Source organism: Bacillus cereus, assembly GCF_015071065.1.
GTDB classification, from domain to species: Bacteria; Bacillota; Bacilli; order Bacillales; family Bacillaceae_G; genus Bacillus_A; species Bacillus_A cereus_BA.
Genome location: NZ_VOVA01000020.1, coordinates 1 through 57,671, shown reverse-complemented (window position 1 = coordinate 57,671; position 57,671 = coordinate 1). Strand labels below are relative to the sequence as shown.

Genomic DNA, 57,671 nt, shown 5'->3' with positions numbered 1-57,671 from the left:
TACAAGCTTATAAAGTAACATCAACAGAAGTAAAAGAAGACAGCAAGTCGAATGAGTCAAGTCAGCTTAGTAACGTATAAGCATCTAAAAATGAAAAGGGAGTGAATGTATATGTCAATGTTGGAAACAGTAGCTCAAATGTTAGTGTTAGGTGATGCGATGGACGGTCTAATTCAAACAGGTAATTCATTTATTGCATGGATGCAAAGAGGGGCAATGGTTAGTACAGCGATTGTATTTTGCTGGGGCGCTTATCTCTTAATTTGGGGCGGTGAACGAGGAAGACATAAATGTATTTGGTGGTTTCTTGGTGGGGCAGCCGGACTTGTTATCGTAATGGGATGCCAATACTTAGCAGAGAGCGTAAATAGCAATGTGAAATTTGGTCAAATCTTATTCCCATTTCTCTGGATGAAATAGTGAAAAATATAAATAAGGCAATGAGGAGGCTATGCAAAGGGTATGGCTTTTTTTGTTGCCTTTTTTCATTGGAATTTAAAGTAAATGTGAGAAAGGAGAAGCCATGTTTGTCATTTTTAAGAGTAATAATGGAACAGAAATTGAGTCAGGTAAGCAATATTCGTTTCATGAAGCTTATACCTTAACTAAACGATTAGAACGTGTTTATAGAGAAGCAGGACACCAAGAACATATTGATTTTGATTTGTTAGATGGTCATTCTAATGAAATCTATAACGGTACGTTATCACTTGGTTCGAGATATGCAGATCATATTTTTGATCACATTTCTAAAAAAATGAATGTGATGCAATTAGATCCAGAACAAGAGGAACAAAAGAAGGAGCTGTTAGAAACGTTAGAAAGGGAAATCAATGATTCTCCTTTTCATGAAGAATATGAATATCAAGAAGAATTACCAGAAAGAACGGAAGAACCCTCTTATAGTCCATCGGATGAAGTGAAAAAACAAGTAAAGCCTGGAAAGGAAAATAGAAAAGGATTCAAGATTATTGCGAGTGTCATAGGAAGTGTGGTGTTAATTGGAGCTGGTGCCATATTTGCCTTTAAGTTATTCTTTTCCGAGCCAGTTTCGAGTGCAAATGCTGGCTCGGAACAATATGTAGTAAAAGGATTACAACAGGCAGCCATTCAACAGTATGGAGAAGCTGTTAAATACTTTGATAAGGTCAATTACACAGAAGTAGATAAAGACAGTCAAAAGGCAGTTTTATTTACTTATTTATTAAATGGAAAGGCAAATAAGGCATTACAATATGAGCCGAAATTTGCAGAAAGTGTGGTTGCTTATTTTATTGGGATAGACAACATGAATAAAATCAATGAAATCGATGTCAAAAATGATGTAATCGACTTTGAAAAGGCAGCGCTTAATAAGAAATATGAAGAGGTCATCAAGCTTAAAGGGAAAGTCAATATGGACGGTAGACGTGAAAAGCTCATCGTTGAAGCCTTTGTAAATCTAAAAAAATATGAAGAATGTTATTCTTTTGCCAAAACGCAAGGAAATAAAAACTTGATGAAAGAGGTCAAAGAATTAGAGAAACGAGATATCCAACAATCTACGATAAGTGAAGAGGAAAAGAAAGCTAAGATTGAAAAAATTGATAAAGATCTACAGAACATCTAAGGGGGAAAAAATAACATGCCATTAAATTATGAGAATTTGTACAAAAAAATGGGAATTGTTTTTCTTGGTGGTTCATTGATATTGAGTACTACAGGGTGCAGTTGGTTTGGAGGTAAGGAATCATCAAAAAGTAAACCAGCTATTACAAAAAAGGTAGATAAGAATAAGCCGGAGGAAAAGAAAGAAAATCTGAACAAACAAGATTTCGAAGCAATTACAGAAAACGCAATTCAAAGTAAAGATAATGAAGTTGCTTATGTACTCGAAGAGCTTGATAAATCAAAAATTAATTTTAAAGAAAAATCTATTGTAAGTAATCTTCAAAATGGGGATGAAACGACTTCTCGTGTTCTAGCACTCTTTGATAAAGAAACAACAGATAAATCAATTCAAGATACGGCAAAGGATAATGTGATTGCAGCTATTACAGATAATAAGCCACAAGTTACCGTGAACGGAGATCATTTTGCATTTGGAGATCAAAATATTGATTCTTCAGTAGCGAGTATAGGAGACATTCTTCCACTAGAGAAGAAACCAGATGTAATTGTGAACCCACCAATTACACCGGAAGGTGAGAATGGTAATACGGAAAGTACAGGGACAGAAAAACCAAAACCACCTATAGAGCCACCAACAGAACCGGAGAAACCGACAAATCCAGAAAAGCCAACAGAACCGGAGAAACCGACAAATCCAGAAAAGCCAACAGAACCGGAGAAACCGACAAATCCAGAAAAGCCAACAGAACCGGAGAAACCGACAGATCCAGAAAAGCCAGCAGAACCGGAAAAACCGACAGATCCAGAGAAACCAACAGATCCAGAGAAACCAACAGATCCAGAGAAACCAACAGATCCAGAGAAACCAACAGATCCAGAAAAACCAACAGACCCAGAGAAACCAACAGATCCAGAAAAACCAACAGATCCAGAGAAGCCAACAGATCCAGAAAAACCAACAGATCCAGAAAAACCAACAGATCCAGAGAAACCAACAGATCCAGAGAAACCAACAGATCCAGAAAAACCAACAGATCCAGAGAAGCCAACAGATCCAGAAAAACCAACAGATCCAGAGAAACCAACAGATCCAGAGAAACCAACAGATCCAGAGAAGCCAACAGATCCAGAAAAGCCAACAGAACCGGAGAAACCAACAAATCCAGAAAAGCCAACAGAACCGGAAAAACCAACAAATCCAGAGAAACCAACAGATCCAGAGAAGCCAACAGAACCGGAGAAACCAACGAATCCAGAAAAGCCAATAGAACCGGAAAAACCAACAAATCCGGAGAAACCGACAAATCCAGAAAAGCCAACAGAATTAAATAAACAAGAGTCAAAATCAGATGTAACAGTTTAAAGGGGGATTCGCTTGCCCATGTACAAGGATAAAATTTCAATTAAATATAAGTTAGCTGAAAAAAAAGTACTCATTCCATTGAGTACTTTTTTGTTTGTTGGAATGTTTTTAATCGCTAATTTTTTACTCAATTTATCTTTAGAGCTGATAGAAACAACATTTAGTGACTTATTACATCCCAAACCATTTCATATAGATTTAGGATTTCTTTTTCGGATGCCGATTGCAGAGCATCCAATTTACTACTTACTTGTTTTCCTTTTAGTGATTGGAACCATAGTGAGAACAGTGTACAAATTGAAATCTTCCTTTAAAAACTTAAATAATCATCAGAAAGGATCTAGTCGTTTTACAACAGTTGAAGAGTTGAAAAAGCAATACCGAGCTGTACCAGATCGAGAGGAATCATTTAAAGGTGGCGGTGGTGTTGTTATCTCCCGGCTAGGTGATAAGGTATTCATTGATGATAGCCCGGTAAACAACTTAATTATCGGTACAACACGCTCTGGTAAAGGGGAAACCTTTGTATTTCCTACAATTGATGTCTATTCTAGAGCGGAACATAAACCATCTTTAATTTTTAATGATCCAAAGGGCGAATTATTCAGTGCATCGAAAGAAACACTGGAAGAACGAGGGTATCACATTGAAGTTTTGAATTTATTAAACCCACTCGATTCTATGAGCTATAACTTATTGCAGCTTGTCAAAGATGCCTATAAAGATGGAGATTATTCAACGGCACAGGCATTATGTAAAACACTCTCACACACTTTGTATTACAACCCAACTGTAAAAGATCCTTTTTGGCAACAGTGTGCTATGAGCTTGTGTAACGCCATGATACTAGCAGTTACAGATAAATGTATTGCGGAGGGTACAGAAGAAAAAATCACAATGTATGCAGTTGCAAATATGTTATCGGAACTTGGTTCAAAAGAGGTAATCGTAGATCCGGAAGCAGATCCACAAAATGCATTAGATTTATACTTTGAAGGCTTACCAGCTGATAGTGTTGCGAAAATGCAATATGCAACCTCAAACTTCTCGAAAGGAACGACACGAGGCGGAATTTTCACCCAAACAATGAACGGACTTTCTATTTTTACATTTGATGAAATCGCTAAAATGACAGCAAAAAATAGTGTGGATTTAAAACGTGTCGGTTTTGGAAAAACGATAAAAGGAAAAGTGACACCTAGAAAACGAGTAGAAATTGTGTTTCCAGATGGCTCAAAGGAGTCTATCAAGGCAGATATTACAGGACGTTTTGCATTAGATTTTAAACAAGTAATAAAAGTTGGAGATACCATTCAATGTAATGAAAAGGAAAATCCTCAAACGAAAACATCTATTTCTATTACAAAAATAGATGAAAAAACGGGTCATACAGAATTTAAAATAGTAGAAGAAAATGAAGATATGGAAATAACAAAAGTGGATTATTTCGATAAACCAGTCGCTATTTTTATGATTACACCAGACTTTGATTCTTCGAATCATGTGATTGCTTCTATTTTTGTAAGGCAGCTTTATTTTATATTGGCTAAGGGTGCATCCCTTGCTCGTGGAGGGAAATGTCACCGTGAGGTGGTTTTTTGCCTAGATGAGTTTGGTAATATGCCTAGTATTGAAGGAATGGCGAATATTATTACGGTTTGTCTCGGTAGAAATATACGTTTTAATCTTATCATTCAAGCATATTCACAATTGAAAAATAAATATGATAAGGATGCAGATACCATTGATGGAAACTGTGGGAATACGATTTACATTCTAACAAACGATCAAGAAACAGCCGAAAAAGTGTCCAAAAAGCTGGGGAATCAGACAATTAATCTACCTTCCCGAAGTGGAAAGGGTCTTTCTACAGATAAAAATAAAACGGAAGGTTTAGATCAACGACCGTTATTAACAGCAAATGAACTTATGAATTTTAAAGAAGGAGAAAGTGCCGTTATTCGTGTCATAAAACGTCAGGATAATAACCGGAAACGTATCAGACCTCGACCAATTTATAATACGGAGGAAACAGCTTTAAAATATAGATGGGAGTACTTAGGAGTAGAATTCGATACAGATAAATCTATTTTAGATATAGATATCCACTCCTTACATGATGATGTAGAACCGAAAAAACTTATTGTAGATTTTCTAGGAGAAAGAAAGGAAGAGCGAATTGAGAAAGTACCATCAGAGCCGGAACAGGAAAATTTGTCACCAGTAGATACACCGCAGCTAGTAGAAGAACCAACAATGATGGGAATTGATGAAGATATTCCGGAAGAGGCATTTCAGCAGGAAGATAGCCCGTTTGATTCCCTCACCATTGAAAATTGGAAGGAAAAAACGGTTAATGAATTTTTTGAATCTGATTTAGCGGTTTTGAAACTGGTTGATAAGTTCTTTTTAGCGCAGTTAGGCAAATCAATAGATGAAGTTGAAAATCAAGAAATGGGCGAGTTTTACAGTGAATTTCAAATGTTAGCTCACAATGACCACATCGACAAAAGTGTTTATCAAGCAGTCGAAAACAAGATTAATCGAATCTTGCGTGATTTAAAAGAAAAAGAACAAGTAACAAGTTAGAAAGCACTCAAATGATTGAGTGCTTTTTTGAATCCAAACATAGAGGAGGAAGAGGGAATGTGTGTACCGACAATAACGGATAAAATGCAATTGATTTTAGATAGTTACTCGCCATTTGTAACAGAAGAAAATGAGGTCATCCTTGGTCTAGAAGATGCAGTTCTTTTCCTTTCAGTAGATCGGGAACAAAAAGGGAAATTGATTATTCGTATTGACAGATTGAATGAAAGGGTGAACTGGACAGCAAAGGAAGTATTAGGGCAGTAGTAAGCATGAGAGGAGGATAAATGGTGAAAGATGAAGAGATTTTAAAAACTATAGAAGAGTTCTCGGATTATCTTCAAGTAGGAGACATTGTTAATTATGTATTGCGTTGGCTAGGATGGTTCTTAATTCAAGGATTATCTTTAGTTGTAGATGCCTTGGAAGGTGTGACAGATGCCATACTGGGGATTAAAGGATTCTTTAATTCGCCGGAAATACAAAATTTTATTGATATGTTATATCCATTGTTTGTCGTTCTTTTAGCCATATCATTTTTATATATTGGCTACATGTTCATTATGAACAAACAAATGAACCGTTCTCAAATTATCATTAATATTTTCGTAACACTGAGTGTACTTTGTTTATTAAGTACTGGTATGACAAAGGTTGATAAGTTCACCGATGATGCCATAGCAGTTGTAAAATCAGAACAAAAAGGCTCTTTGAGTGATGAAATTATTAAGAAAAACATAACGGATATTGCAGTAATAGATCAAAACGGATGGAAAAAGAAAGAAGATATGAATCCGAAAAATAATATTCCTGAAAAAAATATCAGACAAATAGATATTACAGAAAAAATTGATTCCGATTTCAAATTTACGAAAGATAAGGATTTGTCAGATGGTGGTCAAAAAATTCTACAAAATAAAAGGGTAATGGATGCGTTAGGAGTTGCATCTTTAGCTGAATTGAAAGATGGATGGTTTGATTTCTTTCCCGAAAAGTATTATCGCTGGCATTGGAACTTTTGGAATATATTCTTTACTTTACTGATAACAGGCGCAACTTTGTTATTGGTGAGTATTAAATTAGCTAGGTTATTTTATGAATTGGCATTTAACTACTTGTTAGCGAACATATTAGCACCAGCCGATGTTGCGAATGGTCAAAAGTTAAAAGCTGTATTATCCAATATCCTCAATATATTTATAGCAACGATTATGATATTCCTATCTTTGAAGCTATATATAATGGGAACAGCGTTTCTCCATGACAAATTAAATGGTGTACCGTATCTGATTGCATTAGCGGCATTTAGTATGGCGGTTCTAGATGGCCCGGCAGTCGTAGAAAGGTTATTTGGAATAGATATTGGATTAAAGAGCAGTTGGGGCATGTTAGCAGGTGGTTTAGCAGGCGGTTTCGCACTGGGTAAAGGAATTGGCAGTCTTGCAAATTCAAAACCAATGAAGAGTCTAGGAAATATGATTGGAAAAGGAGCGAAAGGCGCAGCAGAAGGAACTGGTGTTGCAGCAGCTAAAACAGCAAGTGCGGCAGCGATGGCAACAGGTGGCATGGCTGGTCTTATAAGTGGCTTGAAAAAAGGGAATGAGTCTGAAAATAAAGAGTCCTTGCAAGATCAAATGAAAAAAGCAGATCAGAAGAAAGCAAATGGAAATGATTTAGCAAAAAATGAAAAAGAAAAAGGTAACTTAAATAAGGAAGAAGATAAAAAGAATGGTGGCACGCCACCTATTCAAGAAGATATGAAAAAAGAAGGGAACGAGAACCCTGGGGTAGCAAATGGGCAAGAATCGGGAACAACAAGTCTTCAAGATGAAATGAAGGAAGCTGGAAAAGCAAATGGAGCAAGTGAAGGAAATCAAACAGCCGGAACGGTAAAACAAGGAGCAAACGCAGGAGGTCAAACACCAGGAACAGTAAGACAGGGAACAAGCGCAGGAAGTCAAACAGCCGGAGCGGTAAGACAAGGAGCAAGTGAAGGAAGTCAAACACCAGGAGGAGTAAGGCAAGGAGCAAGTGAAGGGAATCCAACAGCCGGAGCGGTAAGACAAGGAGCAAGTGAAGGAAATCAAACACCAGGAACAGTAAGACAAGGAGTGAGTGAAGGAAATCAAACACCAGGAACAGTAAGACAAGGAGTGAGTGAAGGAAATCAAACACCAGGAACAGTAAGACAAGGAGCAAGTGAAGGAAATCAAACACCAGGAACAGTAAGACAAGGAGCAAGTGAAGGAGGTCAAACATCAAGACCAGTACCAGGTGGAAGTAGCCCGGCACCAATGGAAACATCAAGACCAGTACCAGGTGGAAGTAGCCCGGCACCAATGGAAACATCAAGACCAGCATCAAGTGGAGGAAGCCCGGCACCAATGGAAACATCAAGACCAGTACCAGGTGGAAGTAGCCCGGCACCAATGGAAACATCAAGACCAGTATCAAGTGGAGGAAGCCTGGCACCAATGGAAACATCAAGACCAGTACCAAGTGGAAGTAGCCCGGCACCAATGGAAACGCCAAGATCAGTGCCAAGTGGAGGAAGCCCGGCACCAATGGAAACATCAAGACCAGTGCCAAGTGGAGGAAACCCGACACCAGTGGAAACGCCAAGATCAGTGCCAAGCGGAAGTAGCCCGGCATCAGCCGACATCGTAACGGTGACTCATAGTAGCCCGATTATTCCTTATGAAAGTGATAAAGAAGTGGCAGCAAGTAGAAGTCAGGAAACACGGACATTAGGACAATATACAACGGATAAGGTTAAAAATACTACATCATCCATGAAACAAAAAGTAAGAGGAGTGCAAGAACGAATTAATACTTCTGAAACGGTACAGAATACAAAGCGTTTTTATCAAATGGGTCAAAATACGGGTAAAAGTTGGAGAGATATCGTGAGCAAAAATAAAAATAATACAGATAAAAAATAAGCGTAATCGTACGCTTATTTTTTATTGTCGAAAAGGAGGGAATCCCGATGAGAAGCTATCGGATTCCGAAGGAAATCAGTACAGAATTACGGATTAATAAAGTGCTTTATTTAATAGATTTCTTTTTATTAATTGGTTTATTAGTTGTAACAATGATTCTTAGAAATTTTGTACATGATTCCTTTCAATTACCATTTGTTATTTTCATGGCAGCTATTGCAATTATCATGATTTGGCGACCAAGTACGAATCCTCAAAAACGAATGTATGAAGTGTTGATTATTACATTGCTAAGAAGAAAAGGTGCATATTGCGCCATTGATAACGATCAATAAGGGAGGGATCACATATGGCGTTATTCAGCGAAAAAGATGTGGAGAAAGAAGAGCCAAAACAACTAGAAATACCGAAGAAAAAAGCATTTCGATTTAACGAAAAAAATGTAAAAGAGTCACTTTCTGAACCAAAAGAAATTGTGAAGGTGGTACCCAACAAAAAGAAAGAAGAAAAAACAAAGGTAGAACCAAAAGTGAAAAAACAGAAGAAAGAAAAGTCAAAGAAAGATGTTTCGAAAAAGAAAAACCCAAAACTTTTAGGTTTTTTATCTAGAAAAACGAAAGAAGCACCACCAAAGGTAAAGAAAAGTATTGTGGAAATTATGCAAATCGTTGACATGACGGAGGATGGCATATTTGAGCTGAAAAATGAGGAGTTTTTAGAAATTCTTCAAGTGGAAGGTGACGATATGTTCTCTAAGAATAGCGATGAACAAGCATTTGTTATCTTCTCACATGCGTATTTTTATCAAGCCTACAAACAGTCCATTAAACTCGTTTTTTTAAACTTCCCATGTCAAACTACCGCACAACAACGATATATGGAGAAGAAAATTAAAGAATGTACCAGTCCTTTGTATGAACGGATTTTAAATCAAAAGTTAAAAGAACTTCAATTTTTAGAATGGGGCAGAACAAATCGGGAAGCCTTCTTATTTATTTACGGAGAAACGGAATTAATCGTAAAAGAACGTGTGGATGCAGCAAAGCGATATATCAAACGCTCTACCGAATTATTAGAGGTGGATGAAGAGAAAAAGTTAGAGCTTATGTTTAAATTGTTTAATCAAAATGCAAAATTAGGAACGAAAAATATATGGTAGTAAGGGGGAAACAATATGTTTGCGTTCAAAAGTAAAAAATCTAAAAAAGAAAAACAAGAAGAACTAAAAAAGAAGAAAGGTTACAACCCTTATTTAGTGGCTAGAGTTCAGCCACAAGGGGGAATCAGCTTTAAAGAAAGTTATGTGCAAACCGGTGATGGAGTAGGTACTTGTATTCATGTTTTTGACTATCCAACAGAAGTAAATGATTTTTGGTTAGAACAAATTATGAATATGCCGAATGTGATTACGACATTAGATGTAATGAGTGATGACCGAAAAGAGGTTGTTGAATCGATTAATAAATCCATGAGTGAACAAAGTGTTCGACATGATACAGCGAAGGATAATATAGATCGGATCGATGCGAAAAATGAATTTTTAGAGTTGGAAGCTCTTTATACGGATTTGAAACAAGGTGAGGTCATGAAACGTATTCACATCCGTATCTATGTTTCCGCTAGAACATTAGATGAGTTAGAAAAACAAGTAAAAGAGATCATGGAAACATTAGAATCTTATAACTTTCGAGGAGCCGTCTTTTTAAATGAACAAGAGTATGAATGGGATGCACTCGTAACGAGCTTTGATACACAAAAGAATTATGTGAACCGAAGAAAAGGGAAAGAAATTCCGGCAGTTAGTTTGGCTGGTGGATGTCCGTTTCATTATTCTTATTTGCACGATCCATACGGTACGTATTATGGAACAACGAAAACAAAAGGAAATGTTATTTTTGATATTTTTCATAAAGACGAACAAAGAAAGTTTTATAACGGTGTAATGATTGGAAAGCCTGGTGCTGGAAAATCAACATTACTAAAAAAGAAATCAGTAGACTATGCAAGTAAAGGTCATTTTATTCGTATTTTTGATATTGTAGGTGAATTCGAGGAAACAGTACGTGATTTGAACGGGAAAACAATTGCATTAGATGGTTCGCAAGGTCAAATTAACCCACTTCAAGTATATAAGACAGCAGAGCTTGAAGAAGTTAGTTTCACTCAACACTTATCTAAACTGACAATTTTTTATCGCTTCATTGCACCAGAAGCAAAAGATGATGAAATTAAAGAATATGAAAATTTGCTTCGTAAATTATATATTCGTATGGGATTATGGAATGATGAGAAAGGAGCAAAAAATGAAATTACAACAAGAAAACCAAATGAGTATCCCATTTTCTCAAACTTTTTATCTTTTGTTCGTGATGAATTATATGAGAATGTAGAAAATAGAAAACACCATGAGAATTTAGGAGAAAGCAGAAAACATCGTTTAGAGTTGATTGAATTAAATCTTGTAAATTTAGTAGAAGCATATGCACAATTATTTGATGGTCATTCCACTATTGAAAACTTTAAAAAAGAACAAGTTGTATCGTTTTCCTTACGAAACATTTCAAATTTTAAACCGGAAGTATTCCAAGCGCAAATTTTTAATGTTTTTAATTTAATATGGGATGAAATGATATCCAATGGTGCGCCACAATTAGAGGCATATACTAAACAACAACTTTCTTTTGAAGATGTAGTTCGTTACTTCATTATTATTGACGAGGCACATCATATAATTAACACGAAAAAAGAAAGCGCTCATGCTTTACAATTTTTAACTAAATTTAGCCGAGAAGATCGAAAATATTTTGCAGGGCTTTTATATGCAAGTCACACGATTCGGGATTTTGTACCGGAAGGTTCTTCACAAGAAATGATTGATGAAATCAAAAAGCTCTTTGAACTTACACAGTACAAATTTATCATGCAGCAAGATAATAACAGTTTAGATATGTTACGAAAAGTATTTGCAGGACAGTTAAGTGAAAGTGAGATTGCAGCGATTCCACATTTGCCAACAGGGGATGTCATTTTAAGTATTGGGGCTGTAAAAAATATTCACTTTCATGTAGAAGTAACAGACGAAGAATTAATGTTATTCGGGGGAGGTGCTTAATACCATGCATCTTGTTTTAAAGATAATACCAAAGAAATGGCTCATCACTTTAGCGCTAATTGTGATGGGTCTTTTTTCTTTTCTTTTACTTGGAGTCGTTAGTATTTTTATTGCAGCAATGGGGAGCGACAGCGGAACAGACACGGGTGACATTACGTATACAGGTGAAGGGCAAGTGATGAATGTTTCGCCTGATGTTTTGAAATGGGAACCTACGATTCGGAAGCATGCGAAAGACTTTGGCGTGGAACCTTTTGTCGCTTTAATGCTGGCTCAAATGATGCAAGAAAGCGGAGGACGTGGTAGCGATCCGATGCAAAGTTCTGAAGGTGCATTTAATACGAAATATTGTAAGAAACCAAATTGTATAACAGACCCCGATTATTCCATTTGGGCTGGTGTACAGGAGTTTAAACATGCGATAGAAAGAGCCGGAGTAACGAGTCCCGGTGACATGGACCATATCAAAACAGCTCTTCAAGCGTACAATTTTGGAACAGGATTTTTTGATTTTATTGGTGCAAATGGTGGTAAGTATACAAAGGAATTAGCCATAAAATTCTCACAGGAGCAATACAAAAAAGTAGCTCACACTGGTATGTATCATTGCCTTAGACCGGAAGCTGTACCGTATAACGCGTGTTATGGCGATATTTTGTACGTTGATGCGGTTTTGAAATATTATCAGCCGGGTTCCGTCGTTTCTGGTGGAGGAGGAAATCCAGGAAGCGGAGGAAGTAGCGGTGTAAAAGTTGTAGATGTTGGGCGACCATTGATAGGAAAAAGTACGTATGTTTTCGGTGGAGGACGAAAGCAAAGTGAAATTGATAGGAATATATTTGATTGCTCTAGTTTTGTACATTGGGCATTTAAGCAAGTAGGAAGAGAGCTAGGCCCAGTAACGGATGTTAATACAGATTCATTAGTAGAAATTGGTCAAAGGATATCACCAAATGATATGAAGGCTGGTGATGTAATATTCTTTGATACTTATAAAAAAGATGGGCATGTTGGTTTGGTTATAGATAAAGATCACTTTATTGGTTGCCAAACTAATAAAGGAGTAGCTATCGAAGATTTAAATAATCCGTATTGGAAAAAAGTATTTACTGGTCATGTAAGAAGGTTCTAAAAATATGAAGAAGTAAAGGGGAAATTACAATGAAATTAATAAAAGCGCCAGTTAAGGGATTTGAAAATGTAGTTATAAAACCATCGAATTATTTGATTGAAAAAGATGGTGATAATTTTCTTTTACATCGGGAATTGAAAGCAAACGAGATAGCACACTTTATAGAGCACAATATCTTTGACTATGAAGGGGAAACGTATTTATGGGTGGTAGCAAATTTCCCATCAGAAGGCGCAGCAAAAACAGCAATACAAACGTACTGGAATGCTACTAAACAACTAAACGATATTACGAAGTAAAGGAGAAATTGATATGAAAGATAAACGGAAATTCTTGTTTATTGTGTTTGTCATTTTAGTTATAGGTGTGACAGCTTTTAATATCTATTTGAGTAAAAAATCAATGAGTGATGGCAAAGAAAAACAGTTAAAACTTTCAAATGAATTACTAACAAAACAAAATGAAGACTTAAAAAAACGACTGGATAAGGTGCTTCCTTCCGCACAAGAACAACAAAGAAGAGCGTATTTATCGACAGCCGAAACGTTTATTCAATTATCATTTCATCGAGAAAAAGAAGGGTACAGTGAGCGAAAAGAAAAAGCAAAATCCATTATGAGTGAAGAACTTTTACAACAATTCTATCCCACTGACAAATACGAATTAGGAGATACCTATAAAACAAAACCAATAGAAATGAAGTTTTATTTACAAGAAAATGAACCCGATAAAGAAGAAGTAAATGTGTTAGCTGAATTTATAAATGTCACGACAGATTCAACGCAAAATCGAGAAGAAAAAGTAAATAATGTGTTACGAATCATCATAAAAAAAGAAAAGGAAACATGGCGAGTTACAAGTGTGGAAGAGTTAAATATGAAAGTTTTATAACAAAAAAGGTGGGTGAGAGTGTGATAGGTGCAATTGGTAAGAAAAGTGAAAGAATCAATCTAAGAAAAAATAAGTCGTGGGTCTACCTAACCATTATCAGCTTTCTATTTTTAGGTTTTTTCGCTTTTTTGACGTCTAAAATTTACATGCCAAACGATGAGAAACTATTCCATACGGAAACAAATAAAGTAGTCAAATTATCGGGAATGGGAAAATTGATTGTAGAACAAAGGGAATACAATCCACACAAAAACTTTATACAAATTCGTTTTCGGATAGAAGGATATGAGGAAACAGGATTTACATTCAAAGCACAAGAAAAAACAAAGTCTGGTGTTCAATTACCTGTCAAAGTGTTGTATGAAGAGAACGGAAATTATGTGGTAGAAGTAACAGAGTTATCTCCGAATTGGGGGGCGTTAGCTTTCGATATTTACAATAAAAACAGTGAAAAAGAACAAATGGATATTCGTAAATTCACACAAGATGTTAACGAATATGAAGAAGAAAATGCATCAACAAAAAGTCCGAATAAACTTGTACAGTCGATTTTTACCGATCAAAGAAAAACAAAAGTAAATGATGAATTGTTAGCTGAAGATAAAAAGACATATGAGCTAGATTTTATAGAAAGAGACAAAAAAGATATCGAAACAAAGATCAAAAACTACGGGAAAGCAATCAAACTGGAAGAAGAAAAGGCGAAGACAGTTTATGAGAAAGTAAAAGAATTAAAAGATGAAATGAAGTACCAAACCGATGCGGAAAAAACAGAAACGCAATCGAAAATAGCATCCTTAGAATCTAAAATAAAATCATCAGAAAAGAACGTGGAATTGTTTAAAGGAGAACAAAAAATTGCACGAGATAAGATCAAAAAATTAGAAGAAAAGGCGCAAGAAATTAATAAAAAGTGAAAAAAGTCGTGTCGTGAGTGAGTCTACATCAGGAGATTTTGTATCGTGAGTGAGTCCACATCACGAAAAAATGAGTCGTGAGTGAGTCTACATCTAAAAGCTTTTCTTGCCCCCATCGTTTCGCTAGGCTCCGCCTAGCCCCACACCTTCGGTGGGGGCAGAAACCCCTTATGCTCTTCTCACTATTTTTGGTGCTCTACCCACAATTGCAGAAAGGAGCGGAAATTGTGAATCTAAAAATAAGAGATATAGATCCAGTTGCCTTAAAGAAAATAGATGAAATTGCAAAGGAAAAGGGAATATCCAGGCAAAAGTTTTTGAAAGCACAAATTGAAATGTTAGCATTTTTTCAGCAGCAAAATAAAAGGGAAATGGAATTAGAAAATCTCATTGAAAAGAACATCCATATGATGAGTGATTGTTATAGCGCAATGGAAAAAATGAATGAGTTTATTCAAATGATGATGCAGGATGTTGAAAATGAATAATGCTGTTCCTGTTCAGTCTTCAGTCACACCAGGTGTTGTTTTAAAAACGAAATTTGTGTTGCCAAGTTCGGATGCTTTTCAGAATTATATTGATTATGTAGATCGGGAGGAAGCGAAAGGTGAAGTGAAGCTGAATCCGAAAATGTTCGAAACGTATCAAGACTATATGGGGAATTCAGAAAAGACATCGGCACTATTTACCGAACACGCAAATCGTTTAACAGAAAGTGAAAAAAAGTCCTTAAAGGAAATGTTTAAAACCGCTCATGAGAATGGAAGTATCATGTGGCAAGATGTCATTTCTTTTCATAATCCCTGGTTAGAGAAACAAGGAATTTATGATGAGAAAACAAAAACATTGGATGAAAAAAAGTTAATGGATGTAACAAGGCTTACGATGAAGGAAATGCAAAAAAAAGAGGGGTTGGAAAAAAGCTCTATCTGGTCGGCAGCCATTCATTTTAATACGGATAATATTCACATTCATGTGGCAACTGTTGAGCCATTTCCAACGAGAGAACGTGGTAAAAGAAAACCAAAAACATTAGATGCGATGAAGGGGAAAGTCGTAAATAATCTGTTAGATCGTAAGCAGGAACAAAAACAAATTAATGATCTGATTCGAAACAATATGGTGGGAAGGAAAAAAGAGGATTCCGTTTTTGATTGGCGTAATCAACATTTGAAACCACTGTTTTTAAGAATTTATAAACAGTTACCAAGTGATAAAAGACAATGGCAATATAGCTACAATACCATTCAACCATTGAAGCCGGAAATTGATGAATTAAGCAGTCGATATATTCAACATCATCATAAAAAAGATTACGATCAATTTCTCCAAAAGTTAGATAAAGAAGTGCAAGTTTTTAAAGAAGCATATGGCGAAGGAAAGTATGATAAGAAGCAATATGAAAATTATAAGACGAATAAAATTAATGACTTGTATAAAAGAATGGGTAACGCCTTTTTACAAGAAATGAAGGCATATGATAAAGAACAAAAGAGAATCCATCACATGAAAAAATCAAAGCCGTTTCAAAAATTTCAACAGAATGTATCTATTCAATATTCTATGAGAAAAGTGGAACGTGCTTTTAAAAGTGAATATGAGAGTTGGAAGAACCAAAAGTATTATGAGCGTATGCAAAAAGAAATTGCATATCAAAATGAGAGGGGTTATTAAATGAAGGACTTTCGTATGCAAATTACATTGGATGAGGAAACAGATACGTATATTAAAGATTACATGGAAGAACACAACATCAGATATAACGGTGAAGCAATTGTTAGGATTTGTAGAGAACATCAAGCAGCAAAAAGTTCAGAATGGTCATTGAATTATATTTCCGAAATTGTATCAAAGAATCTACACGATGTGCTGAAAAGTGAACTAACAAAAATTCGTCTTGGTGCAAATAGTGCGGATAGAAATACGCAAATTTTAATTGAGTTATTAAATGGTTATTTCTTTTTAGAGGGCGTAGATAGCCTTATTACGACTGATAAACAAGAGATGGGAAGTGTGAAGATAGCAAAAGAAGTCGTAGGGGAACGAATTAGTCATGCAAGACAAAAACGTATAGATCATGAGGCATCAAAGAACAATGTAACGTAAGCTACATTGTTTCTTTTTATAAAAAAACAGGAGGTTATTAGGATGTTATTATTTCATGAAGATATCGCATTAGGAGTCATTAAAGAGATTGGAGAAGGTGAACTTGTTTTACTTGTAAAAGATGAAGAACTAACAATCAAAATTACACGAGAACAAGAGGAAGAACTTGCAGTCCATGTCATGAATCAAGAAAATATGTTAGTTCCGGTTAATGTAAAAACTCATAAGCTTTTCTTTGATACAGCTGAGAGATGGAATGAAGAAGAAATGGAGGAATTACAAAAAGCGAGTGAAAGAGTAGGAGAAGATCATGAGTAAAAGTTATAAGAAAAAGTATCAAACGAAATCACCAGAAGAAAAGAAAGAAGCGGTGCAAGCTTTAACAAAAAAGATGGAAAAAAGCATAGAAGGCTATTTTCGTACACCAGGAGATTTGAAAGATTATTTATCGTTTATGGCAAAATTTTATCACTATTCACCATCTAACATTTCATTAATACAGAGTCAATTCGAGGGAGCCAAGGCAGTTGGTTCCTTTTCTTTTTGGAAAGAAAAAGGGTTTGCTGTTAAGAAGGGGGAGAAAGGAATCCAGATCCTTGTTCCAAACAGAACTATTGCAAAATTTAAAGACAAAGAAGGCACTTGGAAAACAGTAACTAAAGCAAATGAGGAAGAGAAAAAGCAAATTGAATCTAAAAGCGTAGAAGTGAAACCTGGTCGTTTATATTTTGCTGTCGGTCATGTGTTTGACGTGTCTCAAACAAACGCAAAAACGGAAGATCTACCTCGTATTTTTCCGAATCGTTGGCTAGAAGGGAGCGTTACAGATTACCAGAGTTTGTATAAAGGAATGGAAGCTATTGCGGAAAAAAACGGTGTAAAAATTATTGAGCCGAAGCAAGAACTTGGGGTCGCAAAAGGTGTGAGCTATACCTTAACAAAAGAGGTTGCTTTGAATCCTAGAAACAGTGAATTACAAAATGTAAAAACACTTCTTCACGAATTGGCGCATGCCAAACTTCATACAGCAGAGACACATATGAATTACACAGCACCAGAAAAAGAGTTTCAAGCAGAGATGACCGCTTATGCCGTTTCTTCTTATTTTGGAATTGATACAAGCGAATATTCGTTAGGATATTTAGCGAGCTGGACACAAGGAAAAGAAATGAAAGATAAAACCAAGTTGTTGAAAGAAGTACATGAAACTTCAATTGAATTTATTGAAACAATTGAAAATACGTTAGAAAAAGAAAATGAAAAAACTAATGAAAAGGGAGTAGATAATATGTCAAAACAAGTGTCTGATAATGGAAAAGAGCATGTAGTGACAGTTGAAATATTAGATAAAGATATAAAAGACGGTGAGATTGCAAAATTACACATGGTGGATGCAGAAACCAAAGAAGTGTATCATATGGCAATTTATGATCCGGGTGTATTAGACCGTGATGGATTTTATAATGGCGAAAGGGACGTTTCTAATATTGAACATATTTTTAAAGGAGATGTTTATGAAAAAGTAAAAGATACTCTCCTTGTTGGAAACGGAAGTCAATCATTTACTGTACGTGAAGAAGATATGCTTATTCCTTTAAGTGAGTTAGAACAAGATGATCGATACGCTATTTTATTTAATACAGAAAAATATGAAGCGGCTAAAATAAAAGAAAATGAAAAGCAGAATGAAAATGGAGAACTGAATGAAAGTGAAAAAAATATTTTACTAGTGGAATACATGAGTTTAAGTAACACGACACAAGAACTCGTTTCTGTAAACCATTTAAGAGAACAAACAGATAAAAATCGAGCGTTTGAGCCTGTAGAAGGTGCAGAAAAATTGAGTGATAAAGAATTTATTGATGCATTTAACGAGGCGAATCAAGAAAAGTATGCAGCACTAAATCAGAATGAAATTAATCGACCAACTATGCTAGTTCAATGGAGCGACAACGAAACTTTTAAGAATAATCAACTGATCCCATTTGGAGAAGCCAATGAAAAAATGGCTGAAGTCATTTCAAGTATTGAAAAAGCAAGAGAAGAAGCTAAAGAAAGAGGTCAAACCATCCCTTATGATCAAGCTCGTTATCATGTTGCCATTCCAAAAGAAGTCGATAGGGATTTTGGGAGAATGGAGCTTGTGAGTATGGATCGTTTCAATATGGGAGATGGGGACTACAAGACACCATATGAACAAGTATTAAACGAGAAAAGGTATCTATCGGATGAAGTGAAACAAGCGTTACGAGATGAGGTAGTGAACCATAGAAATAACAAAGAAATACCGATGGAAAAAGCACAGGAAAGTACATTAGAAACGTCAAAAGAGACACCCAATCACTTAGTTACAATTGAAGTATTAGCAAACGGTGTGCACGATGAAGAAGAAGTTGCAAGAATCCACATGATGGATGCTGTTACGAAAGATATTGATTATTTGTCTGTATGGAATCAAGATTCAACAAATCGGGAAGATTTATCTGTTTTCCTCATGGAAAAGAACGGGAAACGGGAAAATTACTCCTTAGATAACATTTTGAAACCAGATTTATATGAAAAAGTTCAAAGTTCTATCTTTGATGGGAGAGGAAATTTGTCATTTGTTGTTTATGAAAAGGATGCAAATATGAGTCTAGATGAAATCGTAAAAGATGAAAGATATGGACACTTAGTTGATAAAGCGGAGGGACAAAAAGATTACGCATTTAATGAAAGAGAAGTGGAATTGTATAAAGAAATGAAAAAGGAAGGGTATGCACCTATTGTCTCTTTAGATCAACAAATTCAACCTTTAAAAGAAAAAGAATCAACTACATTAGATAAGGACTTAAGCAGAAAATTCGAAGCATACAGACGTTCACAATATGAAGAAACACCAGATAATATTGATAGTATTGTCACTCGTGTAAAAGCTGAAGAGCGGTATTATACAACGAAATATGTTTCGATTGATAATGAGCTAGTAAGCCAGGAACATATAGTGAAATTAGAAAACCAGGTGGATGAGAAACTTGGGAAAGAAGGAATAACAGTGAATCAGTCTACAACTTCAAAGGAAATGGATATAGATAAAAAATTTCAGCCATTGAACGGAAAACAAACGAATCATAAAGAAAAAGACAAAGAGCCAGAGTCAGGTAATGTAGAGCAGGCGAAGGCTACAAAGAAATCAAGTAGAAAAAAGGAAACAATGGAAATGGAACGATGAAAAATTTTATAACAGGAACACCAGATTAAATCATTTTTTGTTACTCAATTGAGAAAACGGAAAGTGATTTTTTTATATCCAGAAATGAAAGAGGGTAAAAAGAAAAGCCCTCTTTCTTGTTGATAGAACGAAAGGAGTGAATGTCATGAATGTATGGCTGTATGCAGGCTGTATGTTCCTTGTAGCTGTCTTTTTGAACACGTTGCTATTATTCGGTCAGATAATGGTGAAAAAGCGGAGAAATAAGAAATGGAAGCGTGAAACTGAAATTACAGATTAATAGGAGGTATTACGTATGGGGAAAACATTGTTTATTGCTGAAAAGTCGAAGGTAGCTGTTGAATTATTAAAATCACCTAGATTTAGAAACTCACAAAGATATCCAGGGAGCAAGCCATATTATGGATACTATGAAAATGAAAATTACATTATTAGTTGGTGCCGTGGGCACTTATTAGAACTAAAATATCCGGAGGAAATGGATGAAAAATACAAAGAATTTAATTTTGATCACTTGCCTATTATTTTAGAGCCGACATATAAAGAGAAATCGGATAGTCTCGAACAAATTCAAATATTGGTTAAGCTATTAAAGCGTCCTGATGTAGATCATGTGGTAAATTCATGCGATGCAGACAAAGAGGGTGAGCTTATCTACCGAGAAATATATGAACATGCAGGTGTGAACAAGCGAGAATCCCGCCTGTTTATCTCTTCTTATGAAGCCGCAGAATTAGAGGGAGCCTTGAACCGATTAGAACCAGGAACAGACTATGAAGCACTTGCTCAATCCGCTAAAGCGAGGCAATACCTGGATTACATTCTAGGAATTAATGTGACGAGAGGTTGTACATCCAAACTAGCGAAAAATCAATTTTTATTGGCTTCTGGTCGTGTTCAAATGTGTATCTTGAATGAAATCCGTCAGAGAGAAATCGCTATCCAAAATTATAAAGAACAAACCTATTACAATTTAAAGCTACTAACGGAAAACGGTTTATCACCAGTTATGAAAACAGAAGATCAACTGATAGATCCATCGCCACTACAAAAGCTTGGAGATAGCTTAAAAGAAACGAATGTAATTGTAACGGAATTTAAAGAAAGTACGAGAAAAAAGAAACCAAAATTATTATATAACTTAACGGACATCTACAAAGATGCTCACGCCAAGCTGAAGATAAATGCAGAAACAGCAAAAAAACATATTCAGAGTTTGTATGACGAAGGCTTTATCACGTACCCTCGTTCTTCATCCAGGCACTTACCTACCGAACAAGTGGAACGAGTAAAAGAAGTAATGGGAGCATTAGAAAAAAGCTCCTATGCAAATCTAGTACAACAAGTGGTTCCATCTTCTATTACGAAAAACCATACTACTTTTAATGATGAGTTAGTAAGTAGTCACTTTGCAATCATCCCAACAATAAAATTATATGTCGGGACCAACCGAAATCCATTAGAAAAACAGTTATATGACTTAATTGTAAAACGATTTATCGGGAACTTTATGAAACCAGCAATCTACCTGGTAAGAGAAGTACACTTTATAGATCAAGAGGGCAACACATATAGTACAAAAGAAAAGATCCTACAAGAGAAAGGGTTTCTAAGTGTGTTTCAAGAGGATATAGAAGAGGGATCAGTTGAAGCATTTCAGATACCTATTTTACGAGAAGGAGATTCTTTCAGAATCGTTCAGTATGACTTGATTGAGTCTCGAACAAAGAAACCAGCCTTTCATACGGAAAGTTCCATTTTAACCTTTATGGAGACGGCAGGGCGTAAATTGGATGATGAACATTTAAAAGAGCTTATGAAAGGAAAACGAATTGGGACAGTCGCAACGGAAGAAACGTTTATTCCGAAACTGTTAGAGCGAAGCTATATTGATGTTACCAACAGTCAGATTCGAACCACTAATATTGGTCGTGCGTTTATAGATGCTTTTCCGGTAGATGAAATCAAAAATCCAGCTTATACGGCTGAAATGGAAGGGATGATCTACATGATCGAAAAGAAAGAAATGAAATATGAGGAATTTGTAGAGAAAACAAATACGTTCGTAAAAGATACGGTGGAACAATTAGGCGCAATGGATGATAAGGTGTCGGATAACATTATTAATACCTGGAATCAGCAGATTGAGGTGTGCAAATGCCCTTGTAGAAAAGGAAAAATCCTTCATAAAGGTAATTTCTATGGGTGCAGTAATTATCCAGAATGTGAAATTTCTCTACCAAAGAAAATCAAAGAAAAAGCGATTCCGGAGGCGCAAGCGAAAAAGCTGTTCGAGGATAAGAAAACAGACCTTCTAAAAGGATTTAGGTCCAATGAGAAAGAGTTTTCCGCTTATCTAGTGTTACATGAAGGAAATATCAAATTTCAGTTCCCAACACAAGAGGAGCTGTCATTTGGTAAATGCCCAAAATGTAAAAAAGGTGAGATCCTTCATCGTAAAACGTTTTATGGATGCACGGAGCATAAAAACGGATGTGATTTTATGTTACCAGCAAAGATGAAAGGGAAAGCAATCCCTGGTAATCAAATGAAAAAGCTGATTCAGTATAAAACAACAGATTTTATAAATGGCTTTGAAGGAGAAAAGGGAGAATTTACGGCAGCTATCTATATGGAAGCAGACGGAAGTTTGAAATTCCGTTTTCCAACGACTGAAGATCGTACAATTGGCAAATGTCCATTATGTAAGAGTAGAGTTCTGGTAGGGAAAAGTAACTACTTGTGTGAGAAATACAAAAAAGGCTGTGACTTCATTGTTTTTGGTACATTCTCTGGTAAAAATTTAAGTAGTAATCATGTGAAAAAATTATTAGAGAAGAATGTGACGGATCAGATCAAAGGATTTATCTCGAACAAAAACGGGAAGAAATTTGACGCTCGTTTATCATACAGTGTACAGGAGAAGCGATTAAAATTCTTATTCGGCAAATAAAAATTGAATGCATGTAAAAGAGGACTAGGAAACGGAATAGTCCTCTTTTTTATTTCATTTTATAGAGTAAAGGGGGGATTCCGTAATGGCACATGTCAGTACGGAGGATGCGATGAAAGCAAGAAAAATTGACTTGATTTCATATCTGGAAGTAAAAGGAGAAACGTTTAAGAAAGAAGGAAATTATTATCGTCATACGGAACATGACAGTCTCATCATTAAAGGGAATCAATATGCCTGGAATAGTCGAGGGGAGAAAGGATATGGAGCGATTAGCTTTGCCATGATGTACTATGACATGACATTCCCTCAAGCCGTGATGGACATTCAGAAGGGGGACTACAAAGAGTTTGATCGTTCAAAAGCTGAAGAGGAACGCAAAAAAGAACAGCAGCCTTTTAGTTATCCAAAACATTTAGAGGTGCCGAAACAGACAGAAATCAAGCAATACTTAATTGATGAGAGAAAAATTGATCCTCGTTTAGTGAACTGGCTGATTAAAAAGGATCTCATCGCACAGGATAAGAAAAATAATGTGGTGTTTAAATGGAGGGAAGAAGGAGGCAAAGGGCAAGTCATTGGAATGAACCGTCAAGGTACGGTCAAAATGGAGAATAAAAGGGGTAGTTTTAAGCAAATTGTCCCGAATTATGAAAAAATCAATGCCGGTTTTACGGTTGATGTAGGTAAACCGGATAAGATTTATTTTTATGAAGATCCAATCGACATGTTATCTCATTGGAGCATTAAACAAAATAATATCCAAAACGCTCGCCTGGTTTCTATGCATGGATTGAAGTCAAAAACAGTGATTCAATCTTTAATGGATGCGAAAAAAGAAGGGCACGATATTAAAGAGGTCATCATGGCAGTTGATAATGATAAGGCTGGGAAAGACTTCATTCAGACAATGAAATGCTTTGTAGATCTTAAAGAGGATATTCCAACGAATGAAAAAGATTGGAACGATGTCCGGAAGAAACAAGTGAGTGAGCAACAGGCAAAAGAAACAGCCCAACCAAAGAAAATGAAACCAATTAAAGAGGTGGAGCGAAGTGTCTAATCTACCAGAAATGCCAAACATATTACAAATTTTGATGTATGGTTTTATCCTTTATGTTCTTTTTCGTATTTGTAAATTCATGTACCGGAAGATCCAGGAGCGAAGAATATTAAAGCGAATGGCTAAGTCTGGTATTCGTTATATAGACAAAATGGACGGACATCAATTCGAAGTATACCTAAAAGCTCTCTTTCGAGAGTTGGGTTATTCTCCAACAGTCACAAAACAGTCAAATGATTTCGGAGCGGATCTGATATTGAAGGGAAAAAATCGTATTGTAATCCAGGCAAAACGCTACGGAATGAAAAATAGAGTCGGCATTAGTGCCGTACAAGAGATATATGCAGCACAAGCCTATTACAAAGCACATGAGGGCTGGGTTGTAACAAACAGTGTATATACAAGGCAGGCGAAAGAATTAGCGGAGGCATGCCATGTAAAACTTATAGATCGTGTAGAACTTCAGAAATTGATTAATAAAATTAATCCCGAATATTCGGCTGAAGATGTGTATCAAGGGGTAAAACCTGCAGAACGGAAATGTCCAACATGTAAACATGATTTAGTCATTCGAAATTCGAATAAAACAGGAAATAAGTTTTTTGGCTGTTCTCAATATCCCACATGTACACATACAGAACCAATTAATACATGAGCTGTGATGAAAATCCAGCTCTTTTTTCATTTGTTTAAAGAATACATGAAAAAAATCAGTTCAACTAAAAAATGACCCTTCAGATTTTGTTGTATGGGGGTTTGATGGAGTTGTTAATACAATAAGTCGTATTTGTTATAAAAACGCATGTAAAGGGAAAAAGGGAATTTAAATGAGTTTTTAACTTTTTTAGAGAAAATAAAAAGGGTAGTCATTATTTACGACTTAACCCTTTGTCTACGATCTGACGAATTGCTTCATTTCGATTCTTTAGCTTATTTTCATGCCAATAATTTTCTATTTGTTCCACTTGTTCTTTTGTAAAAGTAACTAAAATTTGAGTGTACTTTTCTTTATTAACAGCCATATAACAACCTCCTCTATAAAAAATATTATAAGTTATATAACTTATATTGACAACTGGGGGTACGGAAACGATTCTGGGTATGAGGGGCCACTCTGGGATTTAATTACAAATTTAAAAGAACTTTATTCAAGTTCTTTTAATCTACGATACAGGGCGGCTTGACTCACACCTGTAATTTGGCATATTTCTTTCACTGTTTTAGTGGTGTGCTCCCGTAATTCAATCGCATGATTCATACCTGGGTGTTTATCCGTGTATTTCTTCAATCTTCCTCTATAAACTCCTTTTTGTTTCGCTAACTTTATTCCCGCACGTTGCTTTTCTTTAATCATTTCTCGATCAAGTTCACTAAAGGCAGCCATGACAGTTAAAAAGAATTTTCCTGTTGGCGTTCTCGTATCTATTCCTAAATTTAAAATCGCAAAGTGAACATCCTTTTCCCGAAGTTGTTCTACTAACTGTAATAGCTGAATGGTATTTCGACCTAAACGATCCATTCTAGTTACGACCAAAGTATCCCCAGTAATTAGTTTTGACAGTATAGTGTCTAACTCTGGCTTTTGTTTTGTTACTCCACTTATTTTCTCTTTAATAATTTCATCTACTCCATATTTCATGAGCTGTTCAATCTGTGTATCTAGATTTTGATCTTGTGCACTTACACGAGTGTATCCATAGACCATTTTTCTCCTCATTTCAAACATATTTTTGATAAGTGTTATTGAGAATCTCTGAGACTAATAATATCAAGGAAAGGATTTATTCTCAATAGGGTACACTCTATTGAGAAGTTGGAATATGCAATTATGCATATTCTTTTTTTATTATTTCGATAGTAATAAAGTTTAATATATAATTAAAAGGTTTTTAATTAATTGATAAGGAGATGCGAGTATGAAGAAAGTCATAGGACTTATAGTATCATTATTTTTATTACTTTCTACCTATGCACCAATGTTTACAGAGGAAACCGAAGTTTTAAATAAGTGCTGATTTTGAAATCAAATCTTTAACAATTGAATAGGAGGTCTATTGTGAATACAATTAAAAAATTATTTTTGAGTTCTATAGTATGTATTTTATTATTCAGTACATTAGGAACAGCTTATGCAGAACAAAATAATCAAGAAACTACATTATCCTTTATCGATGTGCCAAAAACACATTGGGCGTATAAAGAAATGATGTACATGGCTGAAAATAAAATCATTACTGGTTATGGAAATGGTTATTTTGGTGCCACGGATCAAATCACACGCGAACATCTTGCAGCCTTTTTATATAGGTACTTAAAACCGCAAGACAGTGCCAATAACCCATTTGTAGATATTAGTGAGAGCAATTTCAAAAAAGAAATTTTGGCTCTTACAGCACGGGGGATCTTCAGCGTAAATGCTGAGAAAAAGTTCAATCCGAAAAACAATATAACCCGTGCTGAAATGGCTACTGTGCTTGTAAAAACATTTGATTTAAAACCGCAAGGAAATTATGAATTTACCGATATGAAAGGTCATTGGGCCAATGAATATGTGAAAATTCTAGCTGGAAACCAGATAACAAGTGGTACTGGTGACGGCAATTTTAATCCAAATGGATTTGTCACAAGAGAGCAATTTTCTATGTTCTTATATAGAACGATTATGACAGTAACAGATATGAAAAATAATGAATCGATTGGCTGGGTGAAGGAGAAAGAGAATTGGTATTATTACGAAAAAGATGGCAGTAAAAGAACAGAAAAAATCACATTAGATGGCATAGAATATGATTTTTTTAAAGATGGTAGGCTGTTTGAAGGCAAAAAATTAGTCGGAAATGAATGGATGCATTATAAAGAACCAGGAAAATTACAAACCGGTTGGAGTTTTTCTGGAACGGCTTGGAGCTATATACGTGATGGTAAATATGCAACAGGTGTTATTACCTATCAAGGGAAACAATTTGAAATTAATAAGTACGGAGAGATGGAAAAAGGATGGGTTACATTACGCTCTAAAATTAAAAGAATGTACCCCAAACCAGAAACAAAATTTTTATTTGAATCGAAATCTGTAAAAGACGGAGATCTATTAGAGGTTATTGGTAAACAAGGTCTTTGGTATCAAGTAAAATACCAAGGAGAAATAGGGTATGTAAGAATTTTTGAGTCTGTAGTCATAGGAGAAAGTCCAACACGTTCATGGGATGTTGTTAAAGAAGGAATGAATCTTTCACTATTTATGACAACAGAATATAAAAAAGATCCTGAAAAATATTTCCCTCCTAACGTTATAAAAAATATTGATAAGCGAATAGATGAAGACATAAAAGTTTTATATGAAAATCTAGATTTTCTAGACAAAATAAAGTCGACTATCTTGTTAGATAATACGCAAGGATGGGTTCAAAAAGATGGTAACAAGTGGAGTTATTTTCGAAAAGACGGACAACCAGCCACGGGATTTCAAGTTATAGATGAGAAAAAATATTATTTTGATGATAACGGAATCATGCAAACAGGTTGGATAAAATTACCTACAGGGACGTATTATTTTAGTCCATCAGGTGTGATGCAAACAGGCGTACAATCCATTGATGGAAAAATGTATTATTTCAATGAAGGTGGTTTTTTAAGTTCTGGACTTCGCTTTGTAAATGAAAAGCCGTATTATTTTGATGAATCTCATGAACAAAAAAGCGGTTGGATGAAACTAGAATATGATTGGTATCTGTTACATCCGAATGGTGCATTACAAACAGGGGATTTTAAGTATAAAGACAAGGGCTTCTCTTTTAATAAAGATGGAGAAATGATTAAAGGCTGGGTAACATTAGAGTCTCTTGTAAAAAAAGTATACCCAGAGCCAGATTTAAATTCTGTATTAAGAGCAAAGCGTGTAAATACTAGTGAATTAATAGAAGTAACAGGAAAAGTTGGTTCTTGGTATGAAGTGATGTATAAAGGTGAAAAAGGATATGTACGGATTCATGATGCCATTATTTTTGACCAAGAAGCGAAAAATCCTCTAACTCTGCTAGGAGGCAAACTCAAAATCTTTGAAGGTGTTTTTGATTATATAAAAAGCGATCAAACACTTTTAAATGATACAGTAGATGTATTGCAGAAAATGGAAAATAGCATTACGGATGATGCAAATACTTATAATAATATTGCTGCAGATATTGATAATCGAATTTCTTCTTTAGAAGAGAAAAAGGTTATAGTTATTGATTTTCAAAAGAAAATGAAAGACTTACAACAAAAAGTAAAAAATGATTGGGACCGTTTAACAAAAGAAGAAATGCATCAACTCATTACTATGTTTATTGCTGATGCGGAAAGAGCTGGCATATACGGGGAAGAACGAGCAAATCATTTTTCAGAACAAATTCTAAGACGATCTAATGAAATGGTTCGATTCCAAGAAGAAGTGTTAAAATCAATGACTCAAATGGTTGATTTTAATAACCAAATTTATGCAGTCATTATGGAAGATACACAAAACGTACTAAAGTTCCAGGATCAATTTAATGTGTATTTAAAACAAACTACAGATGCGTTTCATGAATTAGCAGAAAGTCATAAGCGTATTCAGCAAGTATTACACGACAATGGTACATTTGAAGATTTAGGAAACATTGCAACAAGTACGATTCGATTAAAACACTCTATAGATGCGGCGAAACCTGGGATGGAGGAACTTGCACAGGTAACAAGAAAGAATGTTCCAGTCATAGCAAAAGATTTACAAGCATTGCAAGAAAGAGTACCAGGTATCTATAATGATGTAAATACAGGATTGGATTTTGGGAATGCATTTATGGACACAGCTTCTAAAGTTGTCCGACATAAGTATAATATTCCTGCAGCGGCAGCTAACATTGGGAATATTAATTTAAATAATGCATTACGTGATTTAGGTGGAGATCCATCTCGTATTTATAATCGTGCGAATGATGGGAACTTATCGTTCATTTTAGATATTACACCAGGTATAGGAACGGGAAAAGAAATTGGACAACTTATCAAAGGTGAAGATCTGGTAACAGGTAGAAAATATGGACCTGAAGATTATGGATGGGGTACACTAGCAGTTGTATCAGGTGGCACTTCACGTGTAATCGGTAAAGTTGTAGGGAAAATTGGTGACCTTGAAAAGAAAGGAAAGGCACTAGAAGCAGCTGCTAAGTATACTAATGCATTTGGTAAAATAGGTACTCGAAATATACCCAATATGACCAAAAAAGAAATCTTAGAAAAACTTCCAGAAGGATGGAAATATACTGAGAATAATGGATTTGTTCATGTTCGAGATGCTAATGATACAATTAGGATGCGAATAGACCCACCCGATAAAGTAACAAAATATGATCATGTACATTTATATGATGAGAATAAAAATCCATTAGATTTAAACGGAAATATAGTAGATGCTAAAAGTCCAGATGCTCATATTCCATATAAAATGTAAAAATTGAGGTGGAAAAATGAAAGTACAGAGAATACAAGAAAAAATTGATAAGTTATATTACTGGGATGCTTGGGTTACTAAATTAGTATGTGATTATTTTGGAGATGAAGTGATTTTAATTTTTAAAGATGGGGATGATGATGTCACCCTTCAATTTAGTGGTTGCTATAAAATAGATTTTAAGCATAGTATGGGATATGTAAAAGAAAAATCAATAAAAACTTTTACACATGAACAGTTACCATATTTTCTTCATGATATTGAAATTGGTGAAATAGAAAAAGAAGGTTTAAAATTATATACCTGTAAAATAATTATGCCTCCTATGGACTTAGAAATATGGTGTAAGGATATAAAAATCGAAAGATAAGTATCTATAATAAAAAACATATAAATAATTAATTTCTACGTTTTTTATTAAGTAGGTGATAAAATGGCAACATTGTTGGAAGAATGTATAGAAGCATTAGGAGTAAATATTGAAATTTTAGAAGGAACAGAAGGAAGAAAAATAATAAGAAGTTTTGAAAATACATTTCCTATTACATCTTGGGGAAGAGTCGATTGGTCAAATATTCAAAATTATGGTGAGATATATAATGATCATGAAATAAAATTATATCTAGAGCACTGTTTTGGATTGTATTCTGAAACAGTATATCTTATTTGGGATAATGCTAGATTACCAGTAATTAAAACAAATTTACATCAAGTTTTGAAAGTAATAGATGATGTTACAGCTGTAAGTTTTGATACATGGATATATTCACCAGATACAGGATATGTTATTGAGTATCATCATGATGGTGAAATACGCATTGGGGATGTAAAGAATATTATTAAATAAAAAGAATTTTAATAAACAAACGTAGGAATCATTGCTTCCTACGTTTGTTTATTATATTGAAGTGAGATTCAAACCACATTTTTCAATTAATATTAGAGAATTCTAATCAAAAAATCATAAGAATTATCACTTCCTACGATTTTTATTATTGAATATTTTTCCAGAGTGGCCCCTCATACCTAGAATCGTTTCCGTACCCCAACTGGAAAAATGAGTAATAGAATAGTTATATAGGTTATATAACTTTATTGAGGAGGTTATTACATGGAACGGAAAGTTAAAAAGATGATGGCTGATCTTCAATTTATTATGAATCATGGTCAAATAAGTGTAGATTTTATGGATCTAGGATATAAAAGAATGCTTTTTAGTGCATTAGAAGCTACTGGGAAAAAGTTTAATATTCATACCAATGAACATGATGAAACGACCTTGTTCTTAGAGTTAGTTTAGTAAATTTACGTAATGAGGAGCTGTTAATGATGGAGCAGTTAACCATTTTTGACGTAATGGATGAAACTAAAAATAAGCTTTATGAGGTATTAGAGAAAAATGGATTAGATTATAAGATTCATAAGTACTATTTATATTCGAATTATGAGGGAGCTGTTCATTATTACTATATAAGAACAACTGACAATACAATTATTGATTTGTGTATCTCTGATTTTCCGGAAATCTTCGCTATTCATAAAGGATTTAGTGATAAACAAATTAGAAAAATATATAACTGGAACTTATAAGTCTATATAAATAACAAATTTAATTAATGGAGGAATGAAGAATGAAGATTGCTGTATCGGAATGGAAAGCATTGAAAAAAGAAACAAAGTTAAAGTTATTACGGTATGCGATGCTGGAAAGCAAGTATAAGTATGCAAAATAAAAGCTCTTCATTTGCAAAAGCAAACAAAGAGCAAAAGTCTGAGTGACTGTAGAGGAAAGAAATTAGCAGATTTCTTTCCTCTATATTTTAACATATAAAGAGTTGTAGAGAAAAGGGGCATGTAGAATGGAAGAAGGTCGTATTTCCTTTCAGCGAGGGTTAAAAGAATTTCTTATTATGATTGTCTGTTTTTGGTTCATTATGTTCCTCCTGTATGGTGAAAGCCTGTTACAATAGTAAAGAATAAATTGGGTACAAATTGATAATGAAATGGGGAAAGATGCTAGATGAAAGCAACCGGAGTGACTAGAAAAGTAGATGGATTAGGGCGTGTAGTAATTCCAATGGAACTTAGAAATACGCTTGGTATTAAAGAAAAATCACCATTAGAGATTTTTGTAGAAGGGGAAGACATCATTTTACAGAAGTATCAGCCTGGTCATGTTTGTGCATTAACAGGAGAAGTGTCAAATCGTAACATAGCATTAGCAAAGGGTAAGATCTCATTAAGTACAGAAGGTGCAGAACTATTAATAAAAGAAATAGAACAGTACCTTGTAAAATAAGTGCTCCTTTCAAGGGGCTTTTTTTATGGTTAATACAATAATTTCACGTACCGTAATAATTAAGAAAAACTAAAAAACTACAATAATAGTTTCCATTTAATCTTATGTTGAATTCATCCGCTAAATGGAGACTGTATTGTTTGTTTTGGATAGATTTCTTGCGAAATATGTACCTAGAGCAATATTTCAATTTAAATGTGATACGATAGTTATATATTCGTTTTGCTAGTAAAAGGAGATGAGTGTCGATGAAAAATCACATAAAAGTAAATGGAAAAATCCTTCAAACAAATAAAAAATGGTCACATCTCAAGCAAAGACAAAGACAACATATTTCTAATTGGTTACGTAGAGAATATACACAGTTTGTAAAAACACATTATAGAAAGCCTAGAAAGTATGAACATGATGAGATTCTTCATGAAGTGATGAATCAAATACAGGAACGTGAAATTTGGATTCCTAATGGTGAAGTAAAAAGATATTATCTAAGCAAAATAGGAAAATGGTTTAGAAAAATAGAAAGTGAATGGGAATCACAAATATCCAACAGTGAAAAGCAGCGTGTATTAGAAGAAAAGTAAATACAAACAAACCAGGGGGCGCATTTCATGGTTAATTTACAAGAAGATATGTATGAACAATTGAAAGAGAAAAAGGGGGATGTTACTGTATTTTTAAAGAATGGCGTTCCAGTACGTGGGCAGATCCTTGCAACAGATAAATTTACCGTCCTAATGATGGTTCATGGTAAACAACAACTAATCTACAAACAAGCAATCTCTACACTTACTACGTAGTAGATACTGGACTTATGTAAAGATTTCTCAATATTATATTATTAATATGTTAACTATTATATAGGGGTCACCATATATGCCCATCAACTTAAGAATTTTATAACACTCCAAAAACGAAAAAACGGTATTCTTTCTATTTAAGATGTAGAGGGGGTTCCGCCCACATTTTAACGAAAACATACGTTAAGTAATTTTCGACACGAAAAAACATTGATTTTACTACTCTAAGGAAACTTTCCAATCTCAAAAACGTTCATTTTTGAGAAACGTAAAAACTTTATAAATTAAGCGTTTCAAGCCTCAAAACTATGTTATCAAAACTATTGTCACAATCAAATTATCAATTATCAATAATAACCATTTTTGATAATTTGATATTGCCGTTTTTGTTCCATTACTACACAAACCCCAAACCCTAAAGGATGAAATTGAATGGAAATATCAAAAAGGATAACACACGAAGATTATTTAAAAGAAGTGAAAGAGATACACGGCGATAGCATCGAAGTAAAAGGGATATATATAAAAAAGAAATTGAGTATAGAGCATAAATGTAATGTATGTGAATATGAATGGAACGCACGACCAATAGATATTTTAAAAGGTAGTGGATGTAAAAAGTGTTCAGCAAAACGAGTTGGACAAGGTAAAAATAAGACTCATGAAGATTACGTAAAAGAAGTATATGAAAAAACAAATGGAGAAATTGAAGTTATTGGTTTGTATGAAAAAAACAATAAGAAAATAAAGCATCGTTGTAAAGAATATGGTCATGAATGGGAAACAAAACCGACTGTTATTATAACAAATGGTAGCGGATGCCCAGAGTGTGGGAAAGAAAGATATAAAGAAAAAAGAACAAAAACGCACGATGATTATATAAGAGAAATAAAAGAAATACACGGGAATAACATTGAAGTAAAAGAGAAGTACATAAATAGTAGAACAAACATAACGCATGAATGTAATGTATGTAATCATGAATGGGAAACGAGACCTAATAATATTTTAATAAATAAAACCGGGTGTCCTATATGTGAAATAAAGATAGTTGGAGAAAACAAAAAGAAAACACATAATGAATATGTGAAAGAAGTAAAAGAGATACATAAAGGCAATATTGAAGTTATTGAAGAATATAAAAGCAGAGTCGTAAAAATAAAACATAAACATAAAACATGCGGTCATGAATGGTATGTAAAACCGTCGCACATTTTAGAAGGACATAGTTGTCCGAAGTGTAATGAGTCAAGAGGCGAAAGACTTGTGAGTAATATATTAGAATCGTTGGGCGTTACGTTTGAATCACAGGTTAGATTCGAAGAACTTGGATTCAATCAGCGTAAACAATTAACGTGCGACTTTGTTGTATATAAAGACAATGAACCTATGTTTGTTATCGAATACAATGGGAAGCAGCACTATGAACCTATTGATTTCTTTGGAGGCGAAGAAGGTTATATGAAAACTATCAAGCGTGATAAAACAAAGCGCAAGATGTTACATGAAAGGGGAATACAATTGATTGCCATTCCTTACAATGAGACAGATGAACAAGTTAAAGAAACAATAACTTATTTCATTAAGTTACATGACATAAAGAAAGAGCAGAAGCCACAAACTTCTACTCAACTAAAACTAAACATATAGTTCTTGTTGCAGAATCCTTAAGCTATTAAGGGGTACAGCCGAGATACGTGTAAAAACAGGTCATAGCCTTACTTTTATTTCCAATCCGATTTAGAATCGGATTTTTTGTTTTTTATAAAACTTCTTCATTCACCTAAGCTTTCATTTTTGCCTGTCACGTAAACGTTTGTTTACGTGACAAATGAAAACCAAGATAAAATAATTATATAACTGTCTAGGGTTCCGCCACATTGCCATCAAGCTAAGAAAAGCAAATACCCCAAAACGAGAAAATTGACATCTCTAGGTAAAATGTACATTTTTTTGTTTTGGGAGCATTATAAAATTCTTAAGTTGATGGATAGTGGTGCTACTCCGCTATAGAGAACCTTGTGTTATACCAGTTTCATCTGCAATTTATTTAGTGAATGCTTCTTTTCTATTCATATAAAAACCTCTTCCGTATTCTACGAAAGAGGTTTCTAACTCACATAATCAATATTATGGGAAATTTACAGATTTACTATTTTGATATTATTCAAAATAGACAGCCGTCCCATACCCAATTAATTCAGAAGTACCTTGTCCTGCTGCAAGCTCAAATCTTAATCCAACAATAGCGTTTGCTCCTAGCCCCTCAGCTTGTTTTATTAAGCGTTCTTTTACCATTTTCTTTGAATCTTCTAGCATTTCTGTATAACTTTTTAATTCCCCACCAACAATTGACTTCAAACTTGAAACAATATCTTTTCCAATGTTACGTGATTGTACTACACTACTTGTTACTAGTCCTTTTACTTCTACAATACTTTTATTTACAATAGTTTCTGTTGTTACGATCAACATGTTATTCCTCCTTATTTTACAGCTTGATAGATATTTGGCACTACCCAAAATACGGTCAATTCTTATTTATTCTCATAATAATCTTCATTAATCACTGAAAAGTTAGTTTATCTTTTGCATTTCCTGCACAGTGTTCTTTTTTAAATAAATCACAACTCCCAAAACAAATAATGGGATTAGTCCAATTAGTGTTAAGATAGATTCCATTGTATAATAATCAATTGAATGTCCTAGTATTTTCTGAATGTGATGAACATTTTCTGTTGCTATAAATATACTTTTGCTTGAATTTTCACCGACTCCTATAATAGAAGATATACTAAAGTTCCATAAAATATGGAATCCTACTGAAATCCAAATGTTTTTTGTTACCAAGTAGATCATTGCTAATGCAATAGAAACCATGAAATATGTGCAAAATGAAAAGAAATCGTAACCAGGTGTGGCATTATGAACTAGCGCAAACATTATGCTAGTAATTATTACTCCAAAAGTGGTGATATATCGATTGTTGAATTTTTGAAATTCTGTAATTGGGAATGCTCTAAATACAACTTCTTCACTAAACGCTTGCGCAAAAACAAATAGAAAGCTAACTAAAAAAGAAAAAACGCTAAAGTTTTTATTCTCAGCTATGCTTAAATACCCACCAAAAGATTGAAGTAGGTTTACCATCAAACTCATAACCAATCCTAATACTGCACCGACTATTAAAAGTTTTGTATTTTTCAAACAATATCCTTCAAAACCGTATCTGTCTTTAGAATGCTTATATACCTTGCAAGCAAATAAAATCAGCCCAAAAAGGATTAAATGCGTACATACCGCAGTAATAAATTGATACATGAGTGTATCGCCTATATATTTTTTTAAGGTCCCCGCAATACCTTGTGTGATAGCTAGCAAAACAAACATTAGTATAATCATTGAAATAAATTTTAAAGTTGATAATACAATCCGTCCAAACGTTTTCATAAAAGACCTCCATATTATCCTTAACCCAAAAAGGCTATAGTTTTTAATCTTTATATACTTCTTCCTCACTTTCAGAATAGGTATATTCTAAGATATCTCCAGGTTGGCAGTTTAAAACCCTACAAATTGCATCAAGTGTAGAAAAGCGAATAGCTTTTACTTTACCTGTTTTTAAATTGGATAAATTGACTACAGATATTCCCACAGCATTTGCTAGTTCTCCCAACTGCATTTTCCTATCTGCTAATACTCTATCCAATCGTATAATAATCGCCATAAAATAACTCATCCCCCCAGGTTCTATAAAGTAGAATCGTATTCCTCTTGCAAATATGCACCGTATTTAAAAATATTAGACAGTAATAAAATAAGAAGTCCCGTTATCAGTAGTCCAAAATTCAACTCAAAAGAAACCTTGCTTTGAGTTAATTGAAATGTCCTTACAAATAAAAAGTCTAAAATCCCACCTAATACTCCATCGATTAAACTATAACTAATAACTCCATAGGCTAAATATTGAATATAATTAATACATTTTTTAGAAAAAGGTTGTTTATTTCTTACAAACCGTATAATCCCTTTCAGCTGTATTATTAGAAATAAAAGTACTGCTAGTATGATTTCATATATCAAACAAGCACCTATTACCAGCGTTTTAAGGTTTGTATATTGAATATGATTTGTATCAATCCTATAAGAATGATAAAATGCGACATGAATATGGGTTCCCTTGGCAGTTAAAATGTCTTGTAAAGTATGAAGCGGAACGAATATTCCTGCAATCATTCCTCCTAAAGCTACAAACATTCCAATAATAATTATCCAATAAAAAATGTTAAATAAACCCTGCAATAATTTTAGTGTTTTCTCAAATCCAATAAACTCCTTAGCCTGATTCATATTCTCACTCCATTTCTTCTCCTTTTAAATATAATATAGCATCATTTTAAAAAATTATCATTATATTTTTAACGTTAATCATTAAAAATATAATGATAATCTTTATTTTGAATTATTATTTTGTGACGAAGAATTCTGCCGCTACCCATCAAGCTAACAAAATAAAATCCCCTTCAAATGAAAAAATACGCTATTCTCTCTGTAGCATCATAAGAAAGGATGGCGTTTTTGATATGAACTTATCTATTTTTGATGAACTAGAATTGTTTTCTAAAGAGTTGCAACGATATATGTCACCTGATGCTTTAGAGGAATTAGCTAAAAATGTAGGATTTGTTAAACGAAAAAGTAAATACCACGTACAAGATTTAGTGGTTTTATGTATTTGGTTAAGTCAAAATATAGCTCATACTTCATTGGGGTACAGCCGAGATACGTGTAAAAACAGGTCATAGACTTACTTTTTTTCCATCTATGACCTGTTGAAACTATACGGGGATTGATTCTTCTATTGGATGAGGGATTTGTTGTAAATCAATTACATAATCCCCAAAGCGTTTTATATGTCTAGTCATATAAGGGCTTAGTGTTTCTAAATCTTGACGTGAAAAACGATAACCTTCTTTTTTTAGTTGCCATAAAATCATAGTGATATCTACTACGTTTTGAAAAATTATGGAGTTGGTGATTAAATCGTTATATTTAATACGTTTTTCCTGTTCGATTGGATCATTTTCCGTAATAATGCCATCACCACCGAAAAACAGCCATTTTGAAAATCCATTATAGGCTTCTACTTTATTGGTACTAGCTGTAATTTGTTCACGTAATTTCATATCTGAAATATATTGAAGTAGGAAGATTGTTCGAATTACTCTTCCAAGCTCTTGAAACGCTTGATATAATCGGTTTTTCTTACTATTACTACTTAACTTTCTAAGAAGCGTTGAAGGTAATATTTTCCCCATCTTAATGGAAACAACTACTTGAAATAAGTCTTTCCAATGTGTTTCAATTAACCCCCAATCAATTACATCTTTAAATAAAGGATCTATATGTTTATAGTTTGTATGTTTATCTGGACGGAAAAATTTTAAATCTTTCCAATTGCGAATTCTAGGCATAAGATGAATTCCTAATAAATAGGATAAGGCAAATACAGGTGTAGATTGTCCTTGTGTATCCGCATGAAGGGTATCTGGTTGAATGTCAGATTTGTTTTTTAGTAGTCCATCAATAATATATACTGCTTCCCAAACGCCACATGGAATGAAGTGACTAAAAAGGGCGATATAATTATCCGCAACATGGTGATAGGCAAGCCCTCCATATCCGCCATAACGAATGTGGTATTCTGATACTAAATTTTCTATATACATATCATGTTTTGTTCCATCAGCTGAAGCTACTTTTCCAGTTCCCCATAATTTCGGTAGACTAAATGTATTATATTGATTCAAAACATCCTGAAGTGCTGCATTTAATTTTGGAATATGAATATGTCTACGATTAACAAAAGAAAGCATGTGAGCTGTAATAGTATCACGCATATGCTTAGCAGTTTGCGTCGGTCCTAAATTACATCCATATCCAAATGTAGTAACAATATAACGTTCCGTTGGATCTTCTAATTTAGGTTCAGATCCGGATAAAGGACCAAAATGTCTTGTCCAATGAGTCCAATGTTCTACATTACAAAGTATATCTAACACGGTTCGTTCTGGTAAACGTTGTATAATTTCTTTTTCTAACAATTTACTACTTACAGATATATCTCTTCGTACTAATCGTTTTAAAATAGGCTCTCCATCTTCTGTTATAATTACCTGGCCATTATTCGGATAATTTAAATCTACCGAATTGGCGACAGAAGTTAATTTGTGTTTCAGTTCTTGAACAAAATGAGTAGGAGATGAAGGGAAATTAAGTTCTTTACAATACTCCTGAACAAGTGGTTCACATTCTTCCCAAGGTAATAGTTGTTGTCTATAATCAGCGTATTTTTCAGAACCTTGTACACTTACGTCACCTGTCTTCAGCTCGGAAGCTAAATAGGAAAACATACAGATTTCAAGACGTTTACGATACAATAAATTGGAATCCTTTCGAGCCCGAAGAGTTTGCCTCCATTGCTCGTTTGCGAATGATAAATCAAGATTAGTAGGGAGTTGTTCTACTCTTCTATTTTCATTTATCAATAAAAACTCTAAAGCTTTTATAAGAGAATCATCCTGAGTCGTTGAATCCAATTTTAATAATGAAATCAATCGAAATAAGGTCTTTCTATGACTATTATAGAATTTTTCTAATAAAGGAAGATAATTATTCCGGTTATATGCAGAAATGGCTAAACAATTTTGTTGCAAGGAGTCTATACCACCTTTTTCCTCAAATAACTCCGTTATTTTACTTCCTATCATATTCGTATCATTATACATATGAGTCGTATGTAAAACTTCACTTAATATAGAAATAAGGTTTTCATTTATAGAACGTTGCTGCTCTCGTAAAAGAGCCAATTCTTCTTTACCCCTTTTATGTATCCTAGCAATCCTTTTTAAAAACATATCTATCAAGTTATCTCTTGTTACAATTTGTGAACGATAAATAACAGACAATAATAACATATACCTTTTGGCCACATGAAAGTCTTTTATTTCCGATGCATCTAAAGCTAGTGCTTCTGATGCAAAATGTTTAATTTTAGAATTTGGAATCTCTTTCAATAGTTCCTCGATGTTCGATATAAAAGATGTAACGAAATCTAGCCTATTTTGTAGTTCTTTCATATGAGAAATTGAAGGACTTTTAGGAAGTTCTTTGAAATAATGAAAACCAGAATACTTGGTTTCTTGAGAAGTATACAGCAATTCATCAAGTTTATGTTTTTCTTGTTTTGACAACCGATTCATAACTGAATGACACAATTGATTGTTAACCAGTGTACGAACACGACGAGTAAGTCTATCTAAAGTACTGAATGCTGGCAATTCATAACGTTCTTTAATTAATTCTTCGATTGCAACATTAATTAAATCCGGAGGATGATCCATCACGTGAGAAGCATTATAGATAGCCTTTGTAGCTACATGCAAAGCATCTTTTCCAAATGCATATACGTGTAAGTATTTACGAATTTCTTTTTGATGTCGATACATCACTTTTGGACTAAATTTGAGTTCTATTTCATCAGATATACTAAGACATGAGCGAATATGTTTAATCACCATTGGTGGAATATCCTTAGGACGTGGAAAATAGCCTAATCGTTGAAAAGACTTTAACATGACTAAACAATTAAAAACTGAACTTTCTCCACGTGCTACACGATGTGCAAATATATTTTCTTCATGTGTAATCCTATAAATTGTTGCAAGTTCTTTCTTAGTTAAGTTTTGTTTAAATCTGGGATATGCTGTACGTTCAACTGAAGTCAATCTCATTCCTCCTAGTTAGAATTACACCAAAAGCGGTTGCCTACTCTTTCATCTTACGATAAAGAGTTTGTCTTTGTCTATTATGGGTAGACCCTAATCATCCATTGGCTGGTTATTGAAAACACTTCGTTTAAACTGTATGATTAGGGTGTATGATAATAGGTTAGAAAATGAGGTGGATTTTTAAAATGAAAATTGCTTATGCTAGAGTTTCAACTTTAGAACAAAATTTAAATAGACAGATACAAACATTAAAAGAATTTGGAGCGGAAAAAATATTCACTGAACAAAAATCTGGTGTATCTGTTCACAATAGAGAAGCATTTCAAGAGGCATTACAATTTGTTCGAAGTGGAGATACATTTATGGTAGAAGCTATCGACAGACTTGGACGTAATTATGATGAAATTATCCAGACTGTTAATTATTTAGAGAAAAAGGAAGTGAAGTTAATTATTACTAGCCTACCTATCATGGCAGAAGCAATTGGAAATTCGTTGTTAGATAAATTTATTAAAGATTTAATCGTTCAAATCTTAGCTATGATTGCGGAACAGGAACGAACAGAGACGAAAAGGAGACAAGCACAAGGAATTTCGATTGCTAAACAGAAAGGTGTCTATAAAGGAAGACCAACCATCTATTCTCCAACAGCAAAGGACCCTCAAAAAAGGTTAGTATACAATCGAGTAATTGAAATGTTAAAGAATGGCGAAGCCATTTCTCATATTGCAAAAGAAAACGGTATAACTCGGCAAACCGTTTACAGAATAAAGCACGCTATATTTAGTTAAGACAGTTATAGGGTGTTTTTGCCTATCCCCCGAATTAGACAAAATGTAATAAAGCTATTCAATCTCTATGGATTCTTCAATATTTGATGTCCACTAATATTATTTGGACCGACACGATCTAAAAAATAGAATCCTTAGTCATTATGTATTTCTAACAAATTTATTAAACAGTTATACTTAGGACATATATTCATTTTAGAAAGGATAATTTTAAAAATGGAAATTGAAAATTTACTTAGAGTTAAGACAAGGTTGGGATTAAGAGATTGGCTTGAGGAAAATTCAAAAACAGAAAGATTTTGTTGGGTGATAGTAAGTATGACTGAACAATCAGAAGTCATTCAGTATTTAGATGCAGTTGAAGAAGCATTATGTTTTGGTTGGATTGATGGCATAAAGAAGAAAATATCAGATACTGAACTTGCTCAAAGACTTTCCCAAAGAACGAAAAAAAGTAATTGGACAGAATTAAATAAGGAAAGAGCAAGGAGATTATATCAATTAGGTTTGATGAAAGAAGAAGGACTGAGAGTTCTTCCTGATATGCGACCTGAATCTTTTACTATAGATGCAGATATTGAAACTCGTCTGAAAGAAGATGACCAATTATATCAAAACTTCATTAATTTTCCTGATCTATATAGAAGGATTAGAATTGATACGATACAAAGTTATAGAAATGAACCTGATATTTTTAATAAAAGGTTGGATAAGTTTATTGAAAATACCAGAGAAAATAAAATGTACGGTCAATGGAATGACAATGGTCGCTTAATCAATTATTGAGGGAAGGAAATGAGAATTGAAATTAGAACGTTTGCTATCAATCATATTCAAGCTCTTAAATAATGAAATTTTGTCAGCTTCTAGTTTGGCCGATGAATTTCAAGTATCACCACGGACAATTTATAGAGACATCGAAGCTATTTGTGCTGCTGGAATACCAGTTGTTTCTTACCAAGGGACTAACGGGGGATTCGGTATAATAAAGGGATACAAATTTGATAAAAGCTTAATGGGTTCTTATGACATTCTGAATTTAATTACAGTATTAAGTAGTTTATCGAATATTTTTAAAGATAAAGAAATTGAACATACGATAGATAGACTAAAATTACTGGATACAAACAGTAATAATAAGTCCTTATTGGTTGACTTGGAAAGCCATAGAACAGAACCAAATTCATTAATGAATCTGCGAAAAGCTATACATGAAAAAAAGGTAATCCACTTTAATTATATAAGCAATAAAAATGAATTTACATCTCGTGAAGTAGAACCCATTCACCTTCATTATAAGTTCCGTAACTGGTATATATATGGTTATTGTAGAGACCGTCAGAATTATAGAGAATTTAGATTATCACGCATGATGGGTGTAACTCTGACACAAGAAAAGTTTCTACAAAATCACGAAATTAAAGATGAAGCATTTTATTCAAACCGTAATCTAGTGGGGTTTGAGGATGTAGTAATCTGGGTGAGTCCTAATTCCTTAGCAGAAGCATTAGACCAATTCCAAAATTCTTCAAAAACCATTAACCATGACGGAAGTATGACAATTACAATTTCTGTTTATCAACCTCTACAGGCTGGATGGCTTAAATCGATTCTTTTAAGCTTTGGTAGCGGTGCTAAAATTGTAAAACCGATGGAACTGCGATCAATTTTAATAGATGAGGCAAAAAAAATAATAAAAGTTTATGAAGATATATGACAAGCTGCTGTCATATATCTTTTTTTATAATCTAGATATCAACTTTTAAAAACCAGAAATAAAGGAGTAGATGTTAAATGAACCATGCAAAAAATATGTATGAGTACCATCTTTGGGCTAATAAGATGTTACTAGAAAGAATAAAAGAATTACCTAGCAATGTCCTATATAAAGAGGTTAATAGTTCATATCCAAATATTGCTCAAACCTTTAGCCATATCTATGTAGTAGATGTTATGTGGTTACAAGTACTTAAAGGAATTGGTATGCAAGAAGCATTGGAAGCTTCTATGTCATTATTAGAAAAGACTAATGTATATTCTGTAGATGAATTTATTAAGTCTTTCGAAGAACTAGCTTCACAGTATGAAGAATGGATGAATAGCCAAAAAGATTTAGAACAAAAAATTAATTTGAATAATCCTTGGTCAGGTGCCAGAGAGACTGCATACGCAGAAATTTTATTTCATGTTGCTAATCATGGTACCTATCATCGAGGTAACATAACAACCATGCTAAGACAACAGGGGCACGCTTCAACAATGAATGACCTCGCTTTATATTGGTATCAAAGTTAGGGCAAATAGTACTTGTAAATTAATGATAGTTCATATGAGAATACAAATAAAATATTCATCTGCTTTCTATATAAATGTCCTTTAATAAAACTAACGGTGGCGTTAGCTTAATAAGCCAAATTAAAAATCGGTTCCTAAACGTAAAGGAATCGATTTTTCTATGCCGTAGTTTTCTTAACGTTGTAACTCCGCATTTCCCTGACGTTACCCCTGGTACAAGAAATCCTATATGATACTATTGACTAAAGAAAATGACAGCAGAAGATTTTTGAGGTTTAACCCCTCTTTTTTATCATCATGTCAATTCATATAGAGTATTTGAATTAAATATGAACCAAAAAATACCGATTAATGTTGATTTATAATAAAGTTTGATTGAAAATCACTCTAAACTCTTGATTTCACTGTATATAAAAAGTCAACGTTTTGAATAAAGTTTGATCAAAACGTTGGCTTTCCTTTAATTTCAAGAACTGCTTTTTATAAAAAAGATTGATTGTTTTGATCCTCCTTATTGCACTAAAGCCCCCGTTAGTGCAATAACAGAGTGAAGCAAATTTCGGTACATCTTTTTTAAAAACGGTATGAATTTTTTATAAACAGGATAACTTTGTTTTAAATCGACATTTTTATCTGGCAGATAAGTATTCGTATAACGCTATAACTTTATTTTCTTAATGCAACGGCAGGCTCGGTGTTTAGAAGTTTATGGCTTGCGAAAATACTAATTATAACAACTACAAATCCTGTTGATAAAATTGAAACAAAAATTCGCAAGGGTGAAACACTAATTGCTAAGTTAAACGCCATTTCAATAAGATATGCACAGCATTGAAAATTGCCGCCATAGCGGATAAAAGAACATTTCCGCTGATAATAATCCTTTGTATTGTGCTTTTCTTAAAGCCTAAAGCAGATAACAGCCCCAATTCCTTATATCTTGAATTTTGTAGTTTAGCAAGTATTACTGCACTGATGAACAAACCGATTGCCAAAATCAAGGTTGAAACGGTAAGGAATAAGCGACTAAGACTTTTGAATGTACTTTGCAAAGCTCCCACTTCACTAGCTGTGTTTTTACTGTCAATTTCTTTTTCACTAAGCTTTTGACTCACTGAAACAATATCTTCAAAATCTTACACATCAAAGCTGATGGAATAAACTTGCTCATCTTTAATGGCTGTATAAAACTCCTGTTCAACATCAGAGCTGACAAAGAAATCATCATACCCCGCATTATAAATACCGCTAACGGTTAGTTTGTACTCTTGATCTCTATATTTTTTTCTCTTCTCACGAACAACAGAGCTGTTTCAAAAGCTCCCCTTAGCAGAAGTTTACTTTTGTGACAGCTCCAGTTACTCTCTATATATTATTTATTGCTTGTTTCTACTTGCTGGGCCTCTGTTACTTTTGCAGCTTTTGTCAGATTTCCTTCTTTTTCAAGCTGAGCAATCAGTTCATTTAACGTGACCCCTTTTTCTTTAGCCATTTCTTCTAAGTTGACAGTTTCATTGGAATTAGTAGTTTCCGACATGTCGTTGTTGCTCGCAGCATATGCAGATCCTGCAACAACAGATAACCCTAGCATAAGTGTCGCAATTGTTAATGTTTTCTTCATATTAAATTCCTCCTAGAATGTTTTGGCCTCTACCATACGATAGGTAGATGCCATAATATTACAATTGAATCTAGTTGCTTACATCCTTTCTATTTGATGTTACCAGTATATAACAATCTATGTTAAATCCTTGTTAAGAGAAATACTTCTTGAAAATTTGTAAAAAAAAGACTTTAAATAAACAGTTTCAACTGCCATTCAAAGTCTTTTTCATTTTTTTATTTTACCAAGTGTAATTGCGAAACAAGTACCGCAGTTTTCGTTGTCAGTAACAACGATGTTTCCGTTGTGCTTGGTTATGATACTTTGCACAATGGAAAGTCCCAATCCTGAGCCACCCAATTCACGAGAGCGTGATTTATCCACTCGGTAAAACGATTCAAATATATTCTTTTTTTCCTCATCGGGGATACCAATTCCCGTGTCTTTAATTTCAACCATTATCTGCTTTTTATCCGATTTAACATTAATCATTACCTTCCCGCCGTCAATATTGTATTTAATACCATTTTCAACAATGTTATAAAACGCTCGATAAAGTAAATCTATATTTCCGTAAACAACACTATCATCGCAATCCAAATATAGTTTAACCTCTTTTTCAACAGCAATATGAGAAAGTTCGGAAACAATATCTTCAAAAACATCCTTCAAGCAGATGGTTCGATTCTCAAATCTATCATTCATATTTGTCATATCTAAAAGGGTAAATACAAGCTCGGATAATCGCTGTGTTTGCTTTTCAAAAACGTTAATGAGTGCATCATATTCTTCTGTAGAGTGTGCGTTTTTCTTTTTAAATACATCAACCTTTGTTTTTAAAACCGCAAGTGGCGTTCGGAGTTCGTGCGCTGCATTTGCGGAAAAGCGGCTTTGCATCATAAAAGCATTGTTTAGCTTATCCGTCATTTCATTAAAAGACTGCGTTAGCTCAGCTATTTCATCATTGATTGGTGGAATGTCCATCGTTTCCGATAGATTATGCACAGTCATATTCTTAATTTGACTATTTAGTGTATCAAGTGGTTTTAACACTCTGCCCGATACATAGTATGTCAATACGCCACCACATACAATGATTAAAAGCATATAAAAAACACTTTCAAATTGAAAGTCCGTTCTTGCTTTTTGTACATCTCCAGATGGCGTTTGGAAATTGTTAATAACATTTGGCATTTGGAAATTGTCAATAACATTGCTATCTTCACCAACCTCTTGTGCAGGTAATAATACAGAGGCTGCATCAATTTTTGTTGCCATTATACCAGCAGAAAAATTTATAATTAATGTTAGCCCTACACAACAAATCGTTAATAAAATTACCATCATTGCAGTAAGTCGCAGCCGAATTGGCATTTTTTTAAACATCAAGCGTCACCATCATTTTTAGTAATAAAATAACCCTCACCAATCTTTGTACATATTGGATTATAATCTAAAAAAGCTTTAAGCTTTTTTCGTAATGTAGCTATGTGAACTCGAATAACTCCACTAAAACTATCAGCATTTTGGTCCCATACATGTTCAATCAATTCTTCTTGACTGACTACTTTTTCTTGATTAAGCAGAAAGTATTCAAGCAATCCGAATTCTTTTATTGTGAGTATCAGTTCTTTTTCACCCACAAATGCGGTGCGTTTTGATAGATTAATATATATATTACCGCAAGTCAAAAGGTTATTTTCCTGCACAAATTTCCGTCTTAATAAATTCCTTATTCTTGCTTCCAATTCCGCAAATTCAAATGGTTTAGTTAAATAATCATTCGCACCGATATCTAAGCCTTTAACTTTGTCATTTACGCTACTTCTTGCACTAAGGATTAAGACTTTTAATTCTTTATTTTCTTCTCTTAACTTTTCTAAAACCTTTAATCCGTCCATTTTCGGAAGATTTAAGTCAAGTATAATTAAGTCATAATTTCCAACATACGCCAGTTCGTAAGCGTCTTCACCATTACTACAGGTATCAACCGCATACCCTTCTATTCTAAGTCCCTCAGCGATAGCTTCCTGTAAATCCAACTCATCTTCAACAATAAGAATTCTCATATCTTAATCACCTCATTTTCATTATTATAAATAGGTGTGTGTTAAATCTATGTTAAGCAATTATTATCAAAAATTAATTTCCATCCTTGAAGGAATACATCTATGGTCACTGATTTATGCTTACATGTGCCCAACACCTATAGTAGTGTAGCTGTCACTTTGGGTGATAAATCGTAGTGCGAGACACGCCCCACTTTTCCGCTATATGCTTTATAAGTGTACCACTTTCAATAAGTGATTTCTGTAGATTTGGAATAAAGATTGATCAAAATGGAGTTTCTCTTTTTATCTAAGTATGAGATTTTTATAAAAAAGTTTGATCATTTCAATAAGTCTTCTTTCACTAAATTGCTCCGTTAGTTAAAGTAGAAAAAAGGTGCCAAAGTAATCCCGTCATTTTTAACTAAAGCCCCCGTTAGTTGAAGAATACAATTCTTCTTGCTATTAAGTGCCACCCCTATCTTTCTGTTTTAATTTCTGTTCAAAATAATAACTTCTGAATTGCCGTTCCACTCTATCTTTGCTTCCATCTGTTCATCTTCTTCAATAATTACCTCACAACTTTTATTGTTTAATGGGGAGCCGGTACACTCACTATTACCAGAAATAATATTTTTACCATGATGGTTGAATCTTTCTTGTTTGCTTCCAAATTCAAACCATGAACTCTCTATGTTATACCCAAGTATTGATGGTGCAGGATCTTTTCCGATATATTCAATTGAAAAATCTGTCCATTCTCTTTCTTTGCTTATTTCCCTTTTTCGGAGGGTGGGCAAAAATACCCTAATATGATTATTTTATCCTGGTTCTCATTTGTCACCTAAACGTTTGTTTACGTGACAAGCGAAAATGGAAGCTTAGACGAATGAAGGAACTTTATAAAAAATTAAAAATCCGATTTTGAATCGGATTGGAAATAAAAGTAAGTCTATGACCTGTTTTTACACGTATCTCGGCTGTACCCCATTAAGGATTCCTTTTTTTATCTAAAATCCAAAAATAAAAAGATAAGATCCGGGAACACGATCTTATCTTTAGCACAAGGAGTAAACAAAAGGATAACCATCATATTTTTATTATAAATTATTTTTCGTTAATTTTGAATATTAGAACCATAATTAACAAGTATATCTATATTGAGAAATTTATTACAAAATTAGTTATAAATGATTCAAAACTCCAATGTAAACTTTTAGCCATTAGTGTACATTCAAAATAGTGATTTCATTACTCATATCCGAATTTATCTATTTTTAGCAAAATCAATAACAAAAGTATACATTCAAAACACTATAAACAAAAAGGTCAAGAAACCTGTAAACCAAACGACAATTCATTAATAGGGGTACCGCCACATCGCTATCAAGCTAATAAAACAAAATCCCCCTTAAAATGAAAAAATACGCTATTCTTTCTGTAGAATCATAGGAAAGGATGGCGTTTTTGTATGTCTATTTCTGTATCCGATGAATTACAACCATTTGCTCAAGAGATTCAAAGCTTTTTATCTCCAAATATCTTACGAGATCTTGCTAGAGATGTTGGTTTTGTACAACGAACCAGTAAGTATCAAGCAAAGGATTTAGTCGCTTTATGTGTATGGGTAGCCAAAATGTCGCTACGACTTCTTTAACTCAGTTATCTAGCTGTTTGGAAGCATCAACAGAAGTGCTCATCAGTCCTTAGGGACTGAATCAACGATTTAATAAAGCGGCCGTCCAATTTTTACAACACATATTAGCTGAACTACTAAACCAAAAATTGGTCTCGTCTATGCCGATTTCTTCTCCGTATACTTCTGTTTTCAAGCGTATTCGTATTTTAGATTCAACTGTATTTCAACTTCCAGATCCATTTGCATTCATTTATCCGGGGGCAGGGGGATGCAGCCATACGGTGGGGATAAAGGTCCAACTTGAGTATGATCTATTAAGTGGACAGTTCCTACATATTCATACAGGTCCAGGTAAACAACATGATCGAACCTACGGTTCTCTGTGTGCCCCAACTGTAACGGCGAATGATTTATGTATCCGAGATTTAGGTTATTTTCATTTGAAAGATCTTCAACATATACAGGATAAAAAGGCTTAATATATCTCTCGTATCAAGTCGAATACACGTATTTATCAAAAAAATCCCAATCCCGATTATTTTCAAGATGGAAGAATCAAGAAAGGTACAGAGTATATACAGATAGATATGGAGATCTTAATGAACTCTCTTCAACCAGGACAAACATGTGAAATATCCACCGCTTATGTAGGAATGACTGATAAAGTGCCAACTCGTGTGATTGTTCATCGACTTACAGAAGAACAACAAAAAAAGCGTCTACAAGATCAAGCTGTTCGAGAGAAAAAGAAAGGAATGAAGTATTCTGCTCGTAGTAAACGACTCAGTGGTATCAATGTATATATGACAAACACCCCTACAGATATTGTCCCGATGGGACAAGTACATGATTGGTATTCTTTACGTTGGCAAATCGAGATTTTATTTAAAACATGGAAATCATTCTTTCATATTCATCATTGTAAAAAGATAAAACGAGAACGATTGGAATGCCATTTGTATGGACGACTGATTGCCATCCTACTCTGTTCTTCTACCATGTTTCAAATGCGGCAATTACTTCTTCTGAAGAAGAAACGAGAACTGAGTGAATATAAGGCCATATATATGATTAAAGATTATTTTCTTCTTCTTTTCCAAGTTATACAGAAAGACACCCAAGAGCTATCAAAGATTCTACTTCGCTTGTTCAACCTCCTACAGCAAAACGGGCGAAAATCTCATAGGTAGGAGAAGAAAACAGTCTTTGATATATTAGGTGTCGTTTACAATTGTACCATGTCGGATAATCAAGTGGCTTAATTCAAAAAAATGAAATCCGTTAGGGTTTATTCCGTATGCAAACCTTTAAATTTTCTAAAGGTAGCCTTTAGAAAAAAGAAACAACCTCTCCTATAATTGACGCTGTATGAGCTTAGCTTGATGGCAATGGGGTACCGCCACATGCCCATCAACTTAAGGATTTTAAGTAGACCCTAAATAAAAATTTTTCTTTTTCTACAGCTAGTTATTTATAAGAACACATCTTATTTAAGTCCTTATACAATCATGCAATTATACATATACAAATAAAGGTAATGAGTATGCAGGGTGTGATTAACTTATTTTAATATAATTTAATCGTATTGCAACTTTTCCTATGAGTTAAATTAACTATCTTTTTAATATATATATTAACTTATAGTAATTATAATTAATTTAATAAGATTTAATTTTAATAGGATTAAATAGTAATTTTATCAGGATAATATTGCCAGTTGAACTAATGATTAATAGTAGAATTTTTGAATTTATTCGACAAAATTCTACTATTTACGCATTAAAAATTTAATGTTTTAATAAAGGTGTAATTGGTACGACCACTAAGAAAGGAGAAGATTATACGAATAAAAGTGCAGTGAAGTTGCAAGTAACATTATGTTGAATTAATTCTCTGAATACTTAGTTAATTTAGTTTAGAAACAATCTAGAACCTCAAAAGTATCACATTTATAAAAAATTGCATTCTAAGTCTCTACATAGCAAAAATGATCTTATTTTATTCCGAGGTAAAAGTATAAGCAATGTACAAGTATAATTTCATTTTTTGTAATCTTGTAGGGATCTTATGAAATCGCTATCAAAAAAGTCATGGCAGGATTAATGATAGGAGCAACGACTCAATCTATCTGGGCTTCCTGCAAGTGAAGCAGCTCCAGCTTTCAAATGAATATCATACTATTCATTTGAAAGCTAATCAAAGCATAAATAGTTGCAAGGCTAGATTTCATATAAATAAAAATGAAACCTTTAAAATTTAGTCCAACTATTTTATCAACAAACACCAATTAATAGGAGGAATTACCATGAAAAAAACGTTAGTCGCAGGGTTATTAATTACTGCAGTATCTACAAGTTGCTTCTCACCTGTAAATACTTTTGCAGAAAGTAAAACAACTTATTCACAATTAACAAATAGTCAAAATCAACTTGCTATGAATAGATTATCAGATTCGATTAAGACATTAGGATCACAGACGCCATTAATTCAAGGATATGGGCTAATCATATTAAAGCAACCGAACCTTGAAGTAACTGCTATACCTGGAATAACAACTGATCAAGGTACTGCAAGAAACCATGTTCAAGACTGGCTGGATACATATAATCCAAAACTATTCAATGTAAATCAAGACATGCAGGATTTTGGGACAAGATTTACAAATTATTATGATATATTGGTTGAACTAGCTGAAAAAATGAATGACGATTCGCAAGCAAAAGAAGACTTTGTAAGTACTTTTAATGCACTTCAAGATCAAATGCAAGCAATTCAGTATGATATGAAAGGAGATTCAGTAGACTTAAACAATTATAAAAATGAATTGGTTGAAGATAGTAAGAGTTTTTCTAGTAAAGTTAGCAGAGCGATTGAAGGTTATAAGAGTTCAGGCGGAGAAATTGAAAAATCAAGAACGGAAATTAGACAACTTGAGGAAAACATTCAAGATGATTATACAAAACTTCTAGCTCTACCAAAAGAAAATGTAAAAGGTTCTATAAATATTGGAAAGTCGGTTATTGATATTTGGATAGACGCAGGTAAGGATCATACTTTAGACACGTCTAACTTGGAAGTGATTTATAACCAAGTTGGACAAGTCCAAAATGATGAAGTAACAAAACTGAATAATGATGCTCGTCAGAAGCAACAACAAAAAATTCTATTGCTACAAAAATTATCAAAAATTGAAGTGCAAGCAACTCAAATGACACTTATTGATCTACAGTTAAATAACTTTACAAGAGTAGTTAAAAAGCAAATTGAGAGTTTTGACAAGCTAGTAAGTAGTTGGGACATCTTTAATGACACAATGATTCAAATGAAGAGAAGTCTTAGTACTGATGCGAAAATAGATTCTAATGCATTACAAGCACAATTAAAAGAACTCAAAACGTTTACGGATGAATTGAATAAACAAACAACGGGATATGAAAATAGTGTTACAAACATAAAAGTAACAGAGGCAAAATAGTAGAATGAAGAAAAAATCTTAATAATATAATATAATATAAGGAGATATGAATATTATGAAAAAACCTTATAAAGTAATGGCTTTATCTACATTAATTGCAACAATCGCAGCGGGTAGCATTACGCCATCATATGCCTCGGCAGCAGAAAATACAACAAAACCAGCACCTATTTATGCAGATGCAGAAAATAACTACCCTGAGTATTCACTTGGACCAGAAGGGCTTAAAGATGCGCTAGAGAAAACTGGATCCAATATGTTGGTAATGGACCTGTATGCTTTAACTATTGTTAAACAAGCAAATGTTAATTTTGATGGTTTAACTGTAATTAACAATGATTTACAAAAAAGCATTAAGGACAACCACGATGCTTCTAAAACAAATGCAAAACAATGGTTAGATGGTTTGAAACCGCAAATAATCCAGACGAATCAAAATATTATCAATTATAATACACAATTTCAAAATTATTATGATGTTTTGGTAGAAGCTGCAAATAATAATGACAAAGAAACGCTAAAAGCTGTGCTTACAAGTTTAGATGAAAGTATTTCAGAGAATAAAGGTGCAGTGGACAGGTTAGTGCAAGATTTGAAAGTCTTTCGCGGCAAATTAGAACTGGATACACAAAATTTAAAAACTGATACTAACAAAATCACAGATATTTTATCTGGTCAAGATGCTGGAATTCCATTGATGCAGAAACAAATCGAAGCAAATCAAACATTAATTGATGAGAATAATAAAGTTTATATTGCATCGTCGGTTGCAACTGCTCTCGGTGCATACTTAACTGCTACAATTATCTTTGCGCCTATTGGTGCAGGTGCATTAGGCGGCGGGATATACGGAGTTACTACATCGCAGCAGCAGATAAAGACAGCACAAGATGAGATTATAAACCTATCAAAAAACATTTCAACTGCGCAACAACAGGTAGGTAAGTTAACGCTCTTGAAAAATAATACTAATAATTTAACAGCAACAATTGATGCAGCTATTACTGCTCTTGAAAATGTAAAGAATCAGTGGCAGACAATGGGGGCAAAATATAAATCATTGAATGACAATGTTGACAGAATTAACCCAGACAAGCTTACTTTATTAAAAGCAGATCTGAATATAGCTAAACGTAGCTGGGATCAGGTTAACAAGTATGCTGAAAACATTCAAAATAATGAGATTAAATTCGTAGAAGAGAAAAAATAGTATTACTTCAAGAAATTTCCGAAGCAATGAAAAATATAATATACTGACTTTCCCTTTTGAAGAACACATAATATGAGTCTCCTGTTCAAGTTTGAGCAGGAGATTTCCTATATAGTTATGAAACTTGATAAAGATTATAAAATAAGAAAGTATGAAAACCTCTATTTTAATACGTTATTTTATTTGCAATGATCGTAATTCATTTGAAGTAAAGAATAGAAGCTTATGAATTTAATAAAATACGTAATATATTTGAGAGAATAGGTGAAAAAGGTGAATAAAAAATTGTATAAGAAAGTTATTTTATCAACGATCATTACTGGAATGGCAGCGAGTAATGTAATCCCACTTCATACTTTTGCAGCAGAACAAGCTGTACAAAATAGTGTGTCCCAACAGCAAGAAGATAGTAAGAGCTATGATTTGGGTCCTGATAAATATAAAGAAGTAATGGAGAAAATGGGGGCAAATATCCTTACAATGGATTCATATGCTCAAACAATCCGTAATCAACAACAGACAGATTTAAGTAAAATAAGTTCTATAAATGGTGATTTCAAAGCAAACATGATTAAGCATCAAAAGGATGCGCAAACGAATGCAACATATTGGTTAGATAATCTAAAGCCTGATATTATGAAAACGATTCAGAATAGTGTAAATTATAATGATACCTTTCAAGCGAGTTATGATCAATTACTAGCTGCTTTGGGTCAAAAAGATATAGTGACATTTAAATTTAGACTGGTGAGGTTATATCGTAGTATTTTGGACAATAGTCAAGAAGTGGATGGACTACTAGAAAAGTTGATAACATTCCGAAATGAAATGTCTGAAGATACAAGAAGTTTTAAAGCAGATTCCAATCAATTGAAGTCTATTTTAGAAAGTACAAACGCCGGTATTCCACTTTTACAACAACAAATTGATAATTTTAATAATACAATTAAACAAAATTATGATAAGCGTGGTGGCTATATAGCTTTATCTGTATTTATGCCTCCAGTTGGTATACCATTGATTGTCGAAGCTGACAAGAATATCGCATCTGCACAACAAGAAATAGAACAATTGAAGTCCAGAATTTCTGGAGCAGAGGCAGAATTAGTTATTTTGACAGATGCCAAAAATAAAACGGAACATATGACTGCAACAATTGATACAGCTATTACTGCTCTTCAAAATATATCGAATCAGTGGCATACAATCGGAGCAAAATATGATTCTTTACTAAAAAATGTTGACAAAATTAATCCAGACCGCCTTGCTTTATTAAAAACAGATTTGAAGATAGCGAAGGATAGCTGGCAAGACCTTAAAAATTATGCAGATAAATTATATGAAGGTGCTAAGATTCTACAAAATGGAGAGATTGTACAAATAGGACAACCACAAATTGGACAACCACAAATAGGACCGGATTGCACCTGAATACTATTAAAAACAGACAACCTTGTATTTGTTGGTAAGGTTGTCTGTTTTTTTATAGAGATCTAACAACTTCAGGTACCTTCAATATTTTTGCGTAAGGTGGCAAAAAAATGTCGAAAAACAGCTTAAATTGTCTAATTTTGATTGCTGTACGATCTGTTCGATGTTAAGTTCGTAGTAGTAAGAAAAAAAGGAAATGGGTTCGTTCCATTCCCATATCCTACCTTTCGTAATTATTTAGTATGAATAAGGATGGAGATTTCTTTCTTCGGTTATGTTTTATATTTATCAAACTATAGGAAGATTTACGAGCACTTATTTCTTAATTTTCAAAAAATGAAACCGACAGGAAATCGAAATTAATTACATTCATTCAGCGAAAGGACTTTAATGGAACTAATTGAAAAGGAAAGGATTATTTATATGCAGAAAAGGAATCATTATATGTTTCAAAAACCGATGAAAGTACTTGCGACATCTGCTATTTTGGCAACTACATTATTTTCACCTATCATGACAAATAGCTTGATTATTCATGCTGAAACGATTGCTGCACAGACTACAAACCAATATGAGCAGAGGGATTTTGAACTTCCGGGTGTAGGAAGTTTTAGAAGTGAAGCAAAAAGAGAAAGAAGAAGTGAGCAAAAAAACTATATACCAACTGGAATCTATGTAAAACCGAATGAACAAGTTACAATTGAAGTATCGGGAACACAAAAGATTAGAGCGATTATTGGGACGCACCAATATGATAAAGAATGGGGAAAAGAAATTGATCTTTCTCCTGGTTCTAATACCATCTCCTCTCCAAACGGTGGTTTAATAGGATTTGATAATCCTCAAGATACAGGAACAGTTAAGGTGAAAGTAACACAAGGCGGAAGCCCTGTTCCATTCTTTGAACTAGGGAAACATACGAAAGCAGACTGGATTGCGATGATGAATAAGTATCCAGATGCACATGCGGTACAATTGAAATCAGAAAAAGCAGTACTTACTGTTACGCAGGATAGTGCCAAGAAATATATTGTGGATCAAGATCCTGTTCCTCTATTAAAAAAATATGATGAAATGATTCGAGCACAAGATAAGATATCAGGGTTATCTGAAAAAGACCCTAATCCTTTACATCGTCCGACTCGTCGCATTTGGGCTTTTGTAGAAAATCCTAACAAACCAGATTGGGGCATGTATGCAGGTTGGGATGGAGCCGTATTTACTACTGCTGGTAACGCAATCGAAAGTGCTTTAAATGTAAATAAATTTGGATGGGGACAAATGCACGAAGCGGGACACACAAGAGAAATACATCCTTTGACGTGGACGGACCTTCACGGTATGGTTGACGTAACGACTAATATATTCTCTTTAGCTGCACAAAAGCAATTATTCCCGAATCAACCGACGCGTTTAGAAAAGTCAGGTGATTACGATAAAGCCTTTGCATACTTAAAACAAACAGATAAAGATTATAAAAATATTAATGACTTGTTTGTGAAACTTGTTATGCTTTGGCAACTTAATCTAGCATACGGTGAAGATTTTTATCCGACCCTTCACAAACTATATCGAGAGTTACCAGAAAATCAACTTCCAAAAGCGGATGAAGAGAAAAGGCAAGCATTTATTTATAATACATCGAAAGTAGCGAAACAAAATTTACTACCATTTTTTGATCAATGGGGTCTGAAAGCATCGCAAGAAACGCGGCAAAAAATAGAAGCTTTGAACTATCCAATATTAATCGCTCCTATTTGGGAAGCAACTGATTCTAAGCCTGTTAAAGCGAATGTGCTCAAATTAGGTGGCCGAGTATGGGAAGATAGTAACCAAAATGGTATTCAAGATCAAAGTGAAAAAGGAATGGAAGGCGTTCGTGTTCAACTGTTAAATAAAGATGGGAATGGATTAAAAGAAGTAAAAACAGATAAAGAAGGCCACTATTTGTTTGATGGATTAATAGAAAACACATATCGTGTACAGGTAGAGAAGCTTACCGGGTATATATTCATGCCAAAACAAAGTGGGCAAGATGTAACAGTTGAATCTAATGTAAGTGAGGCTGGGGTAACAGATACCATTACTCTTTTACATGATGATTTAACAATTGATGCGGGAGTAAATAGAAATATATTTAAGGATGTCCCACAAGGACATTGGGCATTTAATACGATTCATCATTTAGCGAATGAAGGAATTATTGCAGGTTATGGGAATGGAATATTTGGTATGGGTGATAATGTAACACGTGAACAAGTGGCTGCATTAATTTACCGTACTTTGCATATAGAAAAACAAGATAAATATGAAAATCCATACGGAGATATCGATAAAAATTCAACAATGTTTTCTGAGGAAATACTAGCTTTAACTAAGCTAGGGATTTTCCAAGGCGATAATCAAGGAAACTTTAGACCGAAAGCTGCAATAACACGTGCAGAAATGGCTCAAGTTATTACGAAAGCTTTTAGATTAAATGTGAAGGCTCCACATAATTTCAACGATGTTTCAGCGAATTCATGGGCAAAAGATGCAATTAGTGCCGTACAATCGAACCATATTGCAGCAGGTATTGGTGAAGGGAAATTTGCTCCGGATATGAAAGTTACACGGGAACAGTATGCACAGTTTTTATATAATGCAATTTTAAATGAGCGATCTCATCAATAATAAGAAAATAAAGTTAAGTGTCATAATATAAGTTTATATTACTACTTATAAAAAATTATTTGGTGCTACCCTTAGTTGACAAATAGCTCAAAAAAAGAACCCAATTAATAGGTTCTTTTTTTGATGTTGATTATTTTTTCTCTAAAATACGTTCAACCTCATCTATGCCTAATTTACTGGCTTTAGCAATCGTTTCAAGTGGTACACCAAGTTCATGCATACCTTTAATCATCTGTATTTTTCCTTGCTGAACC

General features: G+C 33.9%; 53 protein-coding genes and 2 pseudogenes (1 of these 55 running past the window's edge). 42 read left to right on the top strand and 13 right to left on the bottom strand.

Going from position 1 to position 57,671, the window contains the following annotated elements; translation table 11 throughout:
* The 23 genes from FT637_RS25840 to FT637_RS25735 all read left to right on the top strand — a co-directional run.
* Positions 1–80, top strand: partial view of a hypothetical protein gene (locus FT637_RS25840; protein ID WP_193648728.1) — the end only. The gene continues 145 nt to the left of window position 1, outside the view; only the last 80 of its 225 coding nucleotides appear in the window; the start codon falls outside the window, past its left edge; its stop codon occupies positions 78–80.
* Positions 81–111: 31 nt separating this feature from the next.
* A complete protein-coding gene (locus tag FT637_RS25835; RefSeq protein WP_193648727.1) occupies positions 112–420 on the top strand; it encodes a hypothetical protein in 309 nt (102 codons plus the stop codon).
* A gap of 103 nt (positions 421–523) precedes the next feature.
* A complete protein-coding gene (locus FT637_RS25830; protein ID WP_193648726.1) occupies positions 524–1,609 on the top strand; it encodes a hypothetical protein in 1,086 nt (361 codons plus the stop codon).
* A gap of 15 nt (positions 1,610–1,624) precedes the next feature.
* The gene (locus FT637_RS30120; protein WP_227493963.1) at positions 1,625–2,974 is read left to right on the top strand and encodes a hypothetical protein; all 1,350 of its coding nucleotides are present in this window, start codon (positions 1,625–1,627) and stop codon (positions 2,972–2,974) included.
* A gap of 18 nt (positions 2,975–2,992) precedes the next feature.
* Positions 2,993–5,563, top strand: a complete 2,571-nt coding sequence (locus tag FT637_RS25820) for a VirD4-like conjugal transfer protein, CD1115 family (protein ID WP_193648725.1) — start codon at positions 2,993–2,995, stop codon at positions 5,561–5,563.
* A 57-nt stretch (positions 5,564–5,620) separates the two neighbouring features.
* Positions 5,621–5,830, top strand: coding sequence for a hypothetical protein (locus FT637_RS25815; protein ID WP_000338017.1), 210 nt, complete (start codon positions 5,621–5,623; stop codon positions 5,828–5,830).
* A gap of 23 nt (positions 5,831–5,853) precedes the next feature.
* Positions 5,854–8,505, top strand: coding sequence for a pLS20_p028 family conjugation system transmembrane protein (locus FT637_RS25810; RefSeq protein WP_193648724.1), 2,652 nt, complete (start codon positions 5,854–5,856; stop codon positions 8,503–8,505).
* A 47-nt stretch (positions 8,506–8,552) separates the two neighbouring features.
* Complete coding sequence (locus FT637_RS25805) at positions 8,553–8,840, top strand: DUF5592 family protein (protein ID WP_002130425.1); 288 nt, start codon at positions 8,553–8,555, stop codon at positions 8,838–8,840.
* Positions 8,841–8,854: 14 nt separating this feature from the next.
* Entirely contained in the window at positions 8,855–9,664 is an 810-nt protein-coding gene (locus FT637_RS25800; RefSeq protein ID WP_193648723.1) for a hypothetical protein, read from the top strand.
* 15 nt (positions 9,665–9,679) lie between these two features.
* Positions 9,680–11,617: a VirB4 family type IV secretion system protein gene (locus FT637_RS25795; RefSeq protein ID WP_193648722.1), complete on the top strand. Its 1,938-nt coding sequence runs from the start codon at positions 9,680–9,682 to the stop codon at positions 11,615–11,617.
* A 4-nt stretch (positions 11,618–11,621) separates the two neighbouring features.
* On the top strand, positions 11,622–12,749 hold the full coding sequence (locus FT637_RS25790; protein ID WP_193648721.1) for a lysozyme family protein: 1,128 nt from the start codon (positions 11,622–11,624) through the stop codon (positions 12,747–12,749).
* A gap of 29 nt (positions 12,750–12,778) precedes the next feature.
* Positions 12,779–13,048: a hypothetical protein gene (locus FT637_RS25785; protein WP_193648720.1), complete on the top strand. Its 270-nt coding sequence runs from the start codon at positions 12,779–12,781 to the stop codon at positions 13,046–13,048.
* 13 nt (positions 13,049–13,061) lie between these two features.
* Complete coding sequence (locus FT637_RS25780; RefSeq protein ID WP_193648719.1) at positions 13,062–13,640, top strand: MerR family transcriptional regulator; 579 nt, start codon at positions 13,062–13,064, stop codon at positions 13,638–13,640.
* 20 nt (positions 13,641–13,660) lie between these two features.
* A complete protein-coding gene (locus FT637_RS25775; RefSeq protein ID WP_193648718.1) occupies positions 13,661–14,557 on the top strand; it encodes a hypothetical protein in 897 nt (298 codons plus the stop codon).
* A gap of 227 nt (positions 14,558–14,784) precedes the next feature.
* On the top strand, positions 14,785–15,045 hold the full coding sequence (locus tag FT637_RS25770) for a hypothetical protein (RefSeq protein ID WP_002156580.1): 261 nt from the start codon (positions 14,785–14,787) through the stop codon (positions 15,043–15,045).
* A complete protein-coding gene (gene mobP2, locus FT637_RS25765) occupies positions 15,038–16,231 on the top strand; it encodes a MobP2 family relaxase (RefSeq protein WP_193648717.1) in 1,194 nt (397 codons plus the stop codon). Before FT637_RS25770 ends, mobP2 begins: the two co-directional genes overlap by 8 nt.
* Positions 16,232–16,663 (top strand): hypothetical protein, encoded by a 432-nt coding sequence (locus FT637_RS25760; protein WP_193648716.1) that lies wholly within the window; start codon positions 16,232–16,234, stop codon positions 16,661–16,663.
* A 42-nt stretch (positions 16,664–16,705) separates the two neighbouring features.
* Positions 16,706–16,981, top strand: a complete 276-nt coding sequence (locus FT637_RS25755) for a hypothetical protein (protein WP_193648715.1) — start codon at positions 16,706–16,708, stop codon at positions 16,979–16,981.
* Positions 16,974–19,874 (top strand): LPD25 domain-containing protein, encoded by a 2,901-nt coding sequence (locus FT637_RS25750; RefSeq protein ID WP_193648714.1) that lies wholly within the window; start codon positions 16,974–16,976, stop codon positions 19,872–19,874. The genes FT637_RS25755 and FT637_RS25750 overlap by 8 nt, the downstream gene beginning before the upstream one ends.
* Before the next feature lie 145 nt (positions 19,875–20,019).
* Complete coding sequence (locus FT637_RS30375; protein WP_264675746.1) at positions 20,020–20,154, top strand: hypothetical protein; 135 nt, start codon at positions 20,020–20,022, stop codon at positions 20,152–20,154.
* Positions 20,155–20,169: 15 nt separating this feature from the next.
* Positions 20,170–22,827, top strand: coding sequence for a type IA DNA topoisomerase (locus FT637_RS25745; protein ID WP_193648713.1), 2,658 nt, complete (start codon positions 20,170–20,172; stop codon positions 22,825–22,827).
* Between the two features lie 85 nt (positions 22,828–22,912).
* Positions 22,913–23,890, top strand: coding sequence for a DUF3991 domain-containing protein (locus FT637_RS25740; protein WP_193648712.1), 978 nt, complete (start codon positions 22,913–22,915; stop codon positions 23,888–23,890).
* Positions 23,883–24,545 carry a restriction endonuclease gene (locus tag FT637_RS25735; protein ID WP_193648711.1) on the top strand — a complete coding sequence of 221 codons (663 nt, stop codon included), beginning with the start codon at positions 23,883–23,885 and terminating at the stop codon, positions 24,543–24,545. Before FT637_RS25740 ends, FT637_RS25735 begins: the two co-directional genes overlap by 8 nt.
* Before the next feature lie 214 nt (positions 24,546–24,759).
* Here FT637_RS25735 and FT637_RS25730 read toward each other — a convergent pair whose 3' ends face one another.
* Together FT637_RS25730 and FT637_RS25725 are read right to left on the bottom strand one after the other, a co-directional pair.
* Positions 24,760–24,912, bottom strand: a complete 153-nt coding sequence (locus tag FT637_RS25730) for a hypothetical protein (RefSeq protein WP_176535777.1) — start codon at positions 24,910–24,912, stop codon at positions 24,760–24,762.
* 122 nt (positions 24,913–25,034) lie between these two features.
* Complete coding sequence (locus FT637_RS25725) at positions 25,035–25,595, bottom strand: recombinase family protein (protein ID WP_193648710.1); 561 nt, start codon at positions 25,593–25,595, stop codon at positions 25,035–25,037.
* 351 nt (positions 25,596–25,946) lie between these two features.
* On the opposite strand from FT637_RS25725, the gene FT637_RS25720 reads away from it, so the two are divergent.
* The 9 genes from FT637_RS25720 to FT637_RS25680 all read left to right on the top strand — a co-directional run bounded on the left by FT637_RS25720 (position 25,947) and on the right by FT637_RS25680 (position 34,112).
* Positions 25,947–29,363: an S-layer homology domain-containing protein gene (locus FT637_RS25720; RefSeq protein ID WP_193648709.1), complete on the top strand. Its 3,417-nt coding sequence runs from the start codon at positions 25,947–25,949 to the stop codon at positions 29,361–29,363.
* Between the two features lie 16 nt (positions 29,364–29,379).
* On the top strand, positions 29,380–29,733 hold the full coding sequence (locus tag FT637_RS25715; RefSeq protein ID WP_193648708.1) for a hypothetical protein: 354 nt from the start codon (positions 29,380–29,382) through the stop codon (positions 29,731–29,733).
* A 63-nt stretch (positions 29,734–29,796) separates the two neighbouring features.
* The gene (locus tag FT637_RS25710; protein ID WP_193648707.1) at positions 29,797–30,210 is read left to right on the top strand and encodes a hypothetical protein; all 414 of its coding nucleotides are present in this window, start codon (positions 29,797–29,799) and stop codon (positions 30,208–30,210) included.
* 264 nt (positions 30,211–30,474) lie between these two features.
* Positions 30,475–30,663 carry a hypothetical protein gene (locus FT637_RS25705; RefSeq protein ID WP_193648706.1) on the top strand — a complete coding sequence of 63 codons (189 nt, stop codon included), beginning with the start codon at positions 30,475–30,477 and terminating at the stop codon, positions 30,661–30,663.
* Positions 30,664–30,689: 26 nt separating this feature from the next.
* Positions 30,690–30,953, top strand: coding sequence for a hypothetical protein (locus FT637_RS25700; protein ID WP_193648705.1), 264 nt, complete (start codon positions 30,690–30,692; stop codon positions 30,951–30,953).
* A 430-nt stretch (positions 30,954–31,383) separates the two neighbouring features.
* Positions 31,384–31,662, top strand: a complete 279-nt coding sequence (locus tag FT637_RS25695; protein WP_113735392.1) for an AbrB/MazE/SpoVT family DNA-binding domain-containing protein — start codon at positions 31,384–31,386, stop codon at positions 31,660–31,662.
* A 248-nt stretch (positions 31,663–31,910) separates the two neighbouring features.
* Positions 31,911–32,246 carry a transposase gene (locus FT637_RS25690; RefSeq protein ID WP_193648704.1) on the top strand — a complete coding sequence of 112 codons (336 nt, stop codon included), beginning with the start codon at positions 31,911–31,913 and terminating at the stop codon, positions 32,244–32,246.
* Between the two features lie 27 nt (positions 32,247–32,273).
* Positions 32,274–32,462, top strand: a complete 189-nt coding sequence (hfq, locus tag FT637_RS25685) for an RNA chaperone Hfq (protein ID WP_193648703.1) — start codon at positions 32,274–32,276, stop codon at positions 32,460–32,462.
* A 432-nt stretch (positions 32,463–32,894) separates the two neighbouring features.
* Entirely contained in the window at positions 32,895–34,112 is a 1,218-nt protein-coding gene (locus tag FT637_RS25680) for a zinc-ribbon domain-containing protein (RefSeq protein WP_227493961.1), read from the top strand.
* 513 nt (positions 34,113–34,625) lie between these two features.
* Here the strand turns inward: FT637_RS25680 and FT637_RS25675 are convergent.
* From FT637_RS25675 to FT637_RS25660, 4 genes are all read right to left on the bottom strand, one after another.
* Positions 34,626–34,937: a YbjQ family protein gene (locus tag FT637_RS25675; RefSeq protein ID WP_193648702.1), complete on the bottom strand. Its 312-nt coding sequence runs from the start codon at positions 34,935–34,937 to the stop codon at positions 34,626–34,628.
* Between the two features lie 102 nt (positions 34,938–35,039).
* Complete coding sequence (locus tag FT637_RS25670) at positions 35,040–35,912, bottom strand: CPBP family intramembrane glutamic endopeptidase (RefSeq protein WP_193648701.1); 873 nt, start codon at positions 35,910–35,912, stop codon at positions 35,040–35,042.
* Positions 35,913–35,955: 43 nt separating this feature from the next.
* Complete coding sequence (locus FT637_RS25665) at positions 35,956–36,189, bottom strand: helix-turn-helix domain-containing protein (protein ID WP_193648700.1); 234 nt, start codon at positions 36,187–36,189, stop codon at positions 35,956–35,958.
* A gap of 23 nt (positions 36,190–36,212) precedes the next feature.
* Positions 36,213–36,812 (bottom strand): DUF2975 domain-containing protein, encoded by a 600-nt coding sequence (locus tag FT637_RS25660; protein ID WP_193648699.1) that lies wholly within the window; start codon positions 36,810–36,812, stop codon positions 36,213–36,215.
* A 233-nt stretch (positions 36,813–37,045) separates the two neighbouring features.
* Here FT637_RS25660 and FT637_RS25655 point away from each other — a divergent pair.
* Positions 37,046–37,231 (top strand): annotated as a pseudogene (locus FT637_RS25655) (IS4 family transposase); the annotation flags it as partial.
* Positions 37,232–37,300: 69 nt separating this feature from the next.
* Here the strand turns inward: FT637_RS25655 and FT637_RS25650 are convergent.
* Entirely contained in the window at positions 37,301–40,249 is a 2,949-nt protein-coding gene (locus FT637_RS25650) for a Tn3 family transposase (protein WP_193648698.1), read from the bottom strand.
* A 188-nt stretch (positions 40,250–40,437) separates the two neighbouring features.
* Between FT637_RS25650 and FT637_RS25645 the strand changes: the two genes are divergently transcribed.
* From FT637_RS25645 to FT637_RS25630, 4 genes are all read left to right on the top strand, one after another.
* Positions 40,438–41,043, top strand: coding sequence for a recombinase family protein (locus FT637_RS25645; RefSeq protein ID WP_193648697.1), 606 nt, complete (start codon positions 40,438–40,440; stop codon positions 41,041–41,043).
* A gap of 216 nt (positions 41,044–41,259) precedes the next feature.
* Positions 41,260–41,829, top strand: a complete 570-nt coding sequence (locus tag FT637_RS25640) for a YdeI/OmpD-associated family protein (RefSeq protein WP_193648696.1) — start codon at positions 41,260–41,262, stop codon at positions 41,827–41,829.
* Positions 41,830–41,845: 16 nt separating this feature from the next.
* Positions 41,846–42,760: a helix-turn-helix transcriptional regulator gene (locus tag FT637_RS25635; RefSeq protein WP_193648695.1), complete on the top strand. Its 915-nt coding sequence runs from the start codon at positions 41,846–41,848 to the stop codon at positions 42,758–42,760.
* A 77-nt stretch (positions 42,761–42,837) separates the two neighbouring features.
* Positions 42,838–43,338 carry a DinB family protein gene (locus FT637_RS25630; RefSeq protein ID WP_193648694.1) on the top strand — a complete coding sequence of 167 codons (501 nt, stop codon included), beginning with the start codon at positions 42,838–42,840 and terminating at the stop codon, positions 43,336–43,338.
* A gap of 794 nt (positions 43,339–44,132) precedes the next feature.
* On the opposite strand, the gene FT637_RS30115 is transcribed toward FT637_RS25630, so the two are convergent.
* The 6 genes from FT637_RS30115 to FT637_RS25600 form a co-directional block, all read right to left on the bottom strand.
* Positions 44,133–44,453 carry an FtsX-like permease family protein gene (locus FT637_RS30115; RefSeq protein ID WP_227493960.1) on the bottom strand — a complete coding sequence of 107 codons (321 nt, stop codon included), beginning with the start codon at positions 44,451–44,453 and terminating at the stop codon, positions 44,133–44,135.
* 257 nt (positions 44,454–44,710) lie between these two features.
* Positions 44,711–44,959, bottom strand: a complete 249-nt coding sequence (locus tag FT637_RS25620) for a hypothetical protein (protein ID WP_193648693.1) — start codon at positions 44,957–44,959, stop codon at positions 44,711–44,713.
* Between the two features lie 210 nt (positions 44,960–45,169).
* Entirely contained in the window at positions 45,170–46,327 is a 1,158-nt protein-coding gene (locus tag FT637_RS25615; protein ID WP_193648692.1) for a sensor histidine kinase, read from the bottom strand.
* Entirely contained in the window at positions 46,327–47,010 is a 684-nt protein-coding gene (locus FT637_RS25610; protein ID WP_193648691.1) for a response regulator transcription factor, read from the bottom strand. The genes FT637_RS25615 and FT637_RS25610 overlap by 1 nt, the downstream gene beginning before the upstream one ends.
* Positions 47,011–47,164: 154 nt before the next feature.
* A complete protein-coding gene (locus FT637_RS30370) occupies positions 47,165–47,242 on the bottom strand; it encodes a helix-turn-helix domain-containing protein (protein ID WP_413773249.1) in 78 nt (25 codons plus the stop codon).
* A 238-nt stretch (positions 47,243–47,480) separates the two neighbouring features.
* Positions 47,481–47,789, bottom strand: a complete 309-nt coding sequence (locus tag FT637_RS25600; protein ID WP_193648690.1) for a hypothetical protein — start codon at positions 47,787–47,789, stop codon at positions 47,481–47,483.
* Positions 47,790–48,460: 671 nt separating this feature from the next.
* Between FT637_RS25600 and FT637_RS25595 the strand changes: the two are divergent.
* From FT637_RS25595 to FT637_RS25575, 5 genes and pseudogenes are all read left to right on the top strand, one after another.
* Positions 48,461–49,890 (top strand): annotated as a pseudogene (locus tag FT637_RS25595) (IS4 family transposase).
* Between the two features lie 1,043 nt (positions 49,891–50,933).
* Complete coding sequence (locus FT637_RS25590; protein ID WP_193648689.1) at positions 50,934–52,103, top strand: HBL/NHE enterotoxin family protein; 1,170 nt, start codon at positions 50,934–50,936, stop codon at positions 52,101–52,103.
* Between the two features lie 55 nt (positions 52,104–52,158).
* The gene (locus FT637_RS25585) at positions 52,159–53,313 is read left to right on the top strand and encodes an HBL/NHE enterotoxin family protein (protein WP_193648688.1); all 1,155 of its coding nucleotides are present in this window, start codon (positions 52,159–52,161) and stop codon (positions 53,311–53,313) included.
* Positions 53,314–53,586: 273 nt separating this feature from the next.
* Positions 53,587–54,744, top strand: coding sequence for an HBL/NHE enterotoxin family protein (locus tag FT637_RS25580; RefSeq protein ID WP_193648687.1), 1,158 nt, complete (start codon positions 53,587–53,589; stop codon positions 54,742–54,744).
* Positions 54,745–55,188: 444 nt separating this feature from the next.
* Positions 55,189–57,417: a M60 family metallopeptidase gene (locus FT637_RS25575; protein WP_413773248.1), complete on the top strand. Its 2,229-nt coding sequence runs from the start codon at positions 55,189–55,191 to the stop codon at positions 57,415–57,417.
* Positions 57,418–57,671 lie beyond the last annotated feature (254 nt).

Excerpts from the sequence above, each read along its gene's own strand:
- FT637_RS25830 (WP_193648726.1), top strand. The coding sequence starts at position 524 with ATGTTTGTCATTTTTAAGAGTAATAATGGAACAGAAATTGAGTCAGGT.
- FT637_RS25740 (WP_193648712.1), top strand. The coding sequence starts at position 22,913 with ATGGCACATGTCAGTACGGAGGATGCGATGAAAGCAAGAAAAATTGAC.
- FT637_RS25815 (WP_000338017.1), top strand. The coding sequence starts at position 5,621 with ATGTGTGTACCGACAATAACGGATAAAATGCAATTGATTTTAGATAGT.
- FT637_RS25715 (WP_193648708.1), top strand. The coding sequence starts at position 29,380 with ATGAAAGTACAGAGAATACAAGAAAAAATTGATAAGTTATATTACTGG.
- FT637_RS25755 (WP_193648715.1), top strand. The coding sequence starts at position 16,706 with ATGTTATTATTTCATGAAGATATCGCATTAGGAGTCATTAAAGAGATT.
- FT637_RS25710 (WP_193648707.1), top strand. The coding sequence starts at position 29,797 with ATGGCAACATTGTTGGAAGAATGTATAGAAGCATTAGGAGTAAATATT.
- hfq (WP_193648703.1), top strand. The coding sequence starts at position 32,274 with ATGGTTAATTTACAAGAAGATATGTATGAACAATTGAAAGAGAAAAAG.
- FT637_RS25725 (WP_193648710.1), bottom strand. The coding sequence starts at position 25,595 with ATGGTCTATGGATACACTCGTGTAAGTGCACAAGATCAAAATCTAGAT.
- FT637_RS25730 (WP_176535777.1), bottom strand. The coding sequence starts at position 24,912 with ATGGCTGTTAATAAAGAAAAGTACACTCAAATTTTAGTTACTTTTACA.
- FT637_RS25590 (WP_193648689.1), top strand. The coding sequence starts at position 50,934 with ATGAAAAAAACGTTAGTCGCAGGGTTATTAATTACTGCAGTATCTACA.
- FT637_RS25615 (WP_193648692.1), bottom strand. The coding sequence starts at position 46,327 with ATGTTTAAAAAAATGCCAATTCGGCTGCGACTTACTGCAATGATGGTA.
- FT637_RS25750 (WP_193648714.1), top strand. The coding sequence starts at position 16,974 with ATGAGTAAAAGTTATAAGAAAAAGTATCAAACGAAATCACCAGAAGAA.
- FT637_RS25640 (WP_193648696.1), top strand. The coding sequence starts at position 41,260 with ATGGAAATTGAAAATTTACTTAGAGTTAAGACAAGGTTGGGATTAAGA.
- mobP2 (WP_193648717.1), top strand. The coding sequence starts at position 15,038 with ATGAATAATGCTGTTCCTGTTCAGTCTTCAGTCACACCAGGTGTTGTT.
- FT637_RS25585 (WP_193648688.1), top strand. The coding sequence starts at position 52,159 with ATGAAAAAACCTTATAAAGTAATGGCTTTATCTACATTAATTGCAACA.
- FT637_RS25785 (WP_193648720.1), top strand. The coding sequence starts at position 12,779 with ATGAAATTAATAAAAGCGCCAGTTAAGGGATTTGAAAATGTAGTTATA.
- FT637_RS25820 (WP_193648725.1), top strand. The coding sequence starts at position 2,993 with ATGTACAAGGATAAAATTTCAATTAAATATAAGTTAGCTGAAAAAAAA.
- FT637_RS25700 (WP_193648705.1), top strand. The coding sequence starts at position 30,690 with ATGATGGAGCAGTTAACCATTTTTGACGTAATGGATGAAACTAAAAAT.
- FT637_RS25805 (WP_002130425.1), top strand. The coding sequence starts at position 8,553 with ATGAGAAGCTATCGGATTCCGAAGGAAATCAGTACAGAATTACGGATT.
- FT637_RS25630 (WP_193648694.1), top strand. The coding sequence starts at position 42,838 with ATGAACCATGCAAAAAATATGTATGAGTACCATCTTTGGGCTAATAAG.
- FT637_RS25800 (WP_193648723.1), top strand. The coding sequence starts at position 8,855 with ATGGCGTTATTCAGCGAAAAAGATGTGGAGAAAGAAGAGCCAAAACAA.
- FT637_RS25680 (WP_227493961.1), top strand. The coding sequence starts at position 32,895 with ATGGAAATATCAAAAAGGATAACACACGAAGATTATTTAAAAGAAGTG.
- FT637_RS25670 (WP_193648701.1), bottom strand. The coding sequence starts at position 35,912 with ATGAAAACGTTTGGACGGATTGTATTATCAACTTTAAAATTTATTTCA.
- FT637_RS25660 (WP_193648699.1), bottom strand. The coding sequence starts at position 36,812 with ATGAATCAGGCTAAGGAGTTTATTGGATTTGAGAAAACACTAAAATTA.
- FT637_RS30120 (WP_227493963.1), top strand. The coding sequence starts at position 1,625 with ATGCCATTAAATTATGAGAATTTGTACAAAAAAATGGGAATTGTTTTT.
- FT637_RS25795 (WP_193648722.1), top strand. The coding sequence starts at position 9,680 with ATGTTTGCGTTCAAAAGTAAAAAATCTAAAAAAGAAAAACAAGAAGAA.
- FT637_RS25780 (WP_193648719.1), top strand. The coding sequence starts at position 13,062 with ATGAAAGATAAACGGAAATTCTTGTTTATTGTGTTTGTCATTTTAGTT.
- FT637_RS25705 (WP_193648706.1), top strand. The coding sequence starts at position 30,475 with ATGGAACGGAAAGTTAAAAAGATGATGGCTGATCTTCAATTTATTATG.
- FT637_RS25620 (WP_193648693.1), bottom strand. The coding sequence starts at position 44,959 with ATGAAGAAAACATTAACAATTGCGACACTTATGCTAGGGTTATCTGTT.
- FT637_RS25645 (WP_193648697.1), top strand. The coding sequence starts at position 40,438 with ATGAAAATTGCTTATGCTAGAGTTTCAACTTTAGAACAAAATTTAAAT.
- FT637_RS25665 (WP_193648700.1), bottom strand. The coding sequence starts at position 36,189 with ATGGCGATTATTATACGATTGGATAGAGTATTAGCAGATAGGAAAATG.
- FT637_RS25610 (WP_193648691.1), bottom strand. The coding sequence starts at position 47,010 with ATGAGAATTCTTATTGTTGAAGATGAGTTGGATTTACAGGAAGCTATC.
- FT637_RS25790 (WP_193648721.1), top strand. The coding sequence starts at position 11,622 with ATGCATCTTGTTTTAAAGATAATACCAAAGAAATGGCTCATCACTTTA.
- FT637_RS30375 (WP_264675746.1), top strand. The coding sequence starts at position 20,020 with ATGAATGTATGGCTGTATGCAGGCTGTATGTTCCTTGTAGCTGTCTTT.
- FT637_RS25695 (WP_113735392.1), top strand. The coding sequence starts at position 31,384 with ATGAAAGCAACCGGAGTGACTAGAAAAGTAGATGGATTAGGGCGTGTA.
- FT637_RS25690 (WP_193648704.1), top strand. The coding sequence starts at position 31,911 with ATGAAAAATCACATAAAAGTAAATGGAAAAATCCTTCAAACAAATAAA.
- FT637_RS25835 (WP_193648727.1), top strand. The coding sequence starts at position 112 with ATGTCAATGTTGGAAACAGTAGCTCAAATGTTAGTGTTAGGTGATGCG.
- FT637_RS25745 (WP_193648713.1), top strand. The coding sequence starts at position 20,170 with ATGGGGAAAACATTGTTTATTGCTGAAAAGTCGAAGGTAGCTGTTGAA.
- FT637_RS25575 (WP_413773248.1), top strand. The coding sequence starts at position 55,189 with ATGTTTCAAAAACCGATGAAAGTACTTGCGACATCTGCTATTTTGGCA.
- FT637_RS25675 (WP_193648702.1), bottom strand. The coding sequence starts at position 34,937 with ATGTTGATCGTAACAACAGAAACTATTGTAAATAAAAGTATTGTAGAA.
- FT637_RS25760 (WP_193648716.1), top strand. The coding sequence starts at position 16,232 with ATGAAGGACTTTCGTATGCAAATTACATTGGATGAGGAAACAGATACG.